26 protein-coding genes are annotated in these 41,309 nt (G+C 72.3%); 22 read left to right on the top strand and 4 right to left on the bottom strand.

Annotated features, from left to right (window positions below; translation table 11 throughout):
* From N801_RS12210 to N801_RS12160, 10 genes are all read left to right on the top strand, one after another.
* On the top strand, positions 1-677 hold a 677-nt coding region (locus tag N801_RS12210; RefSeq protein ID WP_211254725.1), incomplete at its 5' end, for an FHA domain-containing protein.
* Positions 674-2,161: a serine/threonine-protein kinase gene (locus N801_RS12205; RefSeq protein ID WP_035938151.1), complete on the top strand. Its 1,488-nt coding sequence runs from the start codon at positions 674-676 to the stop codon at positions 2,159-2,161. The genes N801_RS12210 and N801_RS12205, both read left to right, overlap by 4 nt.
* Before the next feature lie 4 nt (positions 2,162-2,165).
* The gene (locus N801_RS12200; RefSeq protein WP_035938149.1) at positions 2,166-2,858 is read left to right on the top strand and encodes a hypothetical protein; all 693 of its coding nucleotides are present in this window, start codon (positions 2,166-2,168) and stop codon (positions 2,856-2,858) included.
* Positions 2,859-2,970: 112 nt separating this feature from the next.
* Entirely contained in the window at positions 2,971-5,829 is a 2,859-nt protein-coding gene (locus N801_RS12195; protein WP_035938147.1) for an immune inhibitor A domain-containing protein, read from the top strand.
* Between the two features lie 367 nt (positions 5,830-6,196).
* Entirely contained in the window at positions 6,197-7,117 is a 921-nt protein-coding gene (locus N801_RS12185; protein WP_035938144.1) for a hypothetical protein, read from the top strand.
* Positions 7,118-7,497: 380 nt separating this feature from the next.
* A complete protein-coding gene (locus tag N801_RS12180; protein ID WP_035938142.1) occupies positions 7,498-8,466 on the top strand; it encodes an AAA family ATPase in 969 nt (322 codons plus the stop codon).
* 2 nt (positions 8,467-8,468) lie between these two features.
* On the top strand, positions 8,469-10,100 hold the full coding sequence (locus tag N801_RS12175; protein ID WP_035938140.1) for a DUF58 domain-containing protein: 1,632 nt from the start codon (positions 8,469-8,471) through the stop codon (positions 10,098-10,100).
* Entirely contained in the window at positions 10,097-12,505 is a 2,409-nt protein-coding gene (locus tag N801_RS12170; RefSeq protein ID WP_035938139.1) for a transglutaminase family protein, read from the top strand. The genes N801_RS12175 and N801_RS12170 overlap by 4 nt, the downstream gene beginning before the upstream one ends.
* Positions 12,502-18,891, top strand: coding sequence for an Ig-like domain-containing protein (locus N801_RS12165; protein WP_035938137.1), 6,390 nt, complete (start codon positions 12,502-12,504; stop codon positions 18,889-18,891). The genes N801_RS12170 and N801_RS12165 overlap by 4 nt, the downstream gene beginning before the upstream one ends.
* 115 nt (positions 18,892-19,006) lie before the next feature.
* Entirely contained in the window at positions 19,007-25,360 is a 6,354-nt protein-coding gene (locus tag N801_RS12160; RefSeq protein WP_035938135.1) for an Ig-like domain-containing protein, read from the top strand.
* Positions 25,361-25,376: 16 nt separating this feature from the next.
* Here the strand turns inward: N801_RS12160 and N801_RS12155 are convergent, their stop codons facing one another.
* Complete coding sequence (locus N801_RS12155) at positions 25,377-25,592, bottom strand: biotin/lipoyl-binding carrier protein (RefSeq protein ID WP_035938133.1); 216 nt, start codon at positions 25,590-25,592, stop codon at positions 25,377-25,379.
* Positions 25,593-25,913: 321 nt separating this feature from the next.
* Between N801_RS12155 and N801_RS19825 the strand changes: the two genes are divergently transcribed.
* On the top strand, positions 25,914-26,759 hold the full coding sequence (locus N801_RS19825) for a zinc ribbon domain-containing protein (protein WP_052112936.1): 846 nt from the start codon (positions 25,914-25,916) through the stop codon (positions 26,757-26,759).
* A 112-nt stretch (positions 26,760-26,871) separates the two neighbouring features.
* Here N801_RS19825 and N801_RS12145 read toward each other — a convergent pair whose 3' ends face one another.
* The 3 genes from N801_RS12145 to N801_RS12135 form a co-directional block, all read right to left on the bottom strand.
* Positions 26,872-27,963, bottom strand: a complete 1,092-nt coding sequence (locus tag N801_RS12145; protein WP_035938131.1) for an inositol-3-phosphate synthase — start codon at positions 27,961-27,963, stop codon at positions 26,872-26,874.
* 104 nt (positions 27,964-28,067) lie between these two features.
* Positions 28,068-28,658, bottom strand: coding sequence for a PadR family transcriptional regulator (locus N801_RS12140; RefSeq protein WP_035938129.1), 591 nt, complete (start codon positions 28,656-28,658; stop codon positions 28,068-28,070).
* Between the two features lie 329 nt (positions 28,659-28,987).
* Entirely contained in the window at positions 28,988-29,815 is an 828-nt protein-coding gene (locus N801_RS12135; RefSeq protein WP_245618425.1) for an alpha/beta fold hydrolase, read from the bottom strand.
* Between N801_RS12135 and N801_RS12130 the strand changes: the two genes are divergently transcribed.
* The 11 genes from N801_RS12130 (at position 29,784) to N801_RS12080 (ending at position 41,184) form a co-directional block, all read left to right on the top strand.
* Positions 29,784-30,761 carry a helix-turn-helix transcriptional regulator gene (locus N801_RS12130; protein WP_245618423.1) on the top strand — a complete coding sequence of 326 codons (978 nt, stop codon included), beginning with the start codon at positions 29,784-29,786 and terminating at the stop codon, positions 30,759-30,761. The two genes, N801_RS12135 and N801_RS12130, sit on opposite strands and share 32 nt — an antisense overlap.
* Positions 30,762-30,881: 120 nt before the next feature.
* A complete protein-coding gene (locus N801_RS12125) occupies positions 30,882-33,095 on the top strand; it encodes a transglycosylase domain-containing protein (protein WP_052112934.1) in 2,214 nt (737 codons plus the stop codon).
* A 3-nt stretch (positions 33,096-33,098) separates the two neighbouring features.
* Positions 33,099-34,349, top strand: coding sequence for a glycosyltransferase family protein (locus N801_RS12120; RefSeq protein WP_052112933.1), 1,251 nt, complete (start codon positions 33,099-33,101; stop codon positions 34,347-34,349).
* Positions 34,350-34,487: 138 nt separating this feature from the next.
* Positions 34,488-34,775 (top strand): 30S ribosomal protein S6, encoded by a 288-nt coding sequence (gene rpsF / locus N801_RS12115; RefSeq protein WP_035938125.1) that lies wholly within the window; start codon positions 34,488-34,490, stop codon positions 34,773-34,775.
* Positions 34,776-34,861: 86 nt separating this feature from the next.
* Positions 34,862-35,485 carry a single-stranded DNA-binding protein gene (locus N801_RS12110; protein WP_035938123.1) on the top strand — a complete coding sequence of 208 codons (624 nt, stop codon included), beginning with the start codon at positions 34,862-34,864 and terminating at the stop codon, positions 35,483-35,485.
* An 88-nt stretch (positions 35,486-35,573) separates the two neighbouring features.
* Positions 35,574-35,810 (top strand): 30S ribosomal protein S18, encoded by a 237-nt coding sequence (rpsR, locus tag N801_RS12105; RefSeq protein ID WP_035904052.1) that lies wholly within the window; start codon positions 35,574-35,576, stop codon positions 35,808-35,810.
* 36 nt (positions 35,811-35,846) lie between these two features.
* On the top strand, positions 35,847-36,293 hold the full coding sequence (gene rplI / locus N801_RS12100) for a 50S ribosomal protein L9 (protein WP_035938121.1): 447 nt from the start codon (positions 35,847-35,849) through the stop codon (positions 36,291-36,293).
* Positions 36,294-36,505: 212 nt separating this feature from the next.
* Entirely contained in the window at positions 36,506-37,648 is a 1,143-nt protein-coding gene (locus N801_RS12095) for an MFS transporter (RefSeq protein ID WP_052112931.1), read from the top strand.
* 10 nt (positions 37,649-37,658) lie between these two features.
* Positions 37,659-39,068: a DNA repair protein RadA gene (gene radA, locus N801_RS12090; protein WP_035938120.1), complete on the top strand. Its 1,410-nt coding sequence runs from the start codon at positions 37,659-37,661 to the stop codon at positions 39,066-39,068.
* 133 nt (positions 39,069-39,201) lie between these two features.
* The gene (gene disA, locus N801_RS12085) at positions 39,202-40,254 is read left to right on the top strand and encodes a DNA integrity scanning diadenylate cyclase DisA (protein ID WP_035938154.1); all 1,053 of its coding nucleotides are present in this window, start codon (positions 39,202-39,204) and stop codon (positions 40,252-40,254) included.
* 45 nt (positions 40,255-40,299) lie between these two features.
* Positions 40,300-41,184, top strand: a complete 885-nt coding sequence (locus tag N801_RS12080; RefSeq protein ID WP_245618421.1) for an iron-sulfur binding domain-containing protein — start codon at positions 40,300-40,302, stop codon at positions 41,182-41,184.
* The last annotated feature ends 125 nt before the right edge of the window (positions 41,185-41,309 follow it).

Here is a 41,309-nt window from a genome sequence, read left to right as displayed (position 1 = left end):
CGTCCGAGCCGCCCGTGCCGTCCGAGCCGGCCCCTTCACCGGCCGACGGCCCCACCGGTCCCGACAACTGGGGCATGACCGGCCCGGCACCGTTCCAGCAGACCTCGGCGGACGACCCCGCACCCGCAGCGCCCGCCGCAGCCGCGGCCGCGGCGACCGACGTGACGATGGACCGCAGCGCCCTCACTCCCGGCCTCGACGGACCGGCGGACAGCCCGATCGTCCTCGCCGTCCTCTGTCCGGCCGGCCACCACTCGTCGCCACACGCCAGCGCCTGCCGGGTGTGCGACCGCGACATCCCGACGCAGCAGCCGTTCCAGACCCCGCGGCCCCAGCTCGGCGTCCTGCACGTCTCGGCCGGCGGCCAGGTGCCCCTGGACCGCGGCATCCTCCTCGGCCGCGCGCCCAAGGTGAACTCCGACCTGCCCCCGAGCAGCCGTCCCCACCTCGTGCGGCTGGCGTCGAAGGACAACGACATCTCCCGCAACCACGCCGAGGTCATCCTCGAGGGCTGGCACGTCCTCGTGCGCGACCTCGGCTCGACCAACGGCACGACGGTCACCCTCCCCGGCCAGGAGCCGGTCCGGCTTCGCCCCACCGAGGACTTCGGCATCGAGCCCGGGGCCGTCGTGACGCTCGCCGACGAGGTCTCGCTGACCTACGAGGTCTCCGAGTGACCCGAGCAGCACCCGGGACGCCCCCGGAGATCCCCGGGCTCGTCTACCGCCAGCCGCTGGGTTCCGGCGGCTACGCCGACGTCTTCCTCTACGAGCAGCAGCAGCCGCGGATGCCGGTCGCGGTCAAGGTGCTCAAGCGCGAGGGCCTGACCCCGTCGATCCTGCGCCAGTTCGTCGAGGAGGCGAACACGATGGCGCAGCTCGCCGACCACCCCTACATCGTCCAGGTCTTCCGCAGCGAGCAGCTCGCCGACGGTGGCGCGTACCTCGTCATGAAGTACTACCCGCCGCCCAACCTGGCCACCCGCGCCAAGCGCGAGCGGCTCAGCGTCGAGGAGGTCCTGCGCACCGGCATCCAGCTGGCCAGCGCCGTCGAGACCGCCCACCGGGCCGGCATCATCCACCGCGACGTCAAGCCGGCGAACGTGCTCATCAGCCAGTACGGCGCCCCCGGGCTCACCGACTTCGGCATCGCCGGCCGCGCGCTCGGCCCCGAGGAGCACGACGAGGACGTCGGCGTCTCGGTGCCGTGGTCCCCGCCGGAGGTCCTCTACGGGCAGAGCAACGGCGACGCCCGCAGCGACGTCTACTCGCTCGCCGCGACCCTGTGGCACCTCCTCGTCGGGCGCTCGCCGTTCGAGCAACCGGGAGGCGACAACTCGGCATACGCCCTCATGCCGCGCATCCGCGCGACCCCCGTGCCGCAGACCGGGCGGGCGGACGTGCCGGTCAGTCTCGAGCGGCTGCTCGGCCACGCCATGGCCAAGAAGCCCGACGCGCGCCCGCAGACCGCCATCGACCTCGCCCGCGGGCTCCAGGCGATCGAGCAGGAGCAGCGGTTCGCGCGCACCCCGATCGTCGTGCTCGACGAGTCCGGGCACACGACGGTCGCCGACAGCACGAGCCGCGCGGACCCCGAGGAGCCCGACCCCGACCGCACGAGCGTGCGCGCCCCCAGGGTCACCTCGCCGCAGGCCCTCACGCCGAGCCCGGCCGCGAACCCCACGGCCGACACCGGCGTCGACGACGAGACCCAGCCGGCGACGATCAGCGGCGGCGCCCTGCTCGCCGGGGTCGGCGTGCTCGTCCTCATCCTCGTCGGCGCCCTCGTCTGGGCCGTCGGGTTCCGCGGGGGCGACGACCCCACGGAGGCCTCGACCGGCGCTCCCTCCGCCTCCGCGACCGTCGGTGGCGGTGGGCCGGTCGTCGACCTCCCCGAGCAGCCCCTCATCGACGGGCGCACGGTCCCGGGCGGCGTCGCGTTCACGTGGCAGTACGCCGGGGTCCGCAAGGGCGACTACTACCGGGTCCGCGCGGCCGCGAGCGAGGCCGCCGTGCCGGAGGCGCAGGTCCTCACCGTGCGCGCGCTGCCCCACACCGTCAAGGCGGCGAACGGCCAGGTCGTCTGCGCCCAGGTCGCGGTGGCGCGCGCGGCCGGCGCGTCCTCGGCCTACTCGGCCGTCAAGTGCCTGACCGGAGGGTGACGCGATGTCCGTGACCGTGGAGTTCTGCGGTGAGGAGTTCCAGGCGTCCGAGGACGCCCCGCTGACGATCGGCCGGGTGGCCGACGTCGAGATCGACGACAACCCCTACCTGCACCGCGTCTTCCTCCAGGTCCACCGCGAGCACGACCTGTGGTGGCTCACCAACGTCGGCTCGAACCTCACCGCGACCGTCGGCGACCGCCAGGGCCTCTTCCAGGCGTGGCTCTCGCCCGGTGCCCGCATCCCGCTCGCGCTCGAGGCGTTCACGGTGTGGTTCACGGCCGGCCCGACGACCTACGACTTCGACATCACCGTCGACGACGCGACCTTCACCTCGATCGTCACCGAGCCCGAGCTCGAGTCCGAGGACTCCCCGGGTGAGACGACCGTCGGCCGCGTGTCGATGACCCCGGACCAGAAGCTGCTCGTCGTCGCGCTGTGCGAGAGCTTTTTGCGGACGACGTATGCCGGTCAGGGCCAGATCCCGTCCTCCGCCCAGGCCGCGGCCCGGCTGGGGTGGACGACGACCAAGTTCAACCGCAAGCTCGACAACGTCTGCCAGAAGCTTGCCGACGCCGGCACCCGTGGCCTGCACGGGGGCCCCGGCAAGCTCGCGAGCAACCGCAAGTCGCGGCTCGTCGAGCACGCCCTGTCGACCCGCATGGTGACCGAGGCGGATCTGGTCCTTCTGGACTGATCATTTCCGAACTAGTCCTTCCCTCCTAGGCAGTTCAGGAGCAGGATGCACAGAAGTTCGTGCAATGGCGCACGGACGTCTGGGCCCCTTGCCCGGTTCCCTGAGGAGAAACATGACCCTACGCAGATCTCCCAGGACACGGTGGCGCTCGCTCGCCGTCGTGCCCGCGCTCGCCTTGGCTGCCACCGGACTGACCGTCGGGTCGGCGTCCGTGGCGGCGAACCCCACCCCCGAGGTGACCGCCGCCCCAGCGGGCGCCGACTCCACCGCCGGCTACATCAACTATGTGGCTCCGCGCCTGGAGGAGAAGTTCGCGCAGGACAAGGCCGCCAAGCTGGGCGACAAGGCGGCGACGAAGAAGATCGCCGCGCAGCAGAAGTCGCTGGCCAAGGCCAAGGCCTTCGACCGCAAGCACAGCCAGGGCAACCCGGTCGCTGCCAGGCAGCTCGCCAAGCTCGAGGCCGAGGCGATCAGGACCGGCAAGAGCCCGAAGGCGATCAAGGCCAAGAAGTTCAAGCAGGCCAAGACCACCCAGGAGGCCAAGCTCCTCACCATCCTCGTCGAGTTCAGCGAGCAGGCCAACGACGACTTCACCGGCGTCATGGTCCCCGACGGCTACGACGGCGCGACCTGTGTGCCCGGCACCGTGCAGAACGGACCGACGCACAACCAGATCCCCAACCCGGCCGGCAGTGAGCTCGCCGACAACAACTCGATGTGGGTCAGGGACTTCTCGTCCGAGCACTTCAACAAGATGCTCTACACCAAGACCGGCATCACCGAGCGCGTCCGCCCCGACCTCACCGGTCCCGACGGCAAGCCCGGCATCGACATCTCCGGCTACACGATGAAGAACATGTACGAGGAGATGTCCAAGGGCGCCTACACCGTCAGCGGTGCGGCGACGCCGTGGATCACGGTCCCCCACTCCGAGGGCTGGTACGGCGCTACGCAGTGCTTCCAGAACGCCGAGGGCGAGTGGGAGTTCACGCGCGTCCAGGACATGCAGGGCCACCCGGACAACCCGCTCGGGCCGGGCCAGCTGCCGATCGACGCCGTCAAGGCGCTCTCCGACGCGCAGCCCAACTTCCCGTGGGCCGACTACGACGTCGAGGACCAGGGCGACCGTGACGGTGACGGCAACCTCCTCGAGCCGGACGGTGTCATCGACCACGTCGTCCTCGTCCACGCCGGTGAGGACAAGTCCGGTGGCGGCGGAGCCGAGGGCCCCTACGCCATCTGGGCGCACTCCTCGGCGGTGGCCGGCGGCGCACCCGTGCCCGGCACCAACCTGCGCCTGTCCAACTACATCGTCCAGCCCGAGGACTCGGGTGTCGGCGTGTTCGCGCACGAGTACGGCCACGACCTCGGTCTGCCGGACCTCTACGACACCTCCGGCGGCGGCGAGTCCGACGTCGACTTCTGGGACCTCATGAGCTCGGGTTCGCACTCGGGGCCGGTCTTCCAGTCGATGCCGACCCACATGGGCATCTGGGACAAGTGGGTCCTCGGTTGGGCCGACCCGGTGCAGATGAACCCGGGTGACGACCCCAAGGCCGTCAAGGTCGGCCAGACGAGCCGGACCCCCGTGGGCTCGGCCGACGGGGTCAAGGTCAACCTCCCGAACAAGGACCAGACCCTGGCCACTCCGCACAGCGGCGCCAAGATGTGGTGGGGCAACAACGACCAGAGCTGGGCGATGAACACCCTGTCCAGGTCGGTCGACGTCCCGAACGCGGCTGACAGCAAGTTCTGGATGTGGAACAACTACGTCATCGAGGTCGACTGGGACTACGGCTTCGTCGAGGTCTCCACCGACGGTGGTGCCACGTGGACTCCGCAGAAGGTGTTCGACGAGGCCGGCGCCCTCGTCACCACCCCGGACACCTACCCCGACCCCAACGGCAACCTCGCCACCTTCGGCAACCGCAAGAACGCGCTGACCGGTGACAGCCACGGCTGGCGGCACGACTACATCGACCTGTCCCCGTGGGCCGGTCAGACGGTCCAGGTCCGGCTCATGCAGGCCACGGATGCGGCGTTCACCGAGCGCGGCTGGTTCGCCGACGACTTCGCGGTCACCGGCGGCGGAGCCACGACGTGGTCCGACGACGTCGAGGGCGGCGCCGCCGGCTGGACGGCCACCAGGGGCACGTGGGTCGACGGCAGTGCCCTGGGTGCGGGCTGGGTCATCGACACCGGCTCGAGCTCTCGCGCTCAGTACTACATGGTGGAGTGGCGCAACTTCGACGGGTTCGACGAGGGCCTGAAGTACGCCTACGACTCGACCTACCAGAAGCTGGGTGAGGACGGTGCGTGGAAGGTCGAGAAGATCAAGTACAACGCTCCCGGTGCGCTCGTCTGGTACCGCGACACCTCGTACGGCGACACCAACCACGTCACCACCAACGAGGCGGCCCTGCCGAGCTACGGTGCGAAGGGCGGACTGCTCATCGTCGACAGCCACTTCAACCCGCTTCAGCGCACGGGTGCGGCGGCTGCACTCGATCCGTCCACGCTCAACGTCATCCCGTCCCGGGCCCAGTCGTCCAACGCCGCGTTCGGCCTGGGCAGGACGTACCCCTTCAGGGAGTGCCTCACCCCGACGGGCTCGTACACGGAGGTCTGCACCGACCTCGCGGCCCAGGCGCCGGTGAGCACCTTCACCGACGACCTCGGCTGGGTGCCCGGGTTCGCGCTGCGCGAGTCCGACGGTGCGCTGTTCTACCGTGACCGCGACGCCTCCACGGTCGTCCCGTCGGTGGGCAACCAGCAGTACTCCACGCCGCTGTACGACCTGGAAGGCAACCGCCTTCCGGACTACGACGGGTTGGACATCGGGCTCGGGCCGTTCGGCTCCGGGAACCCGGCCGACGACGGAGTGGGCTACGGAACCATCGTCGACGTCGCGAAGGCGTTCAGCGGCAACACGGCCGCCCTCATCAAGATCACCCCGCCCAGCGCGGAGTAGTCAGGGCGCACCGAGTCATCGGGCCCGCATCCCTCTCCGGGGATGCGGGCCCGATGCCGTGTCACGCCGCCCTCACCTTTGCGTCCGCAGAGGTGGTCGGGTTGTCGACCAGGGTTGCGGACGCTGGGGTCGCTCTTCGGGGTTGCGTCCGCAAGGGTGGTCGGGTTGTCGACCAGGGTTGCGGACGCTGGGGTCGCTCTTCGGGATTGCGTCCGCAAGGGTGGTCGGGTTGTCGACCAGGGTTGCGGACGCTGGCGTATGCCGGCCAGCGGCCTGATCGTCCACAGCTCGACTCGGGCGTTCCATCCGTCCACAGCCCGGGTCGTCGGAGATGGTGGATTCCGCGCGGAGGCGATTCGCTGCCGTCATGACGAACCGGAGCGAGGTGGCGGGGCGGCTCTGCCTCGAGCTCGACGGGGTGGCAACCCTGGCCGAGCTCCGCACGGCGGGGGTGAGTCGTTCGCTGCGCCGCAGCATGATCCGGGCCGGCCACTGGCGACCGATCGGCGCGAAGGGCGTGGTGCTGCACACGGGTCCACTGGTCGGCGAACAGGCGTGGCGGGCGGCGCTGGTGCGCGTCGGCCCCGGTTCTCGGCTGGGTGGCGTCACCGCGCTGCAGGCCCACGGGCTGACCGGGTTCGACGAGCCACGCACGCACATCTGGGTGAGCAAGAGCTTCACCAAGGACGGCCGCGACCTCCCCGACGGGATCGTCCTGCACGAGACGCGCCGCTGGGGCGCGGGAGACTGCACGAGCGTGGGCATCCGTCGGTCGACGGCACCCGTGGCGGCGGTCCAGGCTGCCCTGTGGGCGGTGTCCCGCCGCCAGGCCGCACTCTGTCTCGTCATGCCGCTGCAGCAACGACTCGTTCGTGCCGAGGACCTCGTCGCCGAGCTCGACCGCGTCGCCCGGCACGAGTTCCGGGCGATGCTGCGAGCCGTGGCCGCGGACCTCCTCCTCGGCGTGCACTCGCTCAACGAGCTGGACTTCGCTGCCGAGTGCCGCCTCCGCGGGTTGCCCGAGCCGTCCCGCCAGGTACGGCGGCGGCTGTCGACAGGGGGCGCGGTCCTCGACGCCTTCTGGGACCGGTTCGGCGTGTGCGTCGAGGTCAACGGCGTCGGCCACGACCACCTGGTGACCTCGATGCGCGACGAGGTGCGGCTCGCCGACCTCCAGACACGGGGCGAAGCCGCTCTTCCCCTGTCGGTCCTGACCCTGCGGGTCGACCCGGAGCCGTTCTTCACCTCGCTCGCTGCCCTCCTGCGAAGCCGAGGCTGGTCCGGCTGACGGGAGCGGACGGCATACGCGCGCTCGTCCCGCGTGCGTCCGCAGAGGTGGTCGGGTTCGCGACCAGGGTTGCGGACGCTGGCGTCGGTCTCCCCGCGTGCGTCCGCAGAGGTGGTCGGGTTTCGGACCAGGGTTGCGGACGCTGGGGCGCACGAAAAGGTGAGGGTTCAACCACCTCCTTTTCCGCGGAAGCGTGGGGGTGGGAGGCCGGCGGCAGCCGGTAGCATGCGACTCGGCATACGCGTCACTTCTTCACACCGAGAGGGTGCGCCGCGTGCCGAAGCACCCATGGGGGGTGGCGCCACCCGGCGCGGGACCACGTGGTCGTCGGCCGGGAAACGGTGCCGCCTCACGCCACCCGACGAGAGGACCCGGACCCGATGACGGTCACCCATGACCAGGCTGCCTGGTTCACCACGACCTTCGAGGCGATGGTCAGCAACGTCGACAAGGCGGTGCTCGGCAAGGAGCACGTCATCCGCCTGGCCCTCACCTGCATGCTCTCCGAAGGGCACCTCCTCCTCGAGGACTTCCCCGGCACCGGCAAGACCCAGCTCGCCCGTGCGGTGTCGAGCACGGTCCACGGGACCAACAGCCGGATCCAGTTCACGCCCGACCTCCTGCCCAGCGACGTCACCGGCGTGACGATCTACGACCCCAACATCAAGAAGTTCGAGTTCCACAAGGGCCCGATCTTCGCGACGATCGTCCTCGCCGACGAGATCAACCGCGCCTCGCCGAAGACGCAGTCCGCGCTCCTCGAGGTCATGGAGGAGGGCAAGGTCACCGTCGACGGCGTCCGCCACGAGGTCGGCGAGCCGTTCATGGTCATCGCGACCCAGAACCCCATCGAGCAGGCCGGCACCTACCGCCTGCCCGAGGCCCAGCTCGACCGCTTCCTCATGAAGACCACGCTCGGCTACCCCGACCACGAGGCCACGGTCCGCGTCCTGCGCGACGCGAAGACCCGTGACCGCACCAAGGCCCTCGAGCCGGTCGTCACCTCGCAGGTCGTCCTCGACATGGCCGAGCTCGCCGACGAGGTGCATGTCGACGACGCGATCCTCGAGTACGTCTCGCGCCTCGCCGAGGAGAGCCGCCGCCACGTCAGCGTCCGCCTCGGCCTGTCCGTGCGTGGCTGCCTCGCCTTCATCCGGTGCGCCAAGACCTGGGCCATCGGCCAGGGCCGCACCCACGTCATCCCCGACGACATCAAGCTGCTCGCGCACCCCGTCCTCAACCACCGCCTCCTCGTCACCGCCGAGGCGCAGTTCGCGGGCATCACCGTCGACCAGGTCATCGGCCAGATCCTCGGCGAGGTCGCACCCCCGACCGAGCGCGTCGCCTGACGATGTCCGACCAGGGGGGCCCCGACGACGAGTCGGCGACGATCCGACGATCCGACCTGCGCGGGTCGTCCTCGTCGACCCCCGGCACGGCCGTGGACCAGGACGACTCGACCGTCTCCCGGTCCTCGCTCAAGGTGCGGCCCGCCCAGGACCAGCCGAGCCGGCGGCGGTCCTCCGGGGCCACCGCCACCGGGGGGTCCCGCTGGCGCGCGCTGCTGGGTCGGCGCTCGTCCGACGACGACACCCAGTCGGTGCGCCGGCACGACGTCGAGCCCCGGGGCGCGGCCGCGGGCGGCTCCACCGGCCCCGCCAGCCCCGCCAGCCGCTCGACCCGTCGTCGCCCCGAGCTCCCGACGATCACCCTGCCCCGGGTGCAGATCCCGACCGCGATCACCCAGACCGGCGCGCGCCTGCTCGACCTCACCGGCGATCGCATCCGCCCGCTGGCCGAGCGCTCCGAGCCGGTCTGGCGCCCGGTCCTGCGCACCATCGCGTGGGTGTCGGCGCTCGGTTGGACCGTCTGCCTCCTCGGCCTGCTCGCGTGGTTCCTCGCGAGCCGCTACGAGTGGACCGAGCTGGCGATGATCGCCGTCGCGTGCCTCGTCCTCTTTCTCGCCTGCGTCGCGCTCGCGGTCGGCCACGCCAAGGTCGAGATCCGCACCGACGTCGACCCGACGCGGGTGACCGTGGGCGAGCCCGCCACCGGACGCATCGAGGTCCGCAACCTCTCGGGTCGCGGGATGCTGCCGTTGCTCGTCGAGCTGCCCGTCGGCCGCTCCGCCGCCCGCTTCACCCTCCCCTCGCTCGGCTCCGGCAAGTCGCACGAGGAGCTCTTCGTCGTCCCCACCGAGCGCCGCGGCGTCATCCAGGTCGGCCCGGCGACGACCGTGCACGGCGACCCCCTCGGCCTCGTCCGTCGCACGATGGAGTGGACCGAGCGGACGGAGCTCTTCGTGCACCCCCTGACGACGTCGCTCGAGCCGCTCGGCGCCGGGCTCCTGCGCGACCTCGAGGGCCAGGTGACCCCCGACCTGTCGATGTCCGACCTCGCCTTCCACGCCCTGCGCGAGTACCAGCCCGGCGACGACCGGCGCTACATCCACTGGCGCTCGACGGCCAAGCACCGTCGCCTGCTCGTGCGCCAGTTCCTCGACACCCGGCGCTCGCACCTCGCGGTCGTCGTCGACACCTCGCCCGAGGTCTACACCGGCGAGGACGAGGCCGTCGAGCTCGCCATCTCGTGCGCCGCCTCGCTGGCGCTGCGCTCGATCCTCGACGAGCAGGACACCACCGTCGTCTGCCACGACCAGCAGATCTCGCGCTCGACCGCGGCGCTCACCCTCGACACGTTCGCCCGCGCCGGCATCGGGGCCATCGACGTCTTCGCCGCGTCCGGTGACGCCGCCGCCCTCGCCCCCGACGCCAGCGTCGCGATCCTCGTCACCGGCTCGCACCGTCCCTTCATCCAGGTCCAGCGGGCCCTCGCCCAGTTCGAGGTCGAGGTCATCAAGGTGGCCCTCGTCATCGACCCCGACGCCCAGGTCGGTGTCCGCCACGCGGGCGGGCTGACCATCCTCACGGTGCGCGAGCTCACCGACCTGCGCCGCGTCCTCTTCAGTGGAGCCCTGGCATGAACACCTACGCCCCCGCTCGTTCCGGCGAGCGAGTGTCCCGACCGCGCCCGGACCGTCCGGCACTGCTCCGTATGCCGTCCCGCCCGGCCCTCGTCGACCTCGCCTTCGCGCTCGTCCTCGTCGCCATCGCCCTCGTCGGGTTCCGCACCGGCTTCATCGGGTGGGAGTGGGTGCTCGCGGCCGGGGCCGGCGTCGTCCTCGGCGCCGCCGTGGCCCACGTGGCGACGGTGCGCACCTGGTCGCTGCTCCTCACCACCCTCGTCCTCCTCGCGACCCACTTCCTGCTCGGCGGGCCCCTCGCCGTCCGCGGGGACCTCGTCGCCGGGGTCATCCCCAGCCTGCAGACGCTGACCGACCTCGCCGTGGCGCCGGTGACCGGGTGGAAGGAGTGGCTCACGCTGCTCCCGCCCGTCGACGCCCGCGGTCCGCTCGTCGCGCTCCCGTGGGTCACCGGCCTGCTCGGCTCGGCCGCGGCCTACGGCGTGGCCCGGCGCTTCGCCGGGGTCGGCGCCGCCGCAGTGGTGCCCGTCCTGCTCCTCGTCGGGAGCATCGCGCTCGGCACCCAGCAGCCCGCGGCCAAGCTCGTCCAGGGCGTGCTCTTCGCCCTCGTCCTCATCCTCTGGCTCGTCGTGCGCGCCGGCCGCACCCGCGCGGCGATGCAGAACGGTGCCGGGCGCCAGGCCCGCGCCGTCACCGGCCTCGTGCTCCTCACGGTCGCCGCCCTCGCCGGCACCTTCCTCGGCCAGTTCCTGCCGGGCACCGACGAGAGCTCGGCCCGCGCGGTCGTGCGCACGCAGCTCACCCCGCCCTACGACGTCGCGCAGTTCACCAGCCCACTGTCGGGCTTCCGCCGCTACACCGAGCCCAACTCCGCCGACCTCTTCGACACCGAGATCCTCAGGGTCACCGGGCTGCCCGAGGGGACCCCGGTCCGCTTCGCGACGCTCGACAGCTACGACGGCCTCGTCTGGGGCGCGGCCGACCGGGCGACCGACGGCACGCCGTACCAGCAGGTCGGCTCGCGCATCGCCCCGCGCACCCAGGGCACGACCGCGACGGCCACGGTCACCGTGCCCGACGGCGGCTACGACGGCGCCTGGCTCCCGCTCGCCGGGTCGACGACGGGGGTGCGCTTCGAGGGCGCCCGCGGCGACGAGCTCGCCGACGCGCTGTGGCTCAACACCGCCACCGAGACGGCGGTCGTGCCCGCGCTCGTGCGGCCGGGTGACTCCTACTCGTTCGACACCGTCCTCGGTGACGATGTCTCGACGACGATGCCCGCCGAGCTCGACGTCGCGAGCGGTGGTGCGCTCGCGGAGGACACGAGCTTCCTCGACGCCAAGCTCGACGCCTGGTCCGGCCAGGCCGGCAGCTCGTGGGAGAAGTTCGCCGCGGTCGCCAAGGTCATGACCCAGGACGGCGCCTACACCGACGGCGGCACCGCCAACTCCTACGAGAAGGTCTACCTCCCCGGCCACGGCCTCGGCCGCCTCGGCCGCTTCGTCGGCTCGACCCAGCTTGCCGGCAACGACGAGCAGTACGCCGCGACCCTCGCCCTCGCCGGCAACCGGATCGGCATCCCGACCCGCGTGGTCATGGGGGCCATCCCCGGGTCCGGCGGCGTCGTCAAGGGCAAGGACGTCCACGCCTGGGTCGAGGTCCAGCAGGACAACGGCACGTGGCATGCCCTCCTCCCGTCGACCTTCCTGCCCGACCGCAACAAGAAGCCCAACGAGCAGCAGCTGAAGTCCGAGGAGCAGAAGGTCGGCGCGCAGGTGCCCCCGCCCGCCGGGGTCAACCCGCCCTCGGTCCTCCAGGGACCGGACCAGGCCCAGAACGCCACGGACATCAAGAAGAAGAAGCGCAACCCGCTCGACATCGGCGCCTGGCCGCTGTGGCTCAAGCTCCTCGTCTTCGCCCTGGTCCTGCCCGTCCTCCTCGCCTTCGCGGCCTACGGCCTCATCCGCTGGCTCAAGGCGAGGCGCCGACGCCGGCACGCCACGACGGGTCCGACCGCGTCGCGTGCCGCCTGGGTCTGGCGCGACCTCGTCAGCGACGCCCGCAGCCTCGGCATCGCCGTCCCCCAGCGTGCGACCCGGCTCGAGCAGGCGGCCTCCCTGCCCGAGACGGCCACGGCCCGGCCGATCGCCGTGGGCGCCAACGCCGCCGTCTTCGGTCCCGGCGACCCCGAGCCCGAGGTGGCGACCGCCCTGCTCGCCGAGGCCGACGACGTGCGCCGCCAGCTGCGCGGCTCGGTCTCGCGGTGGCGCCGGCTGCGCTCCGACCTCAGCGTGCGCCCCCTCCTCGAGCGCGACCGCCGCCCCCGTGGGTCCGGCTCGCGACTGCCCTCCCTGCCCTCCCTGACCTCGATGCGCGGCACCCGTGGCGCCGAAGGATCCGCGTGAAGCCCTTCCGCCGTCCCGCTCGCCCCGCCTCCCTGTCGCGCTCGTCGCGGCGCGGGCGCAGCCGGGGGCGCGTCGCGTCGACGATGGTCGTCGTCCTCGCGGGCGCGACCATCGGCTACGCGGCCGTGACCTCCCAGGGCGCGACCGTCCATGAGGCCGACGTCGGTGACGGCGGCGTGTGGATCACCTCCGACGTGCAGGCGAAGTTCGGCCGGCTCAACAAGGCCGCCGCCCAGCTCGACGCGGGCGTCGCCGCCGACGTGGCCCCCGGCTCCGGCCTCGACGTCCTCCAGGACGGCATGGCCGTCATCGCCTGGTCCCGGGCGACCGCCCAGCTGCAGCCCATCGACGTCCGCACCGCGCAGTTCCGGGAGGAGACGGCCACCGCGCCCGGGGTCCCGACCCGTGCGCCCGGCCGGGTCGCCCCGACCCTCGTCGACCTGCGCGCCGGCGTCCTCGCCGCGGTCGACCCCAGGACCGGGAAGGTCTGGGCGCAGCACGTCGACACCCGCAAGGGCGTCGAGAACCTCTCCGGCCTGGCCACCGGCGCCAAGCCGCTCGCCACGGTCGGCGCCGACGCGGTCCTCGCCGTGGGTGAGGACGGCGCCATCCACGTCGCGTCCGGCCAGAAGGGCACGGTCACGACGATCCGCCCGACCGCCGAGGCCTTCGCCAAGCCGGTGACCGAGCAGAGCGGCGCCAAGGGCTCCCAGCTCCAGGTCACGGCGGTGGGCTCCGCGTGGGCGGTCTACGACCCCGAGCGCGACGCGCTCCACAGCAGCGGCCGCACCGAGGGTGTCGCCGCCGGCTTCGCCTCCGCCGAGGGCGAGCGGGCGTATGCCGCGGTGCAGCTCCCCGGACCGGGCGCCGACGCGGTCGCCGTGGCCGGTGGCAACGGCCTGCGGATGGTGCGCCTCGACGGGGGCGCGCCGACCGGCGGCATCGAGATCGAGGAGCGGGTGAACCGCAGCGGCGCGGTGCCCTTGCCCGCCCACCCGGTGGTCCTGCGCGGGTGCGTCCACGGTGCGTGGTCCGAGACCGGTCGCGTCTTCTACGGCGCCAACTGCGGCCGCGAGCAGCCGGTCCCGACCGGCACGATCGACAACGTCAGCGAGACCCCGCTGCGCGACGGCGTCGCCTTCCGCGTCAACCGCGGCATCGTCGCCCTCAACGACCTCGACAACGGCAGCGCCTGGGACGTCGAGCGGGACAAGCAGAAGATCGACAACTGGGACGCCCTCATCCCGCCGCCGCAGCGCGACGAGGACAACAAGAAGAAGGACAAGAACGTTGTCGACGACGCGGTTGCGCAGCAGCCGCCGACCGCCAAGCCCGACACCCTCGCCGTCCGTCCCGGGCGCACGAGCAAGCTCCACGTCCTCGACAACGACACCGATGCGGCCGGCTCCGTCCTCGCCATCGACCCGCGCGACGTCAGTGCCGTCTCCGACCCGGACGTGCGCGCCTCGGTCTCGGCCGACGGTCAGAGCATCGACGTCACCGTCCCCGCCGGGTCGAACACGCCGTTCCAGTTCACCTACCTCGTCGGCAACGGCAAGGTCAAGGCCAAGGCCCGCGCGGCCGTCAAGGTCACCGTCGTCGCCGACCAGACGAACAACGCCCCCTTCCTGCGCGAGGGCCAGGCCACGCTCGCGAGGACGGCATACCCCGTCCTCGCCGGCAAGCGCCTCAGCGTCCCGGTCATCGCCGACTGGCGCGACCCGGAGTCGGACCCGGTCATCGCCTCGGTCGACGGCGACGGGCTGAGCATCGACGGACAGGGGCGGATCGCCTACCTCGCGCCGCCCGTGGCCGGCAAGGGCGACGTCGACTACGTCGTCGACGACGGTCGCGGCGGCCAGACCAAGGGCGCGGTGCCGGTCGAGGTCGTCGCGCTCACCGAGACGCGCGCCCGACCTCCCGTGACCCAGCCCGACGTCATCCGCGGGGTGGTCGGCAAGTCGCTGCAGATCGAGCCGCTCGGCAACGACATCTCCGGAGCCGACCCGGGTGACCCCGACGACTCGATGCACCTCGCCGGCGACGTGCGGGCCGTCGCCAACCTCACCGTCGACAGCAACCGCGACACCGGCGTCGTCACCGTCACCCCGAGCGGCCCCGGCAGCTTCGAGCTGTCGTATGCCGCCCAGGTCGGTGGCGGTGTCACTCCCGGTCGCATCCGGGTGGACGTCATCGAGGCCGCCGACCCCGAGGCCCCGCCGGTCGCCGTGGGCGACACCGCGACCCTGCGCGACCAGGCGCCGACCCTCGTCGACCCGCTCGCCAACGACTACAGCCCACGCGCCGACGTCCTCGTCACCCAGGGCGTGAGCACCGCGACGAGCGAGGACTCCTGGCTCCGGGCCTCGATCTACCAGGGGCGCTGGATCCGCGTCGTCGCGCTCGACCCGGCCGGTCCCGCCGCGGACTCGACCCGCCGCGGGACCATCCGCTACACCGTGAGCGACGGGTCGAAGACCGCCACCGGTGAGCTGTCGGTGACCCAGAAGCCGGCGCGCGACCTCGACCCGGTCGTCGAGGACGACAAGGCGGTCGTGCGCGAGGGCGACACCGTGGCCGCTCCCGTCCTCGACAACGACACCATGGCCGACGGCATCCCGCTGCGCCTCGACCCGCTCAGCGTCAAGGTCCTCGGCAGGGGCGCCGAGCAGACGGCGTTCGCCTCCGGCAACGTCATCCGGTTCGTCCCGGCGGCCACCGGCCTCAGGACCGAGCAGCTCGTCACCGTCGAGTACGCCGTCCACCCCGAGGGGATGCCCGAGCGCGCGCAGACAGGTCGCCTCACCGTCCGCGTCACGCCGCTGCCGTCGACGGCCGTCCCCAACCAGGCTCCGGTCGCCCGCAGCTTCTCCTCGTCGGTGACCGCCGGCGACCCGCTCACCATCACCGTGCCGACGACCGGTGTCGACCCCGACGGCGACACCGTCGGTGTCGTGGGCGTCGTCGGGACCGGCGGGGGAGCGGTCGACCTGCGCCTCGGTCGCGTCGTGTCGACCGGGCCGTCGACGATCCGCTACGAGTCCTTCCCCACGTCCAGCGGCACCGAGGTCATCAACTACGAGGTCGTCGACCGGTTCGGCGCGGTCAGCCGCGCCTTCGTCCGGGTCGGCGTCGTCGCCCCCGGTGACCCGCAGCCCCCCGTCGCCGTCGACGACACCGTCACCGCGGCGCCGGGCAAGACGGTCACCTCAGCGGTGACCGCCAACGACCTCATCGCCCGTGGCGACGCCGTCGAGCTCCAGCACGAGGAGCTCAACCCCTCGTCCGAGAAGTCGCAGTGGAAGGTCGACGTCGACGAGTCCACGGTGACGACCACCGTCCCCGACGAGGGCGCCCCGGTCCACGACTTCGTCTACGGCATCAGCAACGGGCTCTTCGACCCGTCCCGCGCCAGCCTGCTCGTGCGCGGCCAGAAGGGCTGGCTCAACCCGCCGACCGCCCTCGACGACATCGCCAAGCCCAGGCCCGGTGAGACGGCCACGGTCACCGACGTCCTCGCCAACGACACCGACATCGACTCCGACCCCGCGACCCTCAAGGTCGTCGAGGTGCTCTCCCCGAACGCGAGCATCGAGGGCAACAAGGTCTCGGTCGCGATCCTCGACCACCCCTACAGCGTCCCCTACGTCATCGAGGACGAGGACGGCGCGCGCGCCATGGCGGTGGTGCACGTGCCGCGCGGCAGCGGGGGCACCCCGTTCGTCGTCGAGGGGTCGGTCATCGAGATGGACAAGGACGCGAGCCGGACCGTGCGCCTCGGCGACTACGTGAGGTCGCCGCAGTCCCGGGTCCTCGGCATCACGTCGGCCAGCACGATCTCCACCGCGCCCGGGTCCAGGCTGGCCGTGACCGCCGACGCCGACGGCAGCCTCACCCTCACCTCCTCGGGCGGCTACGTCGGCCCGGCGAGCGTGATGTTCGAGGTGACCGACCAGCAGAGCGACGACCAGAAGGACGTCCACACGGCATACGTCTCGATCCCGGTGCAGATCGGCCCCAAGGTCCCGCTGCTGCGCTGCCCCACGTCCGCCGTCTCGCTCATCGCCGGCGGGCTCGAGCGCACCCTCGACATCCCCACCCTCTGTCGCGCCTGGCTTCCGGTCGGCCTCACGCTCGACGACGTCGAGTTCACGACCTCCTGGCAGCGCGAGGCCGACGACGTCCGCCTCGAGCAGTCGGGTGCGGGCCGCCGCACCGTGACCCTGAGCGCCGGCGGCAACGCGCGCTCCGGCGAGGGCGTGCTCCGGATCGGCGCCAAGGGCTCCGACCTCACCGCGCCGGTCAAGGTCACCGTCATCGGTGCCCCGGCCCAGGCCCAGGCCTCGGCCGGTGGCCCGGACGCGACGCTCCCAGCGGCGCGCCTGCGACCGATCTCGGTCAACGGGCTCCAGGAGGGTGACAGCCAGCAGGTCGACGTCCGCTCCTACCTCGACTCCCCGCTGCGCGACGCCTCCTGCACCCTCACCGCGGCCACCGTCACCAGCGGCGAGGGCCTCACCGTGACACGCGACGGATGCCTCCTCACCGTCTCCGCCGGCGAGCGGCCCAGCCCGACCGGCCGCGTCTCGATCACCGTCTCGGACGGGCCCAACCGCTCGGCCAACGGCGCCGTCGCCGTGACCATGCTCGGTCGTCCGGGTGCGCCCACGGCCGTCGCCGCCCAGGCCGACCGGGCCGCCGGTGGCCGCGCCCGGGTGAGCTGGTCCGCGCCGGGCTACGACGGTGGCGCGCCCATCCGCACCTACACCGCCTCGTGGACCGGCGGGTCCGCCGGCAGCCTCGACTGCACCGCCTCGCCGTGCACCATCGACGGCCTCACCAACGGCAAGGACTACTTCTTCACCGTGACGGCGACGAACGTCGTCGGCGAGTCCGACCCCGGTGGCCCGAGCACCGCGGCCCGACCGGACACCAAGCCCGGGCCGGTGCCCGGTGTCACGATGGCCGGCCGTGGCGACGGCTCGCTGACCATCCAGTGGTCAGCGCCCGAGAACAAGGGCAGTGCCGTGTCCAAGTACGTCGTGCGGCTCGTCCCCCTCGCCGCCGGTGGCTCGGCGAGGACGGTCGAGGTGGCGGCCCCCGCGAACCGGATCCCGGTCACGGGCCTGGAGAACGAGGTGCAGTACTCCGTGGCCGTGCAGGCGTGGAACGAGGCCGGACCCGGGCCCTTCGGCCCGGCCGTGACGATGCAGTCCGCCGGCACACCTCCGGCGGTCACCGGCCTCAGGCTCGCCCCGGACGGTGTCGGCGCCAACAAGGACCTCGCCTCCATCGCCATCACCTGGGACACCACCCGTCCCAACGGGCCGCCGCTGAAGAACTACACGGTGCACCGCCGGGTCGACGGCGGGGGCTGGGCGGCGATCAGGACCACGGCACCGGGGACGACCAGCACCAACGACCAGGTCCGCTACGACGGCCGCCGCTACGACTACGTCGTCACCGCCACCAACGGCGCCGACCTCACGTCACCGCAGACCAACCCGCAGTCGTTCACGTCGATCGGCCAGCCGTCGACGCCGTCGGTGAGCGCCGCGACGCCGGACAACGACGAGCGGGTCCGGCTCACGGTGAGCCTCGGCCAGCCGCGGTCCGGCGGCTTCACGTCCGTCACGTGGCGCTCGTCGGGGGGTGCCAGCGGCACCTTCCCGTGCGGGTCCTGTCCCGCCGGCGGCCAGGTCACCATCACGACGAGCCAGCTGAGCACCTCGCCACAGACGTTCACCGTGACCACGGACAACGGCACCCGCTCGTCGAACCCGTCCGGTGGCAGCAACCAGGTCCAGCCCTACGGCCCCACCCCGCGGCCCGACCCCAACGGTGGCTCGACCTCGGGACGGAACGTCACCTACAACTGGACGCTGCCCACGAACGGCCGACCGGTCACCCGGGTCGTCGTCACCGGTGCCGCCAGTCACGACGGTGAACCGATCACGTCGATCGGCGCCAGCGGCAACTTCGCCCAGGACCTCACCATCAACATCCGGGCGTACTCCGCCGGAGGCGAGTCGCCGGTCCTGCAGATGACGCGGCGCACCGACAACCCACCCCAGCCCCAGATCTACAACGTGGGGCCGAGCCCGGAGCAGTACAACGACCCGGCCGGTGTGGGAACGTGTCGTACCTCCACCTGCCCCAAGGTGAACTACAGCGTCCGTGACTTCCCGCCGAACACGTCCTGGAACGCGGTGTGCGAGTCCGAGAGAGCGGGCAACTCCACCACCCGTACGGCGAACATCGACGGCTCGGGGAACGGCTACTCGATGCCGCGCTACTGCCTCTTCGCCCGGGGCGGCGTCGGCCAGGTCCGGATGCACCTGTGGAACGGCAGCCAGGACGTCTACTCGCCGTGGGTGCCGTTCTGATCCGGATCGGCGTCATGCGCCGGGGAGTCCTCCCCATCCCGAACGGCGCCGGCGCGTGCGAAACTGGCTCGCGTCGGGGTGGGGCTGACACCGCCCCCTGGAGCGGGGTCAGGTCATGAAGCAGGGTCAACGTCGGGTCGCGGTCGCGCCCCGGGGACGGCGGGGGGTCGCCTCCGTCGGGGTCGTCGCCATCGCGGCGTCCCTCCTGACGTATGCCGCCGTGACCAGCAGCGGCTCCACCGTGCACGAGGCCGACGTCGGCGACGGCGGCGTGTGGGTCTCGTCGTCGGCCCAGGCCAAGTTCGGCCGGCTCAACACCCAGGCCCGCCAGCTCGACGCCGGGGTCTCCACCGCCCTGGCCGACGGCTCGAAGGTCGACATCCTCCAGGACGGCGCCGCCGTCGTCGGCGTGGCGACGGGCAACACCCTCCTGCCCATCGACGTGCGCACCGCGACGTCCGAGGAGTCGGGGGCAGCCGCCCCGGCGCCGCTGCCGGCCAAGGCCGGCCAGTTCACCCCGGCGACGGTCGACCTGCGCGGCGGCACCATCGCGACGGTCGACCCGAAGACCGGCAAGGTGTGGGCGCAGCGCGTCGACACCAGGGACGGCATCACCTCCCTCGAGGGCGTCGGGTCCACGACCAAGCCGCTGGCCACCATCGGCGGCAACGCCGTCATCGCCGTCGACACCAGGGGAGGCGTCATCGCCGCCTCCGGCGCCACCGGCACGGTGCTGACGATCGCGCCCACGGGCGACGGGCTCGCCAAGCCGGTCACGGTGGCGACTCCGGTGCGCGCCGCGCTCCTCGACCTCACGGCCGTCGGCGACACCTGGGTCCTCTACGACCCCAGCAAGGATGAGCTGCACGTCGAGGGGCGTGACGAGCCGGTCAGCGCAGGAGCAGCCCTCGGCGACGGGCCGGCATACGCCGCCCTCCAGCAGCCGGGAGCGAAGGCCGACACGGTCGTCATCGCCAACGCGACGGCAGCGCGGGCGGTGCGGCTCAGCGGTGGCGACGCCGCCGACGTCGGTGGCGTCGAGGTGCGCGACCAGGCCAACCGCTCGGTCGATCCACCGCTGGTCACGCGGCCGGTCGTGCTGCGCGGCTGCCTGCACGCAGCGTGGGCCGAGACCGGCAACGTCTTCTACGGCGCCAACTGCGGCCGCACCGACGCCGTGGCCGCCGGTGCCCTCGGCGACGCGAGCAAGGGTGTCGTCCGGGACGGCGTCGCCTTCCGGGTCAACCGCGGCAACATCGTCCTCAACCACCTCGACACCGGCGAGCTGTGGGACCTCGACTCCACGAAGCAGAAGATCGACAACTGGGACTCGCTCATCCCGCCGACGAAGAAGGACGACGACAACGACAAGAAGGACGAGAACGTCGTCGACGACCAGCAGGTGAGCCAGCCGCCCAAGGCGATGCCGGACAACCTCCGGGTCCGCCCCGGTCGCACGAGCAAGATCCACCCGCTCGACAACGACACCGACGCCAAGGGCTCCATCCTCGCGATCGACCCCAAGGACCTCACGGCACCGAGCGCGTCCGACGTCACTGCGTCGGTCTCCAGCGACGGGCAGACGGTCGACGTCACCGTCCCGGCGAACCCGTCCTCGTCGACGATCACGCTCTCCTACAAGGTGAGCAACGGCAAGGCCAAGCAGAAGGGCGCGGCCCGGATCGTCCTCACCGTCGTCGGTGAGGAGATCAACACCCCGCCTCGCGTGCGCGACGGCAAGGCCGACCTCGCCCGCACCACCTACCCGGTCGTCTCCGGCGGCCGGGTCTCGGCCTCGGTGCTCGGTGACTGGCGGGACGGTGAGAGCGACCCGCTCACGGTCGACGCCGTGGACCCGTCCACCGTCATCGACGGCCAGAGCCGGGTCGGCGTCACCGCGCCGGTCAAGCCGGGGCCGGCGACGGTCGAGTACGCCGTCACCGACGGCCGCCAGAGCACCCGCGGCGACATCGACCTCACGGTCCTCGACCTGGCGGAACCGACGTCGGTCCCGCCCCGCACCCAGCCCGACGTCGTGCGCGCCGTCCTCGGCAAGCCGGTGCAGCTCGAGCCGCTCGGCAACGACATCCCCGGTGCCGACCCCGGTGACCCGGACGCCCGCATGCGCCTCGCCGGCGAGGTCGCTCCCTCCGGCCCCCTCGACGTCGACACCAACCTCACGACCGGCGTCGTCACCGTGACGCCCAACGGCCTCGGGACGACCGAGCTCGCGTATGCCGCGCAGTCCGGCGGCACGGTCAGCCCCGGCCGCATCCGGATCGACGTCGTCGAGCCGGGCGACCCCGAGGCCCCGCCGGTCGCGGTGCCCGACAGCGCCTCGCTGCGCGACCAGGCGCCGTCGATGATCGACGCCCTCGCCAACGACTACAGCCCGCGCGCCGACGTCATCGTCACCCAGAGCGCGACGGTGGCCGGTGACAGCACGTGGCTGCGGGCGACGGTCTACCAGGGACGGTGGGTCCGCATCGAGGCCCTGGAGCCGTCACCGATCAGCGGGGAGGGCAGCCGGCAGGGGACCGTCCAGTACGCGATCAGCGACGGCACGAAGCGCACCACCGGAACGATCAACGTCGTCCAGCGCCCGCCGCTCCCCGGCGCGTCGCCGACCGTCGAGGACGACCGGGCCACCGTCCGTGAGGGCGACAGCGTCTCGGTCGGCGTGCTCGACAACGACACGATGGCCGACGGCATCCCGCTCGTGCTCGCCCCGGACAGCGTCAAGGTCGTCGGCGGCGGGGAGGCCCGGGCCTTCGCCTCGGGCAACCTCGTCCGCTACGTCCCCGAGTTCGCCGGCCTGACCGCGCCCAAGGACGTCGTCATCGAGTACGCCGCGTACGCCGAGGGCGCACCCGAGCGGGCCAAGACCGGCCGCCTCACCGTCACCGTCAACCCGCTCCCGACGCGGACCACGCCCAACCAGGCGCCCATCGCCCGCAGCTTCTCCGGGTCGGTGACGTCGGGTGAGTCGGTCACGCTGACCATCCCGGCGACCGGCGTCGACCCGGACGGCGACTCGGTGACGCTGCGCGGCATCGTCGGCAAGGACGCGGACGCCCTCGACCTCACCCACGGCCGCGTGGTCTCCGTCGGCCCGTCGACGATCCGCTACGAGGGCTACCCGAACTCGGCCGGCACCGAGCTCATCCGCTACGAGGTCCAGGACCGGTTCGGCGCGACGAGCCAGGCGTTCGTCCGGGTCGGCGTCGTGCGCCCCGGCGACCCGCAGCCCCCGGTCGCCGTCGAGGACGAGGTCGTGGCCGCCCCCGGCAAGAAGGTCACCGCGCACGTCCTGCGCAACGACCTCATCGCCCGCGGCGACGCGGTCCGCATGGAGCACGAGGACCTCAACCCCGGCGCGACCCAGAAGCAGTGGACGGTCGACGAGGACGACGACACCATCTCGACCGTCGCCCCCCAGCCCGACGCCGCGACCCACCAGTTCGTCTACGGCATCGACAACGGGATCTTCGACCCGTCCCGCACGACGCTGCTCGTGCGCGGCCAGGTCGGCTTCGTCAACCCGCCGATCGCCCAGGACGACGTCGCCAAGCCCGCGGCCGGTGAGACCACGGCGCTGGTCGACGCCCTCGTCAACGACACCGACATCGACTCCGACCCGGCCACGCTCAAGGTCGTCGAGGTCCTCTCCCCGCACGCGAGGATCGAGGCCGGCAAGGTGCGGGTCACCCTCCTCGACCACGCGCACACCGTCCCCTACGTCATCGAGGACGAGGACGAGGCCCGCGCGATGGCCCTGATCTTCGTCCCGCCGGGCGACAAGGGCGCCCCCTTCGTCGTCGACGCTGCCCTCATCGAGATGGACCAGGACTCGACGAGGACCGTCACGCTCAGGGACTACGTCAAGTCCCCCCGCAACAAGGTCATCGGCATCACGGCCGCCGCGACGGTCTCGGCCTCCCCGGGACAGTTCGTCTCCGCCGAGGCCGAGGCCGAGGGCAGCGACGCGGTGCGGCTCACCTCCCGCGGCGGCTACATCGGCCCGGCCGCGCTCATGCTCGAGGTGAGCGACCAGGAGAGCGGAGACGACAAGGACGTGCGGACGGCATACGTCTCCGTCCCGGTCCAGGTCGGACCGAAGGTGCCGCTGCTGCGCTGCCCCGACGCGCCCATCGTCCTCGCCGCCGGTGGCCGCGCGCGCGAGGTCGACATCCCGACGTACTGCCGGGCGTGGCTCCCGGTGGGCACCGCCCTCGACGACTTCGAGTTCACCGCGAAGTGGGAGCCCCAGCCCGACGGCGCCGACCTCCAGCAGGCCGAGAGCGGCGGGCGGCTCGTCACCCTCAGCGCGGGTGGGCGCGCGCCCTCGGGCACCGGTGCGGTCTCCGTGACCTCTCCCGGTATGCCGTCCGTGACGTTCCCCGTGCGCGTCCTGGGTCGTGCCGGTGACGGCGATGCCGCCGGGGCCGGTGCGGGAGCCGGTCTCGGCCCCGACGGCAAGCCGCTGCCGGTGGTCGGCCAGCCGCGCCTGCGACCGATCCGCGTCGACGGCCTCAACGAGGGCGAGTCCGAGTCCATCGACGTGAGCCGCTACCTCGACTCGCCGCTCGAGAAGCCGTCGTGCTCGATCGCCGCCGCCCAGCTCGAGAGCGGCACCGGCATCGAGGTCTCCCGCAGCGGCTGCACCCTCACCCTGCGCGCGACCTCGCAGCCCAGCCCCAACGCCACCGTGTCGCTGCTCGTCGCCGACGGCCCGGGTCGGCAGGCCGCCGGCCGGGTGACCATCACGATGCGCGGCAAGCCGACCGCACCGACGGGCGTCAGCGCCGTGGCCGACCGGATCGCCGGCGGCCAGGCCCGGGTCTCCTGGGTGGCGCCGGGCTACGACGGCGGCGTGACGATCTCGCACTACACGGTCCGGTGGGGCGGTGGCAGCCCGCTGCGGTGCACCTCCTCGCCGTGCACGGTCACCGGCCTGACGAACGGCAAGGACTACACCTTCACCGTCGTCGCGAGCAACGCGGTCGGCGACAGCCCCCCGAGCGCCGCGAGCAACGTCGTGCAGCCCGACACCAAGCCCGAGGCGACCTCCGGCGTGGGGATGCTCAGCCGGGGCGACGGCACCCTGGCCGTGGGGTGGTCACCCGCCCCGAACAAGGGCTCGGCGATCACCAAGTACGTCGTGCGGCTGGTCCCGACGAGCTCGGGCGCCTCCGCGCGCACCGTCCAGGCGGCGGGGACGGCGACGAGGGCAGCGGCCACGGGCCTGGACAACAACACGCCGTACTCGGTCGCGGTCCAGGCCTGGAACAAGGCCGGCGCCGGACCGTTCGGCCCCGCCGTGCAGATGCAGTCGGCCGGAACCCCGCCGGCGGTGTCCGGCGTCAACGGCGCCACGCGTGGACCGGGCGCGGGCTTCGACTCCGAGTCGATCACCGTCTCGTGGAACCAGCAGACCAACCCCAACGGTCCGCCGCTCAAGCACTACACCGTCTACCGCAACGTCGACGGCGGTGGCTGGACGCAGATCGGCCGTGTGGGTGCGCAGACGCGGACCCTCGGCGACACGATCCCCTACGACGGGCGGCGCTACGGCTACTCCGTCACCGCCACCAACGGCGCCGACCTCGAGTCGCCCCAGGGCACGCCGTGGACGTACACGTCCGTCGGCGTCCCCAGCAACCCGAGCGTGGGTGCCAGCACGCCCAACCCCGACAAGTCGGTCGTGGTCAGCGTGCAGGTGGGCCAGCCGCGCGCGGGCGCCTTCCAGGCCATCCGGTGGCGCGGCGGCGGCAAGTCCGGCACGCACGCGTGCGGGTGCGCGCCGGGGACGACCGTGACGTTCACGCTGCCCAACATGGGGATCGACCCGCTGACGATCAAGGCCAGGACGGTCAACACCGGCGGCCGCGAGTCCAGCGAGGCGACGAGTGGCCAGGTCCAGCCGTACGGCCCGACCCTCGAGCCCACCAACGTGTCGGCCTCGGTGAACGGCCGCACCATCACCTGGCGGTGGAACCTGCGGACCAACGGTCGACCGATCGACCAGGTGCAGATCAGCACCGACGGCGGCAACTGGCGTGCGCCGGACAACCGCGAGAGCCACAGCCAGACGTTCGGCTACTCGGAGGAGCACGGCCTCCGGGTCCGGGCCCACAGCGTGGACGGCTGGAGCGGCGCGACCACGGGCGTGCGGGCGACGACGGTCCCGGAGCCCAAGAACCCCGAGATCTACAACGTCCGGTTCAGCGCCGCGAACTACATCGACTTCGACATCCGCGACTTCCCCGGCAACACGTCGTGGACGATCAACTTCAACCACAAGGGCTACAGCGGCAGCTTCACCAGCGCCAGCAAGGTCAACGTCGGGCCGGCCGGCAACGGGTACACGTGGGGCGGCAACTACTTCGTCGAGGCCAAGGGCGGGGACCTCGTCATCACGATGTCGAGAGCGGGCAGCCCCGACGTCACCAGGACGGTCCGACGCTAGGCCGGGTTGATGCTCGTCAGTCGATGACCGCGAGGATGTCGCCCTCCTGGACGACGTCGCCGACCTCGACCTTGACCTCGCTCACCGTGCCTGCCTGCTCGGTGAGCACGGGGATCTCCATCTTCATCGACTCGAGCAGGGCGATCTCGGTGCCCACCTCGACGGTGTCGCCGACGTGGACGGCGATGCTGAGGACGTTGGCGACGAGGTCGGAGACGACGTGGTGCGGCATACGCCCGACCGTACCGACTACGCACCGGTAACCCGCCTTCCGGCTGCGGGTCACGGCACAGGGGCACGTCGCTGCGGCGGGGCGTGAGGGCTGCCGCGCGCCCGGCGCGTGCCCGGGATCGCGTGGGACGCGACGTGTTCTCCGTCCCTGACGTCCACGCCAGCTGACCTGCGCGGACGTGGTCGCACCAGGGTGGCGCACGCCCGGGGGCGGCGGTGTGCCGACGTCTCGCGTTTCGACTCGGCCCGGTAAGGGCCGTTACCGTGGACGGCTTGCTCGGGTACCCACGCGGTGCCGGCCCCACCCCTGAAGGACCCTGACATGCCCTGCCCCTCGTGCGGAACCGCCCTCTCCACCGACGCCGCCTACTGCTCGCGCTGCGGCTCCCGGGTCGAGCTCGCGTCCCTGCTCGGGGTCGGCGTCGACCTGCCGCCCGTGCCCCTGCGCGACCCGTCCCCGGCTGGCCAGGACCACGCGGACAGGGGCACGCACGTCGACCGCGGCGCGCACGCCGACCTCGGCCGGACCGCGGACCTCGCCCGGACCGCGGAGCTGCCGCGGGTCGCGGCGCTGCCGCCGAACGCACCGGCGTCCGAGCCGGACCGGGCCCGGTCGCACTCGCGGAGCAGCATCGTGGCCATGGTCGCGACCTTCGTCATGCTCACCGTCCTCGGCACGTTCGCCCTGACCCGCCTCACCGGCTCGCCCGCGCCCAGCGTGACCGCGGGCGCGTCCTCCGACGCCTCGGCCGGCGCTGGCACGGAGGCTCCGTCGGCCGGCGCGGGAGCGACGACACCCTCGGAGGGCGGGACGGAGCCGGGCACGAGTGCGACCGCCCCCTCGCCGTCCGCCACGCCGTCGGCCTCCCCGTCGCCGTCCGACGAGGCCACGGAGTCGGACGGTCCCGTGCGCGTCGACGCGACCCGGTGCTCGACGAGTGGCGACGACGCGGTCGCGACCGCGTACGCCGGCACCGAGCGGACGTCCTGCGAGTTCGCGGGAGCCGTACGGACGGCATACCGCAAGGCGGGGACGCCGGGCGACGCGACGAGTCTGCGGGCGTTCAGCCCGGTGACGAAGAAGTGGTACTCGCTGAGCTGCGACGGCGGTGAGCCGGTGCGCTGCACCTCCACGACCGGTGCGGTCGTCGTTCTCACCGCCGCCTGACCCCCCTCGACACCTGGCCGCCGCGACCGACGGCGCACAGAACACCGCCGGACCCCGGAGATCGGGGGCCCGGCGGTGTTCTGCGCACGAGGTGCGGGTGCGGAGCGCCGGGTCAGCGCTCCTCGGTGCCCGCGATGAACGCCTCGAGCTTGGTGCGGCCCTCGGTGTCCTCGCGCTGCACGGGCGGGGACTTCATGAGGTAGGACGAGGCGCTGATGAGCGCGCCGCCGATGCCACGGTCCTTGGCGATCTTCGCCGCACGGATGGCGTCGATGATGATCCCGGCCGAGTTGGGGGAGTCCCAGACCTCGAGCTTGTACTCCAGGCTCAGCGGCACGTCACCGAAGGCGCGACCCTCGAGGCGGACGTAGGCCCACTTGCGGTCGTCGAGCCAGGCGACGTAGTCGGACGGGCCGATGTGGACGTTGCGGCTGTCGGTCAGCCCGGCGAGCGAGCCGGTGAGGTTGGACGTGACGGCCTGGGTCTTGGAGACCTTCTTGGACTCGAGGCGCTCGCGCTCGAGCATGTTCTTGAAGTCCATGTTGCCGCCGACGTTGAGCTGGTAGGTCCGGTCGAGCGTGACGCCGCGGTCCTCGAACAGCTTGGCCATGACGCGGTGCGTGATGGTCGCGCCGACCTGGCTCTTGATGTCGTCACCGATGACCGGGACGCCGGCGTCCTCGAACTTCTTGGCCCACTCGGGGTCGGAGGCGATGAAGACGGGGAGGGCGTTGACGAAGGCGACCTTGGCGTCGATGGCGCACTGCGCGTAGAACTTGTCGGCCGCCTCGGAGCCCACCGGCAGGTAGGAGACGAGCACGTCGACCTTGGCGTCCTTGAGCACCTGGACGACGTCGACCGGCTCGGCCGGGGACTCGTCGATGGTGAGCGCGTAGTACTTGCCGATCCCGTCGAGGGTGTGGCCGCGCTGGACCTCGATGCCGGTGGTGGGGACGTCGGCGATCTTGATGGTGTTGTTCTCGGAGGCGTTGATGGCCTCGGCGAGGTCCTTGCCGACCTTCTTGTCGTCGACGTCGAACGCGGCGACGAACTCGACGTCGCTCACGTGGTAGTCGCCGAACGTGACGTGCATGAGGCCGGGCACTGTCGCCGTGGCGTCAGCGTCCTTGTAGTACTCGACTCCCTGCACGAGCGAGCTCGCGCAGTTGCCGACTCCGACGATGGCGACGCGGATCGATCCCATGGTGGTGCTCCTTCGGTGATGGTGTGGTGCTGTCTGTCCTGCGGCGGGGTCCGCGGCGTGCGCCTGGGGCCCTCGGGTTGATGGGGGTGGTTCGGGTGGGCCGGCTACGGCTGGGGGCCGGGGTCGGTGGGGTGGCGGCGCTCGGCGTCGATGAGCTCGGTGAGCCAGCGCACCTCGCGCTCGGTGCTCTCCTCGCCATGGCGCTGGAGCGCCGCTGTCCAGGAGTCGAGGCGCTCCCGGCCGCGCTCGGAGTTCTCACGGACGGTCTCGAGCTGCTCCTGCACCCGCGAGCGCCGTCCCTCGAGGATGCGCATCCGCACGTCGGCCTCGGTGCGGGCGAAGAAGGCCAGGCGGACACCGAAGCCGTCGTCGTCGTAGGCCGCGGTGTCGGTGCGCCGAGCGGCCTCCTCGAACGCCTCCTTGCCCGCCGGGGTGATCTCGTAGACGATCCGGTTGCGTCCGGGGGACCGGGTCCCGGTCGTCGCCGGAGCGGCCGAGGTGGACGGCGGCGCCTGCTGGGCGATGAGGCCCCGCTCGAGCAGGCCCGACAGGGCCGGGTAGAGCGTCCCGTAGGACAGCGCGCGGAACGCGCCGAGCGCCTCGTTGAGCCGGCGGCGCAGCTCGTAGCCGTGCGTCGGGCCGTCGTGGAGCAGCCCGAGGAGCGCGAAGTCGAGCAGCTGGGAGCGCTTGCTCATCGCCGCACCACCTCGCTCTCGTCCGGGTTTCGTCACTGACAAAGTCAGCCTTTGTCACCCGAACTGTACCTGATGGCTATATCGCCCCGATACATCCCGACGCCCAGTACCTCCCCGCGAGCCGCTGTGCACTGCTGCGCCCCAGCGCAGCAGAGCTCGCCGCTGTGCACTGCTGCGGCCCAGCGCAGCAGTGCACAGCGCGGGCCCGGGGGAGTGTGCGTTGCTGCGGCTCAGCGCAGCAGTGCACAGCGCGGGCCGGGGGAGTGTGCGTTGCTGCGGCTCAGCGCAGCAGTGCACAGCGCCGATCGAGCAGGTGTGTGGGGGAGGGCTCAGCCCGTGGTCGGAACCGACGCCACGAGGAGCTCGGCGAGGCGGCGCGGCTGGGTGAACATCGGCCAGTGGCCGGAGTCGATGTCGACGAGCTCGAGGTGGGGGATCCGGGCGAGCTCGGGGACGTCGCCGCTGTCGATCCACTCCCGGGCCTGCGCCGGCGAGAACTCGGGACAGACGAGCACCGAGGGGATCGCGTAGCGCCGCTCGTCGCGCAGGTGGACGACCCCTCGGGTCACCGCCACCGGCACCGGGACCGCGAGGGCGTCGAACCGTGCCCTCGCCTCGTCATCCAGGTCGTCGGAGTTCGGTCCGGCGAAGGTCTCCCAACCGGGGAACGGCACGGCGTCCCCGGTCGGCTCGAAGAAGTCGGCGTAGGTCTGACCGTCGGCGACCGGGAACCCCCCGATGAAGACGACCGAGGCGACCGCGTCCGGGCGGGCGTCGGCGGCCGCCCAGGCGAGGCTGCACGCCGCGGAGTGCCCGACGACCACGACGGGAGTGGAAGCCGCGTCCACGGCGGCGACGACCGCCGCCACCTGGTCGGCGAGGGTCGCGCTCGCAGAGCCGTCACCCTGGCCGGGCAGCTGGACCGGCACGGCCGTGTGGCCGAGCGCATCGATCTCGGGGACGACGGCGTCCCACGCCGCCGCGTCGAGCCAGAGTCCGCCGATGAGGACGAGGTGCATGTCGATCTCCTTGGGGTGGTGGTCGTCGCTCCTGATCCCGCCACCGTAGGAGGCGATCCGGACGAACCCCTTCCGGTATGCCGTCCGGTCGTGCGAGCGTGTCCTCGTGACCTCCGTGCCCGGCGAGATCAGCCCCACCGCGCGAGCGCTGCGCACCCTCGAGATCCTCCAGAACCGTCCGGGGGTGACCGCCGCCGAGCTGGCCCGCCGCCTCGGGGTGAGCGAGCGCGCGTCCCGGCGGCACGTCGCGATCCTGCGCGAGGCCGGCATACCCGTCGTGTCGACGCGGGGACCGCACGGCGGCTACGCGCTCGGGCGCGGCGCCGCGCTCGCCCCTGTCGTCTTCACCGAGACCGAGGCGCTCAGCCTCGTGATGGCCGTCATCGACAGCCACCCGAGCGCCGCGACGTCCGGCGGCGCGGACGACGTCGGCTCGGCCCTCGACAAGGTCGTGCGCGCCCTGCCTCGAGGCGCCGCCCGCGAGGCGACCGCCCTGCGCGACCACGCCTCCGCGGCCCCGGACCGGCACCCCAGCCGGCCCGACCCGACGACGACCAGCGCGCTGGTCTCCGCGAGCGCCCAGGAGCGCCGGGTCCGGCTCACCTACGCGAGCGACTCCGGGTCCACGTGGGAGGACACCACCGACCCGTGGGCCGTGGTCGTGCGGCACACGCGGTGGTACCTCCTGTGCCACTCACACCGGGCCGGGGCCGTGCGCACCTACCGGATCGACCGGGTGCGGGCCGTCGAGACGCTCCACGAGCAGTTCGACCGGCCGGCCGACCTCGACCCGGTCGCCGCGCTCGAGCAGCATCTCGGCGTGGGGTGGGAGCACGAGACCCGCGTCGTCTTCGAGGCCGCGGTGGAGGAGGTCGAGCGGTGGGTGCACCCGGCCATGGGACGGCTCGGACGGCATACGGTCGGGTGTGTCCTGGAGGGCAGCACGAGCAACCCGGCGATGTACGTCCGCGAATGGCTGGCCCGGGTCCCCGTGCCGTTCCGGATCGAGGGCGGAGACGCCCTCCTCGCGGAGGCTCGGACCGTCAGCGCCCAGCTCACGGCCGCCGTCGCGCGGAGCACCTGAGAGCTCACCTGAGAGTTCCCTGAGCACGGCTCTCAGGTTCGGCACGTCATACTGGATGCGGCCGACCCGCGTGATAGGGGCGTGCCGCCCTGCCCGCACCGGTCGTCCCGAAAGTCCTTCATGAGCTCCACATCCCGATCCCGCGCCGAGGCCAACCGCCGCCGCGAGACCCCCGCCAAGCGGTCCAAGGGCGGCAACCGCCGCTCGTGGCCCCGTCGGATCCTGTGGACGCTGCTCGCGCTGTTCGTGCTCGGCGTGGCCGGTCTGGGCGTCGCCTACGCGATGACCGACGTGCCCAAGCCCAACGAGGTCGCGACCGCGCAGACCTCCGTCGTCTACTTCTCCGACGGCAAGTCCGAGCTCGCCCGGATCTCCGAGTACAACCGCGAGTCGGTCAAGCTCGCCCAGGTCCCGATCCACGTCCAACGGGCCATGCTCGCCGCGGAGGACCGCAACTTCTACGAGAACAAGGGCATCTCCCCGACCGGCATCGCGCGCGCGGTGTGGGTCGCGGTCAAGGGTGGCCAGGCGACGCAGGGCGGGTCGACGATCACCCAGCAGTACGTCAAGAACTACTTCCTCAGCCAGGACCGGACGCTGCAGCGCAAGGCGCGCGAGATCCTCATCTCGGTGAAGATCGACGGCCAGCAGTCCAAGGACCAGATCCTCGAGAACTACCTCAACACGATCTACTACGGCCGCGGCGCCTACGGGATCCAGACCGCCTCGAAGGCCTACTTCGGCAAGGACGTCTCCAAGATCACGCCGGCCGAGGGAGCCTTCCTCGCCTCCGCCATCCGCGGGCCGTCGTTCTACGACCCCCGCCTCGGAACCGAGCAGACCAAGAACGCGCAGACCCGCTCGAGCTACATCCTCGACGCGATGGTCGCGCAGGGCTGGCTCACGCCGCAGCAGCGCACCGCCGCCGTCTTCCCGAAGTTCATCCCCTACCAGGCGCCGTCGGCGGCCGGCCCGAACGGCTACATCGTCCAGCTCGTCAAGGACGAGCTGTCCAAGAAGGTCAAGCTCACCGAGGCCGACATCTCCAGCGGTGGCCTGCGGATCACGACGACGATCGACAAGCCCAAGCAGCAGGCCGCGGTGGACGCGGTGGACAACCGCATGCCGGAGGGTGCGACCGGGCTCAAGGTCGGGCTGGTCTCGATCAAGCCGGGCGACGGTGCGGTCCAGGCGCTGTACGGCGGCGCCGACTACGCCAAGAACCAGTTCAACACCGCCACCGACGCGACGATGCAGGCCGGGTCGGTCTTCAAGGTCTTCACCCTGATCGCCGCCCTGCAGAGCGGTGACGTAAGCATCCGCAACAGCTTCGACGGCTCCAGCCCGCAGTACTTCGACGAGTTCGAGAACCCCGCCGGCGAGACCGACTTCAACCGCCGCGGGGGCGTACGGAACTTCAACAACCGCGACTGGGGCCGGCTCACCGTCCCGCAGGCCACGGCCAACTCGGTCAACACCATCTTCGCCCGCCTCAACATCATCGCCACCCCGAAGAAGACGGCAGCGGCCGCAGCGGCGGCCGGCATCACGACCAAGCTCAATGCCAACTACGCCAACGTCCTCGGCAGCGACAGCGTCAAGGTCATCGACATGGCCAACGCCTACGCCACGCTCGCCGCGAAGGGGGTCAGGGCGACGCCGTACTACGTCAAGGAGGTCGCCTCGACCGACGACTCGTTCGACTTCAAGGCGAAGCCGGTCACCAAGCGTGTCTTCGACGAGGACCTCGTCTCCGACGTCGTCTACTCCATGCAGCAGGTCGTGGAGCGGGGCAGCGGCGAGTACGCCGGCGACCGGCTCGACCGTGAGGCGGCCGGCAAGACCGGGACGTCGAGCGACAACTACTCCGCCTGGTTCGACGGGTTCACCCCGCAGCTGGCGACCGCCGTCGGGATGTACAAGGGCGACGGGTCGGTCAAGGAGGAGAACCAGATGGACGACGTCCCCGGGTGGGGCGCCATCACCGGTGGCACCATCCCGGTCCGGCTCTGGACCGACTACATGCGCGTCGCCACCGAGGGCATGGAGAAGCTGAAGTTCCCGGAGCCCGCGTACATCAACAAGGACGCCGCTCCCAAGCAGACCCAGCGGCCCCAGAGCACCGGCGGCAACACCGGTGACACCCCGAGGCCGACGACCCGGGCACCGGAGCCGACGCCGACCCGGACGTCCGAACCGACGCCGACGCCGACGCCGACGGTCCAACCCGAGCCCACCCCGGAACCGACGAAGACCAAGCCCGGCAAGCCGACCGTTCCCGTGCCCACCCTCCCCGGACCGACGCCCTCGACCGGCGACGAGCCCCAGGGCTGACCCGTGCCCGTGCGGCGTGGCGGCGCGGCGGCGGCCTTCGCTCCCGTCGCCCTGCTCGCCGCGCTGCCGGTGCTCGCCTCCGTCTGGAGGCAGGGGCCCTGCCTGGAGCGGGGGTGGGGAGGGCAGGAGCCGTTCTGGCGCTTCTGCTACTCCGACCTCGCGGTCTCGGTGCAGACCAGCGGCGCCGACCGGGGGGTCCGGGCCTTCTTCGCGGGTGACGTCCCGCTCGACCACCCGCCGCTGACCGGCGCGGTCGTCTCCCTCGTCGCGGGTCTGGCACCCGGGAGCGGCGCGCTGGCGACGCAGCGCTGGGTGCTCGGGCTGTGGGCGCTGCTCGCCGTCGCCGCCCTGGTCCTCATGGCCTGGTGGGTGCGCACGAGCCCGGGTCATCGCGACGTCGACCCGCTCCAGGTCGCCCTCGCGCCCGTCGCCGCGCTCACCCTCCTGCTGTCGCCCGACCTGCTCGGTGTCGTGCTCGCCACGGGCGGGCTGTGGGCGTGGAGCCGCCGTCACCCCGTGCTGGCAGGGGCGCTGCTCGGTGCCGGGGTGATGGCCCGCACCTACCCGGCGCTGCTCCTGGTCGTCGTGGCGATGCACGCGTGGCGCACCGGCCGGGAGCGTGAGCTGGTCGGTGTCGCCGGCGGAGCGCTGGGCGTGGTGGCCGTCGTCGCCGGACCGCTGCTCCTCACCTCGCCGTCGACGGTGACGCGAGCGTGGGCGGCGTCGTTCGAGAACGGCGCCGGGCTGGGCTCGGTCTGGTACCTCCCGACCCTCGACGGGAACGCGTGGTCGCCGACGACGCTCACCGTCCTCGGCGTGCTCGGGGTCGCCCTCGCGGTGGTGCTCGCGGGCGTGCTCGTGCTCGGGGCGCCGCGCACGCCACGACTCGGCGCGGTGGCGCTCGTCGTCGTCGCGGTCGTCCTCGTCAGCGGGCGCTCCTTCCCCGTGCAGTCCTCGCTCTGGCTCGTCCCGCTCGTGGCGCTGGCCGGGCTGCGCTGGCGCGACCACCTCGTGTGGGCGCTCGCGGAGGGCATCCACTTCGTCGCGGTCTGGCTCTACCTCGCCGGGCTCCGGGACGCGAACCGGTCGCTGCCGCCGAGCTGGTACGCGCTGGCCCTCCTCCTGCGCGTGGCCGCCGTCGTGTACCTCGCGTCGCGGGCGTGGCAGACGGCGACCGGGCCGTCCGTCGGCGACGAGGACGACCCCCGGGGGGTGCCGGAGCCGGTCCCGGAGGTGGGGGCGGCCCGGATTTAGCCGTATGCCGTCCTGCCGGTACCCTTGGCGACGTTGCCTGTGCCCTGTGGACAACTCCACGGCGGTGTCGGCAGCGCTGCATACCCTCCTGTCACGGAGAGACCGTGACCGTTCAGACCGAAGGAGGCGGGTTAACGCATGCGTCAGTACGAACTCATGGTCATCCTCGACCCGGAGCTCGACGACCGCACGGTCCAGCCGTCGCTCGACAAGTTCCTCACCGTCATCACCAAGGACGGGGGCACCGTCGACAACGTCGACATCTGGGGCCGCCGTCGTCTGGCCTACGAGATCAAGAAGAAGGCCGAGGGCATCTACGCCGTCGTCCGCTTCACCTCGGAGCCGGCCACCGCCAAGGAGCTGGACCGTCAGCTCGGGCTCAACGAGTCGATCATGCGGACGAAGCTCCTTCGTCCCGCTGCCTGACTCTCGTCACAGCGTTCCACGCTGACCGCGCCCCACGGCGCACCCTGAAACCGCTTCACCGCTCACAGACCAAAGGGATCTGATCCATGGCAGGCGAGACCGTCCTCACGATCGTCGGGAACCTCACCGGTGACCCCGAGCTGCGCTTCACCCCCTCGGGTGCTGCCGTCGCGAACTTCACCGTGGCCTCCACGCCGCGCACGTTCGACAAGGCCAGCAACGAGTGGAAGGACGGCGAGACGCTGTTCATGCGCTGCTCGGTCTGGCGTGACGCTGCCGAGAACGTCGCCGAGTCCCTCGCCCGGGGCACGCGGGTCATCGTCACCGGTCGCCTGAAGTCTCGTTCGTACGAGACCAAGGAGGGCGAGAAGCGCACCGTCATCGAGATGGACGTCGACGAGGTCGGCCCCTCGATGAAGTACGCGACCGCCAAGGTCAACAAGACCTCACGCGGTGGCGGCGGCGGTGGCGGCTTCGGCGGCGACGGCGGCGGCGCCCAGCAGGACCCGTGGGCGACCGGCGGATCCGCACCTTCGGGTGGGGGCTCGCAGGGCGGCCAGGGCGGCGGCTGGAACCAGCCTGCCGGCGGTCAGTCGGCCGGCGGCTCGTCACAGGGTGGCGCGCCGCAGGGCGGCCAGCCTGCAGGTGGTCAGCAGGGTGGTCAGGGAGGCTGGGGCAACGCTCCGGCCTACGACGAGCCCCCCTTCTGAGCCACAGCTCAACACTCCACCGTTCCACACCATCCCTGGGAGACCAGGGCTCATCCGCTGAAGAGCTCAGCAGAAGGAGAGCACCACGATGGCCAAGCCAGTTGTGCGCAAGCCCAAGAAGAAGGCCAACCCGCTCAAGGCGGCGAAGGTCGAGAACATCGACTACAAGGACACGGCGCTGCTGCGCAAGTTCATCTCCGACCGCGGCAAGATCCGCGCTCGTCGGGTGACCGGCGTGTCCGTCCAGGAGCAGCGTCTGATCGCCAACGCGGTCAAGAACGCCCGTGAGATGGCGCTCCTTCCCTACTCCAGCTCGTCCCGCTGACGCGGCGACCGAAGCACCAGAAGGAGGAGCTGAAACATGAAGGTGATTCTCACGCACGAGGTCTCGAGCCTCGGTACCGCCGGTGACGTCGTCGACGTCAAGGACGGCTACGCCCGCAACTTCCTCTTCCGTCGCGGACTCGCGACGGCGTGGACCAAGGGCGGACAGAAGCAGGTCGACTCCATCGCCAAGGGCCGCGAGGTCCGCGAGGTGAAGTCGCTCGAGGAGGCGAAGTCGATCAAGGGCAACCTCGAGTCGAAGCCCGTCACGGTCCCCGCGCACGCCGGCAAGGAGGGACGCCTCTTCGGTGCCGTCTCCTCGGCCGACATCGCGGCCGCGGTCAAGGCCGCGATCGGCACGGAGCTCGACAAGCGCAAGATCGAGGTCCCGACCCCGATCAAGAGCACGGGTGCCCACGAGGCCCTCGTCCGCCTGCACCCCGAGGTGCAGGCCAAGGTGACGCTCAACGTCGTCGCCGGCTGACGAAGCCCGCTCGCCGACAGCGCCCCGACTCGCCCTGCGAGCCGGGGCGCTGTCGCGTCTCCTGCAGGTCCCGACCGACCACGTCGTTCCCGTTCAGGCATGGCCCTGGGGCGGCATGGACCGGCGAGAGCGACATGGACCAGCGAGGGCGGCAGGGACGCGGGACGTGCGCCGTGGCGCGGGTCGTCGGTGCGCACGCGTAGGGTCGCGCCGTGCCGCTGACCCACCCGACCTCGGTGCTGCGCGCCGTCGTCGCCGTGCGGGTCGTCAACCGGCTCGGCGGGTTCGGGATGAGCTTCCTCGGCCTGCGGCTCGCCCGCGACCTCGGCATGTCCCTGTCGTCGGTCGGCGTCGTGCTCGCCGTCTTCGGTGCCTGCACCATCCCGAGCCGCATCCTCGGCGGCGTCCTCGCGACCCGGCTCGGGGCCCGGTGGACCGTCGTGCTCGGCCTGCTGTCCTGCGCGGCCGCCCTGCTCGGGATCGGCGTGGGCGACACCGTCCCGGTCGTCGTCGGGTCGGTGCTCGTCCTGGGCCTGGCCTACGAGCTCATCGAACCCGCGACGCAGGCGATCATCGCCGAGGCCGTGGCGGCTCCGAGGCAGGCCTCCGCGTTCGCCCTCCTGTGGTCGACCCTCGCGGTCGCCGGCGTCGTCTCCGGACTGCTCGCGGCGCTGCTCGGACGGTGGGGCGTCTCGGCCATCTTCGTCTGCGACGCCGTGTCGAGCGTCCTGGCCGCCGGGGCGGCCGTCGTCCTGCTCCCGTCCGCCCGGGCCGAGCGCCACCACTCGCCGTGGCGCGCCGCCCTGTCCCGGCGGCTCCTCGTGTGGACCGGCATCGGCACCGCCCACGCGACCCTCGTCATGGTCATCGTCTTCATGCTGCCGCTGGCCGTCGACCGGGCCGGGCACTCGACGTCGACCACCGGCTGGGTCCTGGCCGTCGCCGCTGCCGCGGCCATCGCGGCGCAGCGAGTGCTCTCCCGCCTCGAGACGCGGATGCCGCCTGCGACCGCCCTCGTCGTCGGGCACGTGATGCTCGCCGCGGGTCTGGCGATGTGGGCGACCGGCGACCTCGCCGGTCTGGTCCTCGGCGCGGTCCTCGAGGGGGCCAGCGGCTCTCTGCTCCTCGGCACCTACCAGGCCACCGCGGCGCGGATGGGTGGACCGGGTCTGGGCGCCGCCGTCATGACGGTGTTCGGCCTGTCCTGGGGTGTCGCGAGCGTCGTGGCACCCCTCGTCGGCGCCCCCCTGCTCGCCGCCGGGGTGGGTCCGCTCTGGCTCGCCTGCGCCGCAGGATCGCTCGCGCTGGCCGCCGGCCACGCCCTGCGTCCCCACCCTGTCGGTCGGCTCGCCTAGGTTGGCCCGCATGGCAGCGAAGGGCACGAGACCGGCATACCGGTGCACGGAGTGCGGGTGGACGACGGTCAAGTGGGTCGGTCGCTGCGGCGAGTGCCAGGCCTGGGGGTCGGTGACCGAGGTCGGCGCCGTCAGCGCGAGGACGACCGCCGCCAAGAGCGTCGAGCGCCCCGCCGTCCCCATCGGCGAGGTCGACGTCACCCGCGCGCAGGCGCGCCCGACCGGGGTCCCCGAGTTCGACCGCGTGCTCGGCGGTGGGCTCGTCCCCGGCGCGGTGGTGCTCGTCGCGGGGGAGCCGGGCATCGGCAAGTCCACGCTCCTGCTCGACGTCGCCGGCCGGGCCGCCCGGGGTGGCGAGCCGGGCCACGAGCGGCGCGTCCTCTACATCAGCGGCGAGGAGTCGGCGGCGCAGGTGCGCAGCCGGGCCGAGCGGATCGAGGCGATGGCCCGCACCCTCTTCCTCGCGTCCGAGACCGACCTCGCGACCGTGCTCGGACAGATCGACCAGGTCCAGCCCGAGCTCGTCATCATCGACTCGGTCCAGACGATCAGCAGCGCCGACGTCGAGGGCGCGGCCGGCAACGTGTCGCAGGTCCGCGAGGTGGCCGCCAGCATCATCGCCACCGCCAAGTCGCGGGGGATCGCCGCGATGCTCGTCGGGCACGTCACCAAGGACGGCTCCATCGCCGGTCCGCGGGTGCTCGAGCACCTCGTCGACGTCGTCGTGCAGTTCGAGGGAGACCGGCACAGCCGGCTCCGGCTCGTGCGCGCCGTGAAGAACCGCTACGGCCCGACCGACGAGGTCGGCTGCTTCGACCTCTCCGACGTCGGCATCACCGGTCTCGCCGACCCCAGCGGGCTGTTCCTCTCCAACCGCACCGCCGCCGTCCCCGGCACCTGCGTCACGGTGACCCTCGAGGGCCGCCGCCCCCTCGTCACCGAGGTGCAGGCCCTCGTCGACCAGACCGAGATGCCCAACCCCCGCCGCGCGACGAGCGGTCTCGACTCGGCCCGGGTCGGGATGATCCTGGCCGTGCTCGGCGCCCGCGCCAAGGCGCCCATCGGCCGCAAGGACGTGTTCGTCTCGACCGTGGGTGGCGTGCGCATCACCGAGCCGGCCGCCGACCTCGCGCTCACGCTCGCGCTGGCCAGCGCCCTCACCGACCAGGCGCTGCCCACCGGCACCGTCGCGTTCGGGGAGGTCGGCCTCGCCGGAGAGCTGCGACCCGTCACGGGCGCGCACCGGCGGCTCGCCGAGGCCGCCCGGCTGGGGTTCACCACCGCGATCGTGCCCCGAGGGGTCGTCGGGGGTGGGCCGGTCCCCGACGGGATGCGCGTGGTCGAGGTCGCCACCGTCCTCGAGGCCGTGACCGTCGCGGCCGCTCCGGCCGCTCCGGCCCTTTCCGCCGCCGTCCGGTGACCGGGACGTGACCCGCAGGGCGGACCGGAGCGTCCACCCGCGCCGTTAGACTCGCGGGCGAGGCGGGGGAACCTGACCTGCGACGAACACCGAAGGGGACCACGTGGCAACGCCGCTGCACGAGGACGAGCTGATGCGCACCACGCTGGCCGCCGTCGCCCCCGGGACGGAGCTGCGGGACGGTCTCGAGCGCATCCTGCGCGGTCGCACCGGCGCCCTCATCGTCCTCGGCACCGACCGCGTCATCGACGAGATCGCCACCGGCGGGTTCCCGCTCGACGTCGAGTTCTCGGCCACGCGGCTGCGAGAGCTGGCCAAGATGGACGGCGCCATCGTCTGCGACCGGGACGTCACCAAGATCCTGCGCGCCGCCACCCAGCTCGTCCCCGACTCGAGCATCGAGACGAGCGAGTCGGGCACCCGTCACCGCACCGCCGAGCGCGTCGCCAAGCAGACCGGCTTCCCCGTCGTGTCGGTGAGCCAGTCGATGCGCATCGTCGCGCTCTACGTCGGCGGCAGCCGCTTCGTCCTCGAGGACTCCAGCCAGATCCTCTCGCGCGCCAACCAGGCCCTGCAGACGCTGGAGCGCTACAAGCAGCGCCTCGACGAGGTCACCGGCACCCTGTCCGCGCTGGAGATCGAGGACCTCGTCACCGTCCGTGACGTCGCCAACGTCCTGCAGCGCCTCGAGATGGTGCGCCGGATCAAGGACGAGATCAGCGACTACGTCCTCCAGCTCGGCACCGACGGCCGACTGCTCAGCCTCCAGCTCGAGGAGCTCACCGGAGGTCTGTCCGACGACCTCGGGCTCGTCATCCGCGACTACCTCCACGAGTCCCGCGGCGAGCCCGACCTCGAGCACGCCATCGCCAACCTCACCGACATCGACGCGACCGAGCTCCTCGACCCGGTCGCCGGCGCCAAGGCGCTCGGGTTCACCGTCGGCGGTGACGCCCTCGACTCGTCGGTGAGCCCGCTCGGCTTCCGGATGCTCAGCAAGGTGCCGCGCCTGCCCGGGGCCATCGTGGACCGTCTCGTCGAGCACTTCGGCAGCCTCCAGAAGCTCCTCGCCGCCGGCGTCGACGACCTCATGGGCGTCGAGGGCGTCGGCGAGGGCCGCGCCCGCCTCGTCCGCGAGGGCCTGTCACGACTCGCGGAGAGCAGCATCCTCGAGCGCTACGTCTGACCGGGACCGGGCATCGTGAGTGCTTCGCTCTCCTCGGGTCCCGACGTGGCCTCGCTGCATGCGGCCGTCCTCGACTGGTATGCCGTCCGCGCGCGCCGGCTCCCGTGGCGCGACCCGTCGTGCTCACCCTGGGGTGTCCTGCTCTCGGAGGTGATGTCGCAGCAGACCCCGCTCGCGCGGGTCGAGCCGATCTGGCGCGACTGGATGGCGCGCTGGCCCACACCGGCCGACCTCGCGCGCGAGTCGCCCGGTGAGGTGGTGCGCGCGTGGGGACGGCTCGGCTACCCCCGCCGCGCCCTGCGACTCCATGAGGCCGCGACCACCATCACCGAGCGGCATGATGGACAGGTGCCCCGCGACCAGACCGAGCTGCGGGCGCTGCCCGGGATCGGCGACTACACCGCGGCGGCCGTCGCGGCCTTCGCCTACGGGGACCGCTCGGTCGTCGTCGACACCAACGTGCGCCGAGTGCAGGCCCGAGCCGTCACCGGCACGGCTCAGGCCTCGCCGGCGATGACCCGGGCCGAGGTGGCCCTGGCCGGGCACCTCCTGCCCGACGACGACGAGGCAGCCGCCACCTGGAACGTCGCGGTGATGGAGCTCGGCGCCCTCGTGTGCACGGCTCGCAGCCCCCGGTGCGACGTCTGTCCCGTGAGCGGCAGCTGCGCGTGGGTGCTCGGGGGGCGGCCGGCATACGACGGTCCGCCTCGACGGGGGCAGAAGTGGCACGGCACCGACCGGCAGGTGCGCGGCGTCATCCTCCAGACCCTGCGCGAGCTGCCCACGGCGGTCCCGCGCCCCGACCTCGCGCCGACGCACGACGAGGCACAGGTCGACCGGTGCCTCGCCGGCCTCATCGAGGACGGGTTGGTCGAGCCGGTGCCCGGTGACCGGTTCGCCCTGCCGGGCCTCACGGAGGCGTCGGCGTGAGCCACCCCGGCGACGGCACGAGCCCGGGCGACCACGACCGGACCGGGCCCGCCCCCGCACCCGAGCCGACGCCCGACCCCGCCCCGACGCCCGACGCCGGGCACACCGGGCACGCCGGGCGCAAG

It is taken from the genome of Knoellia aerolata DSM 18566 (assembly GCF_000768695.1).
In the GTDB taxonomy this organism is placed as follows: domain Bacteria; phylum Actinomycetota; class Actinomycetes; order Actinomycetales; family Dermatophilaceae; genus Knoellia; species Knoellia aerolata.
The sequence above is the reverse complement of the archived record's forward strand: the minus strand, read 5'-3'. Positions and strand labels throughout refer to the sequence as shown.

Excerpts from the sequence above, each read along its gene's own strand:
- N801_RS12200 (WP_035938149.1), top strand. The coding sequence starts at position 2,166 with ATGTCCGTGACCGTGGAGTTCTGCGGTGAGGAGTTCCAGGCGTCCGAG.
- N801_RS12195 (WP_035938147.1), top strand. The coding sequence starts at position 2,971 with ATGACCCTACGCAGATCTCCCAGGACACGGTGGCGCTCGCTCGCCGTC.
- N801_RS12185 (WP_035938144.1), top strand. The coding sequence starts at position 6,197 with ATGACGAACCGGAGCGAGGTGGCGGGGCGGCTCTGCCTCGAGCTCGAC.
- N801_RS12180 (WP_035938142.1), top strand. The coding sequence starts at position 7,498 with ATGACGGTCACCCATGACCAGGCTGCCTGGTTCACCACGACCTTCGAG.
- N801_RS12175 (WP_035938140.1), top strand. The coding sequence starts at position 8,469 with ATGTCCGACCAGGGGGGCCCCGACGACGAGTCGGCGACGATCCGACGA.
- N801_RS12170 (WP_035938139.1), top strand. The coding sequence starts at position 10,097 with ATGAACACCTACGCCCCCGCTCGTTCCGGCGAGCGAGTGTCCCGACCG.
- N801_RS12160 (WP_035938135.1), top strand. The coding sequence starts at position 19,007 with ATGAAGCAGGGTCAACGTCGGGTCGCGGTCGCGCCCCGGGGACGGCGG.
- N801_RS12155 (WP_035938133.1), bottom strand. The coding sequence starts at position 25,592 with ATGCCGCACCACGTCGTCTCCGACCTCGTCGCCAACGTCCTCAGCATC.
- N801_RS19825 (WP_052112936.1), top strand. The coding sequence starts at position 25,914 with ATGCCCTGCCCCTCGTGCGGAACCGCCCTCTCCACCGACGCCGCCTAC.
- N801_RS12145 (WP_035938131.1), bottom strand. The coding sequence starts at position 27,963 with ATGGGATCGATCCGCGTCGCCATCGTCGGAGTCGGCAACTGCGCGAGC.
- N801_RS12140 (WP_035938129.1), bottom strand. The coding sequence starts at position 28,658 with ATGAGCAAGCGCTCCCAGCTGCTCGACTTCGCGCTCCTCGGGCTGCTC.
- N801_RS12125 (WP_052112934.1), top strand. The coding sequence starts at position 30,882 with ATGAGCTCCACATCCCGATCCCGCGCCGAGGCCAACCGCCGCCGCGAG.
- rpsF (WP_035938125.1), top strand. The coding sequence starts at position 34,488 with ATGCGTCAGTACGAACTCATGGTCATCCTCGACCCGGAGCTCGACGAC.
- N801_RS12110 (WP_035938123.1), top strand. The coding sequence starts at position 34,862 with ATGGCAGGCGAGACCGTCCTCACGATCGTCGGGAACCTCACCGGTGAC.
- rpsR (WP_035904052.1), top strand. The coding sequence starts at position 35,574 with ATGGCCAAGCCAGTTGTGCGCAAGCCCAAGAAGAAGGCCAACCCGCTC.
- rplI (WP_035938121.1), top strand. The coding sequence starts at position 35,847 with ATGAAGGTGATTCTCACGCACGAGGTCTCGAGCCTCGGTACCGCCGGT.
- radA (WP_035938120.1), top strand. The coding sequence starts at position 37,659 with ATGGCAGCGAAGGGCACGAGACCGGCATACCGGTGCACGGAGTGCGGG.
- disA (WP_035938154.1), top strand. The coding sequence starts at position 39,202 with ATGCGCACCACGCTGGCCGCCGTCGCCCCCGGGACGGAGCTGCGGGAC.